Here is a 44,227-nt window from a genome sequence, read left to right as displayed (position 1 = left end):
GTGCTGGCATGCTGTGATCCTCCCGAACAGAGTGAATCACAAATCGAAGTTTTGGGGAATCTCATAGATTCAAACTTTGATCGAAACGCTTTAGCGCACCGCCTTATTCCTTAAGGTGGTGCGTTCTTTATCTCTCCGTTTCGCTAACACCTCAATTTGAACTGCATGTGCAACCAGTTTCGGTTAGAGAAGAGCTATGGCTCAAAAGACGAAAATTGGCCGCCGTGTGGGTGGTTGGCTCTATCTACATCGCTCTGGCGTTGATTTCCTCCCTGCGGAGGACGCTGAACGACTGGCTCAGGTCGTGGCACAGCATCCGGACACTCCATGGAACCTGTGCAAAATCAGCAAGGACAAAGTCTCGTTGCTGCATTACGAGGACTTTGAGATCTCCGGTTTCCCGGCTTTGCTCCACTCCATCACGTTTGATCTTGCAACCCAGACAAGCAAGGCCATCGACTATTCCAAGCGTGAGAACCCGCCAATCCTGCATCGCAAAGAACTGCTCCTGCCGGAAGACGCCCCCAACATCCCAATGTATGCCGCTTTAACAAAGGCCGCCGAAGAGGCAGGTCTGTTCGAAAAACCCTCAGGCATTGGAACGCGCAAGGCGTGGGAAAAACGCATTGCTGATGCCGGGTTGAAGTTGGAAGGTCATCAGCTGCTGACAAGCAGGTAAGAAGGGAGGCCGCGCCTCCCTCTGTTTCACATGGATTTAAACCAGCCGGATTGAAACGCCGCCATCGGCAGTCATTGCGCTTCCCGTCACAAAACTGGACCGGTCCGAAAGCAGAAACAGCGCGGCTTGGGCAATCTCTTTCGGGCTTGCCATGCGTTTGAGCGGATGCAAGCCTGAAATGAAGGCATGTCCCTCCGGATCATCCCCTGCCATTGCTGTTTTGGTACCGCCGGGGAGCAGCGCGTTGATGCGGATGCCATCTGGTCCATGGTCTGCGGCCAGCGATTTCACCAGCCCAACCAATCCGGCCTTGCTTGCGGCGTAAGCCCCCATGCCCGGCATGCCGCTGTTGCAGTGCCCCACAAAGGAGGATGTGAACACAATCGCCCCCTTTGTGCGTTTCTTCAAAGCCGGAATCTGTGTTTTGGCCGCATAAAATGCGCTGGTGAGGTTGGTTTGCAGTACATTTTCCCAGTTCGCGCTGTCCATCTCTGGGATCGACTCCATGTTCCCCACAGTGCCAGCATTGTTGAAGGCCCCATGCAGCACACCATAGGTGTTGAGCGCATGTTCCACCAATGCGGAGGCATAGGCCTCATCAGTCACATCCCCTGCAAGGTAGGTGGCTGATCCGCCTTTTTTCGTGATTTTATCTGCCAATGCTGCCAGCTCTGCTTCACGTCTGGCCCCAAGCACCACGTTGGCGCCTTCATCAACAAACAGCTCGGCTGCTGCCGCGCCAATTCCGCTGCTTGCACCCGTGATGATGATCGTTTGTCCGTGTAACTCCATGTTTTCCTCCAGTGGTTGACTGGAGGTACTATTGGCATCTGCGCGGACAAAACCCACCCGATTTGCGAGGTTCCAGATCTTTGAGATCTCGCCTTCATCACTTAAGGCATCAGATACTGCATTTGAGAGTTTAAGCTATCGACTGGCACATCCTGTACAGGCACAGGCTCATCAGAGGGAAACTTTGCCAGCTCCACCAGTTCATGCACCCAGAAACTGGTGTACTTCACGAACAGTTTGACGGTTTCTGCAAACTCTTCAACTGACAGATTGTCGACCTGAATGGCCTGGGTCAAAAGTACTTCAGAGCTGCGCTGGTTGATTGAAAGCGCAGCGTGGCCGGTGCCCATACCGTTGTAATTGGCTTCCAGAAGGTGCAGGTAGAGGGACTTGGGGACGTTGTTCAGGCTTGCCAAACGGCTGTTGAGCCGGACCACGTTTGCGTTGAAATCCAAGACCTGAAAAAACACCTCAATCTCACCATCAACCGTCAATGAGCAAATATTCTCTGCGTCTAGTTTCAGGTCCAGCAACCCTATCGTCTCGCCGAATTGCCTGAGTGTGTTTTCAACCATTTCCATTTGTCGCCCCTTAATTTGTAAGTGATCTGCTTTTCCTACCCGCAGACCGCGCGAAACCCGGTATTTCCAGAGCCTTCACGAAAAGACGCCGCAAACACCAAGTGCTTTAAAATGTGAGAGGATGCCCTGGCAATCTGCGTTGCCTTTCCTCTCATGCGTGAACAGATTACAGAGTGAGTTCTGTCTTGACGCTCCTCAGCGCAGATGGAATTTCACTCATGATGTCATCAATAAAGTGGATTTCTGAACTCAGGTCCCCAACGGACATGAGACCGCCTTTCACAAGTCCTTCAAAGACATGAAGCGCACGCTCGGCATGGGCAGAATGGCCGCGCACCAGCCGATCACCATCACCTTTGAAATCATGCAGGCGAATTGCATCACGCTCCTGCGCCGAAAATTGAGAGGCCGCATTTTGCAGCTGTTTTGAAACAAACCCACGTGGGTTATTGGGTTCCAATTTTTCTGCGGCGTGGTGCAACTTCGTAAAGCTCTGATAAGCCTCAGCTAACCTGCCGTCTTTTAAATTGGAGAAAACGGCGGAAACAGCTGAACTTGCAGCTTCTTGCCGGCGGTCTGCCGCCGCATCTGCGTCGGTTTGGCTCCACACAATCTGCTTGGTTGCCATGCCTTCAAAAAATTCTGAAATCTTGCTCGTTGTGCTGTTCGAGCCTTCGCTAATACGCGTTTCGTTGGATTTAGAAACAGTGTGACCACCCAGCTCTGCCGCCTGTAGAGCTGCCGGTGCATTCACTTCCAGCGGAGCATGGTACGAGGTCGCTCCGCCAACTGAAATACCCGTCATAATCTAATGCCTAAAGTTCTTCCCATGGCTTCAACGTACCCAAAGGCTCACACTTCAGGTGTGTTGAACGAGACAGATCTCTAATTAATTTAGGTATTACTCAGCTAACGGATAGCTGCGAATAAAGCGATCTGTGAAAATCAGCAGGATGATACCGGGCACAGACGCGATGAGGGCAATGCCTGCTCCTGTTGCATCCAGTGCACCGCCGGATATTTTTGCAAACAGCAATGTCGGCAGAGTGATGATCTGCCCCTGCCCGATGAAAAACGTAAGCAAAAACAGATTGGTTGAGACCAGAAAAGTGAATAGGCAACCTGCAATCACTCCAGGAAGGATCATCGGCAAGGTCACGCGGAAGAAAATCTGTCGGCGATTGGCACCAAGAACACGTGCGTGGTCCTCTGCTTCCGTTCCATGCCCCTGATAAACCGCCGTCAGCATGCGCACCATGTAAGGGATGGTTGGGATCAGATGCACCACAATGACGCCTGCATAGGTGCCAGCAAAGCCGAGCGCAATAAAGATCATCAATAGAGCAATACCAATGGCAGCTTCAGGTATGAGAAGCGGCAAAGCGATCAGAAACTCAAGCTGGTTTTTGCCGCGAAAATTCCGCTGTGCCAGCACGCGAGCAGCTGGCAGACAAATGAGCAAGCACAACAGAGTCACTGCAACGCCGATACCAAGCGTGTTGATGGTCGCTTCTGCAACGCGAGAACTTGGCGAGAACACATAGTCCCATGCCAGTGGAAACGGAGAGCGCTCCCGTTGCTCATGCCACCAGACAGTTGGCAAAATGTTCGGCCATGCCCAACGGAAGGCCAAAGACTGGATGATCAGCGGTGCGAACGGTGCGATGGTAAAGGTTGCCATGGCCAACACGAGCAGGCGTTGCCATGGACTGATGGACTTTATGTCCCGGAGGTTGGAGCTAGAACCGATCATCAGACGCGCCCCCTTGCCCGCTCATATCTGCGGTAGCCCAACAGGTAAACTGCGAGGAAGATGCCGGAAACCAATGCCAGTGAAACGACCACGGCCATGCCCTGCAACTGGAACGCATAGTTGGCATCCTGAAAATACCGCCAAGCCAACACAGGCAGGGTATCTGGATAACCACCACCCAGAATAAGCGGTGCTTCAAATGCACCGATGTTGAACGCAAAGCAAATCAGCGAGGCAGAGACAATGCCCGGCATGATTTGTGGCAGCGTGACACGCCAGAAAATCTGTCTGGAGTTTGCACCCAGCACCATAGCAGCTTCCACCGTATCCTCGCCTTTTCGAGCCAGAACGGCGGAAAGAGTGAGCGTCATAAACGGCACCTGCTTCCAGACATAAACAGCGATAATCCCGCAGCCTCCATGGGTTTTGAGGATCTGTACAAACTGAGCCGGATCATCAATCAACCCAAGACCTGCAGAGATGCGCGAGAGCAGCCCGCCATTGCCCAGCATCACCAGCGCCAGTGCAATGCCAACGGTGTACGGCACCATAAGTGGCAAACGGATGAGTGCCCCAAAAACCCGCGAGGCTCTGAACTTCTTGGACAGGGCTATGCTGAGAGGGATCGAAATGACGAGGCCAATCAGTGTTGCTGCAAACCCGTAATAGAGCGTCAGACCCAATGACGCCCAAAAGTCAACGGAGAGCCAGAGGCGTTCAAAATATCGGGTTGTTGGAAACTCATTGATACCAAACCACGGCGCATAGCCAAAGCTTTGCAGAATGCCCAGCACGACAGCTCCGCCAAACAGCCCCAGCAAAACCACAAGCAAAGGCATCACCTCAGCAACATCACGCAGATTCTGCATGAGCGCGGGAGATGCGGCCGTTTTGGAGTTTACTGGAAGTGCCTTGGGCATCAGTTTTCGTTTCATAAAAATGGATGGCAGAAAGCCGCCATCCGCAAAAATGTTAGTTGTTCAGTTCGCCGGAGACCTGCGCAACAATATCTGCCAGGGGCTTATCCTCTTTGCGCTCGATAACCGCCAACCAGGTGGCTTCGATCACATCAACAAGACTGGCGTTGGTGTCTGGCGCGATGTTGTCGTCCAGCTGTTGTTGAGTCACGCCGTAATGTGGAGGCGCGGAAGCTGCAACTTCTGCCGTTTCTTCTTCACTCAGGCGCCACAGATCCAGACCAACAGGCATGCCTGCAGTTTTCAGCTTGGAGGCCTGCGCTTCAGCCGAGGAAAAGTAGTTGATGGCCACAAGAGCTGCTGCCGGATGTGGGCTGTTAAGTGGAACGGCAAGGTAGTTCTTGTTCTTGATCATATTGCCAGCCGGGAAGATCATCTCTTCCGCTTGTTCCGGATAGGCACCGGTGATCAGGCCATTGTGATTGCCAAACACACCAAACTTGCAATTGAAGTGCACTTCAGAATTGAGGAAGAGATTATCGAGTTCACCAGAATTCTCAGCATAACGTGGCTTGCCGGAAGCTCCGCCTAGTAACAGTGGTTCGATGCTTTTCAGGTACTCAATACCCGGCTCCATCAGGCGTGCCAGCTCTTCGCCGCCCATCTCTTCAAAACTCTGCTGGTAAGGCGCAGCCCCGGTGCCGTCCGGATTGTGCGCATAAAGGACAGACTGCACAAAGGTGTTGCCCAGATAATGCGGAGGCTTCACATAAGTGAACTTGCCCGGATTGGCTTCCAGATAGGTCTTCAGCTGAGCAAAGGTCGCTGGTGTGTTTTCTGCAGAGACGTGGGCGCGGTTGACGGAGCACACATACTGCTCACCAGACCAGGGCATTTCCTGAAAACCGGTTTCAACGCCAAAATCACGCAGGTTGAGAAGTGAGCGCGGATCGCTCTCATCCCACTCAAAATTCACTGAGTTAGGCAGGCGGTTGGCAAAAGCACCCCACAGCGCATTTTGCTGCTTGAGGGAGTAAAAGTTTTCGCCGTTGACCCAGACCAGATCCACACTGCCCTGTTCTTCACCGCGACCTGCTGCCAGTTCGGCAATCACCACATCTACCGTATCTTTGGTTGCTGTGATGCGCACAGGGTTCAGCTTCACCCCTTCGGCGGCCAATGCCGGTGTTGCTACCTGATCAACCCACAGGTTGATGATGTCGGACCCGCCCCAGTAATAAAAGTTGACGGTGCCTTCATCACGCGCTTTGGCGGTGACATCTTCCCACCCCAGATTGCCCTTCAGAAACTCACTGCGGAACATGCCCGGAGCGTCTTCTGCCTGCACAGCGCTGCTCCAGCTGACAACAGCGAGCGTGCTTGCAAGTAGCATCTGTTTACTGCGTGATTTTGTGTTCTTCATAAATTGCCCCCAACCGGTTCTTCAGCCGCTTTTACTGCAGCAGCCAAATTTGCTCTGGCGGTAAGGTCACGGTGACCGCATCGCCTGTTTTTCTTTTGATTGTAGATGCTTCCTCAACGGTCAGAGATCCCTCTCCCACCTGAAGCGTGTAGCGCATCATCGCGCCAAGAAACTCTGCTCGTGTGATTGTGCCGGAGAACGCATTTTTCTGCGGTGCTTCGCGGCACTCTTCAATCTGTATGCTTTCAAACCGCAGCATAGCCTTTGATGGCTGTTTAGTGCCAAGGCCTGATCCAGCTCCCAGCATGAGCTGGCCATAAGGGCTCTCGATATGCCCATCAGATGTTGGTGTGCATGCAAAGATATTGGAATGCCCCATAAAACGGGCAGTCTGTTCATTGGCTGGACGCTGGTAGATCTCATCAGGAGCTGCAAGATGCGCTATTTTACCGTCAAACATCACCGCAATCCGGTCCGCCAGATCCATCGCCTCAATCTGGTCATGGGTCACCAGCAGCGTCGTCATGCCGTACTCATCATGCAAATCGCGGATAAACTGGCGCATCTCAGTACGCAGCAGCGTATCAAGGCTCGCCATTGGCTCATCCAGCAACAGCACTTCAGGCCTGGTCACCAACGTACGTGCAATCGCAACGCGCTGCATTTGCCCACCAGACAGCTGTGCAGGAAAGCGCTTGGCAAACGCAGAGAGACGGACGATCTCCAGCATCTCGCCCACCTGCCGCATCTGCTCATCTGCTGAAAGGCCGCGCACAGACAGACCAAAGGCTACGTTCTGTTCAACCGTCATATGTGGGAACAGTCCAAAACGCTGAGAAACAAGACCGACTTTTCGCTTCTGGACAGGCAGAGTGGTCACATCCCGCCCATTGAACCAGATGGAACCGGAGGTCGGCTGTTCCAAACCACAGACCATACGCAGGCTCGTGGTTTTACCGCAACCAGACGGGCCCAACAGCACCAGAAACTCGCCGCACGCCACATCAAGATCAATGGCATCAACCGCAGGCGTTCCTGAGAACACTTTTGAGAGGTTTTTCAGTTGAACCTGCGTCACACGGCGCCTCTTCACTCATCTTGATCGGGACGTTTGCGTCCATCTGTTATTATTGTTGCTTTCAAGCTGCAGCGAAACCTGCGCAATAGCACAAGCCTACCCCATAAATCGGAGGAGGTCAGGTTTCTTCTGTCAGTTGAGTGATTTGCATACTATGCCAGTGCGTTACTGACGGTACAGTAAAACCGGCGTGAGTTTAACGTTATGACGGCTATCATACAGGATATCAGCGACTTGCCCTCACCCAAGGCCGCTCAGTTCGCACAGATATGCCGTCAGCAAGCACACTGATCTCCACCAATGCTCCTATTCAACCCCTTATAGAGACATCGGAATTTGAAAGACTGACGGCTTGCAGGCAACACAGAGAACTTGCTCAGGCATCAGCCTTTGCGAAGGCAAACCAGAACTGTTCTGCCACCGGTTTCGTCTGTGAATAGATTTTTCGGAAAGGCGCAGGAAAGTTTGCTTTGGCAAAAGCAATGTCTCCTTCCAGAAAATGCTTGCGATAAATCCCCTCAACATCTTTGGAAAGGACCGCTGCTCGTTTGCCCTGTTTGCAATAATCAAGCGCGCTTTTGAGCAGTACATTGCGCAGCCCAGTGTCCTCAATAACGGAAAGCTGCGGAATAACAGATAGTCCAAGTTCATTCAGACCTGAGTTGGCCCGGTGACTGAGATCATCCGGCTCCAGCAGTTTCTTCTCGTAAAACTTGTTTATGAGATCAACATACTCAACCGGATGCTTCTCCATCGCCTCCTGAGGCAGATACGTGACAGAAATCCGCTCTAGTTGCTGTGCAACGCTTTGCCATGCAAACGAGGGAGTGACTGCCTTATTTGCAAATTCATGAAAGGTTTTGGGAGTGCCATGCCACGACAGGCAATGGCGAAAGAACGAGACCAGGAAATCGGTACGGTTTCGCACGGTAACCAGCGTTTTAACTTGCACACCTCGTCGTTGCAGTTCTTTCACGAGCTGAGAATAACGTTTGACGTTAGGATAGAACTGTTTATGGGCGAACGCCTTTCCCATGAGCCTTTCGTGAGAAATTCGATAGGTGTCTGTCTCTGGCTTAGTAATTGCTTCCTGAAAAAGGTCTGCCAGTTCCTCTGCTTTGGGCTTGATCATACGGTTTTCATAGAGTCGCATAAATGAGCTTGTTTTAAAGCTTGCACAATCATCAAACAAATCAGGGTGCTTGGAGTAGAGCTGCTTTTGCAGGGCAGTTGTACCGGTTTTATGCGCACCGATATGGATCAGAACCTTCTTCATCAGCAAAGACCTTAAGGCGTATCCCTGAAACGCGGGGTCGGATTTCAAAATGGATTACGCGACAGATTTTGAAACGAGCATCCGTTCAGCCTAACCACATTGGCCTGTACTGCTATTCCCGAAAATTAGCCCCTTTAAAGAGAGAGGCCATGTTCATCAGTGAGCCCTCTCAATCCTGATTAGTGCGGGCCGGCTTCGACGAGAAATTGCTGGAGCTGCAGGCTACGCACCGCAGTCTGGTCTCCCATGCAAACAGACATGGCGAGCGATGCATTGCTGCCTCCCTCATAAATCAATGCATTCGCGGAACACGTGTCATCGCGAAACTTGATCCAGTTGCGTTGCGCATTCTTCAGGCTGGCTTTCATATTGGTGCTGGCCACCTTCATAATCTCAGCATACGCAGTGTTGAGGCGCTGGTCCCAAACCATATACTCCTGCACTGCGCAGAAAATCATGTGGCGGTTTTGGTACTGACTGCCGATACACTGCTCCATCACCTCTCCAAAGCAAGCCATAGCCGGATAGCCACCGCCCTTCTCTTCTACACACTTTGCGATAGTCGCGGCCTGTTCCTGCGTTGGCTCATCAGCAGCCTGCGCGAGAGAACAGAGTGAAAGAACCAACGAGAGCGAGAACAGAGACGTGCGCATAAAACTCATAGAAACCTCAAAGTAATTTTCTCTATAAAAAGTGATAGGTGATCTACTATGAGAAATTACTAAACCAACTCTCTGAGAATAGCCTAGTCATTCTCCGCAATACCTCGCAGATTTCCCATCATAGTTACATGACAAACGCGTTTGGTTTGAAACGCCACACAAGATCGAAGCGGGTCATTCAACTTGATGCGCTTTTGCAGTCAGGCCTCAAATCTGGGCGAAACCGAGTCAATTACAAGAAGTGCTGATCAAAAAGCACCATATTACGCTTTTGTGAGGGGTTGGGGAAAACGCACGTCGTGCGCATTTTGTGCATACTGTTTCCCAATGGTTTGCCAACTAATAAATATTCAATTATTTCAGAGCCTTGAGAGAGTTCATAAAATTCCACCTCATAAGTTTGCTGTGATCACGCAACATCTCAAAAAACGCAATTATTGCGCAAATTTCTCGTCATAATTGAGCTAAGCATATTGAGTTATTGGCATAAGTGTCTTAAGTTATTTATTAAATCATTGAGGTGGCTAATTTGGTTGCCGGATCGATTTCAAGAATCCGCTAAAGCTCCCAAGGCACGCGAGCGATCCCTTGCTTCCCTTCTCGTCCAAACGGGGAAGCGAGAGATCTCGCATATTCTGATAGTCCGACAACTCCTGCTTAAAGACCTTTGCCGTGCATCACGACAACTGCGTTTAAGTGAGCCTCCTATTAATAACCGCGAGAGCTGAATCCGGAGGCTGTGATGGGCAGTTTTGAAATACTTCTACACCTTGCTGCCGGCATTTCCCTATTATTTTGGGCCACCAGAATGATCCGGACAGGCGTTGAGCGAGCAGTTGGTCAAAAATTCCAAGGTTGGATGCAGCAGGCTTCTAAAAACCGCTACACCAGTTTCACAACCGGCTTTCTAGTCTCCATCATCTTGCAGAGTGCAACGGCCACAGCCATTCTTGCGCGCGGGTTCATCAGCAAAGGCTCCATTACGCTGGCAGCTGGTCTTGCCATCATGCTTGGCGCAGACCTTGGCTCCACCATGGTCGTTCAGGTGCTCTCATTGGACCTCAGCTGGTTGCTACCGGTTTGTCTTGTTGTTGGTGGCGCCCTGTTCTCGCGCGGCAGCACACGCACCATGCGCCAGACGGGCCGCATCATCATTGGCGTGGGGCAAATGCTGATCGCACTGTCTTTCATCGGCATGGCCTCCGAGCCCCTGCGTGAAAATGGGGCTCTGCCAGTTATCCTGAACCTGCTGATCGGTGATCCATTTGTTGCGATCATCACTGCAGCTGCTTTGACCTGGCTGCTGCATTCATCCGTTGCAGTGGTGCTCATGATCATGACACTGGCAAGCACCGGCGTGCTGCCGATGGAAGGTGCTCTGCTCTTCATTTTAGGCGCAAACATCGGTTCCAGCATTATCCCTCTGGTCCTTACCATGAGCGATAGTGCAGATGTGCGCCGTGTACCGCTTGGCAATATGATCTTCCGCGTGGCCGGTGTATTGATCACTTTGCTGCTGATGCGCTTTGATGTGTTCACCATCGACATGCTGGGCGATGATCCGGCACGCGCGATCGCAAACTTCCATAGTGGGTTCAACCTTGCTGTTGTTCTGCTGGGCATTCCAACCATTGGCCTTGTCGCTCGGCTGACCAAACTCATTATCTCTGATAGCGCAGGCCAGTCTGACGAAGATGCTGTTATGGAGCGCCTCAGCCTGCTTGACCGCAAGTTGCTGGAAACCCCCGACCTCGCCTTTAACGCCGCTACCCGTGAAATGCTGCATATGAGCGAAAAGGTGGAAGCCATGCTGCGCGGTGTGATGGTGGTGTTTCGCGGTGATGATGCAAACACAGCCAGACGGTTGATGAAGATGGATGACGAGATCGACGATCTGCACCGCTCCATCAAAGAGTATCTGACTGATGTGACCACCAAGTCCATGAGCGACGAGGACTATCAGAAGTATACGGAATTGATGAACTACTGCGTTTGTCTGGAACAGATGGGCGATGTCGTCCAGCGTAACCTGTTGGTACTTGCAGAGAAAAAATCCGGCCTCAACAAAGAGTTCTCGCAGGAAGGCTGGAAGGAGATCAAAGACCTCCACGCCGCAGTGCTGCAAAACCTGCAACTCTCTCTACGAGTGCTCATCACTCGCGATGCTGAGCTTGCGAGGGATCTGGTTGCTCGCAAGGTTCTTGTGCGTGAACTGGAGTACAAGAGCCGCGATGCACATCTGCGCCGCCTGAGCCAGAACCGTCAATCCAGCCGGACAACAAGCTCCATTCATCTGGAAACCATCAGCGATCTGAAGTACCTGAACGCACTTTTGACCACTGTTGCCTACCCGATTGTTGAGGGGGAAGGCGAACTGCTGCGCAGCAGGCTCACCAACGAGCCACAGAAAAACCCGGTTAGCGCCGTACCAGTGGGCACATAAGCGCCTCTCCTAACTTTGAGGGAGGCACGGCCGAAGTCAGATTGATACTCTGATTTGAAACGCAAGCCAGTGTTTCCCCGAGGTCAGGAGCTACAAGCATGTTTGACAAGGACTATGATGTAACCTTTTCACTCAAACGGCTTTGGATATTCCTTGCCGTTGGCATGGTCCTCTCATTTGGTGTTCTGCTCTTTTTTGGCGCTGAAATTTACCGCTTGAAACCGCCGATCCCGGACATGGTGGTCTCGGACAATGGCGATATCATCTACACTAAGGATGACATCGAAGAAGGCCAGAATGTCTGGCAGTCTCTGGGCGGTATGCAGCAGGGCAGCGTCTGGGGGCATGGCAGCTATGTAGCGCCGGATTGGTCCACCGACTGGCTGCACCGTGAAGCACTGGCTCTTCTGGATGTTTACCACCGCGATCGGGTTGGCTCTGGTTACACCCCACCAAGCGATGAGCAACGGGCCTTCCTTCAGGTCCTCATAGAAGACGAAATGCGGCGCAACCGCTACAACCCTGCCAACGAAACCATCACAATTTCAGATGACAGGGCAATTGCCGTCAGTCAGGTGGAAGATCACTTCACAAGGTTATTTTCATCCTATGACAACATCGACGGGCAAAACCTTCGAGACGATTACGCCTTCCCTCCCAACATCCTGATCACACCCGACCAAGCTCAAAAACTCTCCGCCTTCTTCTTCTGGACCTCCTGGAGCTCCGTCACCAACCGGCCAGATGATACAATCTCCTACACCAGCAACTGGCCTCATGAACCACTGGTCGGCAATCAGCCCACCGGAGCAGCTTTCATCTGGACCATTGTCAGCATCCTTCTGCTGCTCGGCTGTGCAGGAGCCCTGTGCTTCTATTACGTGCGCCAGTATGATTTATGGCGCGAGCGCATTGTGCCGGAAGGCGGTGCAGCAACAAAGAACCCGCTGGCGAATGCCAAACTGACACCATCCATGCGCGCGACAGCCAAATACTTCTGGGTGGTTGTAGCCTTGATGGTTGCTCAGGTGGCTCTGGGAATTCTCACCGCTCACTACGCCGTTGAAGGGCAGGATCTCTATGGCATCCCGCTGGCGGAGTTCATCCCTTATTCCATCTCACGCACCTGGCATACTCAGCTGGCTGTGTTCTGGATCGCAACGGCCTGGCTGGGCACAGGCCTTTTCATGGCACCGTTACTTTCCGGCAAAGACCCAGCCTATCAGACGCTTGGCGTCAATTTCCTTTGGCTCTGTCTCATCATTATCGTCGTGGGCTCATTTGCTGGCGAATGGCTCGGGGTCAATCAATTCTTCTCCCGCACGATGAACTTCTGGTTCGGTCATCAGGGCTACGAATATGTTGATCTGGGGCGCTTCTGGCAGATTTTCCTGTTCATCGGCCTGCTGCTGTGGACTGGTCTGGTCCTGCGTGCTCTCTATCCCGCGTTGAAGGGTGGTCATAACCGCAGTCTCATTGCTCTCACACTGTTGTCCGCTGTTGCCATTGGTTTGCTTTACGGCGCAGGCCTGCTTTGGGGCCAGAACACTCATATCAGCGTCATGGAATACTGGCGCTGGTGGGTGGTTCATTTGTGGGTTGAAGGCGTCTTTGAGGTGTTCGCGACAGCCATCATTGCACTCATTTTTGTGAATCTGAAACTGCTTCGCGCCTCAACCGCAGCTGTCGCCGTCATTTTCGCCACCATCATCTTTATGGCCGGCGGTGTGCTGGGCACATTCCACCACCTGTACTGGAGCGGTACTCCAATCGGTGTGCTGGCGCTTGGGGCGGTGTTCTCGGCGCTGGAGGTTGTTCCTCTGCTGGTTATCGGCTTTGAGGCCTATCAGACCCACAAGCTGGAACAGAACACTCAATGGATCAACCACTACAAGTGGCCGCTTAACTTCTTCGCCTCGGTTCTGTTCTGGAATCTGGTTGGCGCTGGCTTGCTCGGCTTCTTCATCAATCCACCGCTGGCGCTCTATTACATGCAAGGTCTCAATTCCACACCAGCCCACGGTCACGCCGCCATGTTTGGCGTGTATGGCCTGCTGGGTATTGGCCTCATGTTGTTCTGTCTGCGCTCCCTCATTCCAGACAATCGCTGGAGTGACAAGTGGCTGCAGCAAGCGTTCTGGGGGCTCAATATCGGCCTTGCCATGATGCTTGGGCTCTCGCTGATCCCGCAAGGGATTTACCAGGCCTACATCAGCTTTACTGAGAGTTACTGGCTCGCCCGTGCACCAGAAACGATCCATGGTCCGGTTATGACTGCATTGGTCTGGGCCCGTGTGCCCGGAGACATTGTCTTTAGCTGGGGTATCTTTTCAATCGTCATGTTCATGTATCGCGCTTACTTTGGCGAACCAGTAAATGAAAAAGAACAGACGGCAAAGGCTTAAGGCCTCAAACGCACTCTCATGCTGAGCAAGTGCTTATAAAGCCATAAAAAACAGGCCTCGCCTCATTAGCCGGCGAGGCCCGAAAACGTAGCGGCCTACGCCGTTTGTGGCGGAGTAGCAACACATACTCTCATTCATGTGTATAGCCATGTGCATTGCGTAAAAGTGTATCTACAACTAGAAAGAGCTATATATACTGGCCACGATTTTTAGTTTTATTTCCGTAAGGTACATTTCTTAGTTGCTTAGATTTCCGCTGTTCCATCATGAACTGACGCGGGTTCTGCGCATTTCAGGTCCTTTGATGCTGGCCATGTCCGGCAGAACTCTGATGATGATCGTAGACCGACTGTGTCTCGCCGCCTATTCCGAACAGACCCTCACGGCCTCTGGCCCGGCGGTCTTCATGGGCATGTCCGCAATCTCCTTCTTCTCCGGCGTCACCCAGATTGGCCGATCAGTCATTGCAGAAGCTTATGCCCGCAGCGGAATAGAAGCGGCACACAAGATGGGTGGCAGACTGTTTGCCGTCGCAATCCTGTGCGTATTGGGTCTCATCCTCACACTGCCTTTACTGATGAACCTGTCACAGTTCAGCTCAAGACCGGGCGAAATCATTGCACTGGAGAATGTTTATCTCAGTTGGGCCATGCTGTTCGGGTCCATCATGATCCTTGATGGCGCAGCGAGTTGCTATTTTGGCGCTGTTGGAAACACACGCCTCATTTTTAAGGCCAGTATTGCAGGCCAGTTGGTGTCCATGCCCATGACCTATGTTCTGGTGTTCGGGCTCTATGGATTTCCCGAGCTTGGCATGGCGGGTTCCGCCATCGGCACAGTGCTTGGGTCCCTCGCTGTGTTGGTTGTCTATCTCACTCAAACACCTCGCGCCCTGCGGGTTGCAGCGCTGAATGAGGCGAAGGCGTTGATCAGTAAATCACGCCGGGCTTTTGAGGTGATTGCGCTCTTCAAACGCGGTGTTCCTCTGGGCGCACATGATAGTACGGATGAGATTGGCAACACCGCCATTATCTGGGCTGTGTCCATGGTGGGGGCCACCGCACTGGCGGCCAACAACTTCAACGTCATTCTCAATTATGTCGGCATCATTCCGGTGATCGGCATTGCCAATGGCGCGACGATCCTGTCCTCACAAGCCATTGGCCGCAATCAGTTTGAGCGTATTCCCAAAATTGCCAGCGCCTCCCTGTTCGTGGCGTTTTCCTACGTAGCAGTCGTGACGGTGCTGTTGCAGAGCTTTGATCGGGAAATCACCTCTCTGTTCTCGCTTGGCAATTATGGGCAGGACATCTTCGAGCTGTCAGTCTCCGTCACCTCACACATCTGGTATTATGCGGTAGCTTTTGCTGTTTCCTTCATCGCCAGCGGCATGTTGCAGAGCTTTCACCAAAACACATATGTTTTCAAAACCCGCATCCTCACCATGTGGTTTGGCAGCGTCCCGGCCTCCTATCTGATTGCTTACAACTGGAGCATTGACGAGGGTGCGCTTCAACTCATCTGGATCTCTCTGAGCACATTCGAGCTGGGGCTCGGTCTGCTGTTCACAGTCAAGATCTTTTCTTGCCTGAAAGAGCACAACCTGCCCGAGCCTGCGTGGGAGACAGAAATTGAGAGAACCGAAGTGACTTGAGCAGCAGATCTACGCGATCAGGGTCTCCACATAATCTGCGACGTCTCTGGCATCCACAGAGGCCTCGCGGACAAGCCAGTCGAAATGATCAGTGAGCGAGCTGACCCTTTCCGCTTCACGAAATGCCAGATAGCACTGCCCCACATAAACCACCGCCAGATTTGGTCCGAAGATGGTGATCGGCGCGCTGAAGACTTTGTGCGCATCAAAGAGAAACAGGCGCAAGCGAGGGAACATTTGGCGGCAGGTATCTGCCACAAATTTCAGCTGCTCAACCCGCGTTTCCTTATTCAGATGAGCATAATAGCCAATGCCTTGCGCGCAGGCTTGTATCTCATGAAGCGGGATGGCGATTTCATAATCAGACTGGCGCGAGCGCAGCCAGTCCAGCTGTCCGCTGATAGACCCAACCACCTCTTCAGGGTCCAACCCGCGAAATGAGGCATACTCCCACGCCAGCATACGGTCTGTTTTTAAAATGTCAGGCAGTGTGGCTGGCACATGGCGCACTTTCAGTCCGGTTGCTTCCTTGTGCCAGTTGAGGATTTGCTCATCAACGGAGGATCGCTCCGCCGGGCTCAAGGCCATTGCAGCTGCAATGATATCACCCGGACGCTCTGGCCTGTTGGTGAGCCCTAACAACCAATCCGCACTCACGCTGAGCGAGGCTGCCAGATCGGCCAGCAACTGGCTGTTGGGCAACCGCGGGTTTTCATTGTTCAGCAACTGACCAACGGTAGAGCGATCAACACCTGCATTGCGAGCCAGTTGGCTGCGCGTCACATCGGCCTCAGCCATCGCTTCAAACAACCTGTTTCGAAACAAAGTCGCTCTGTCGCGCTTGTCCATCAAAATCACCATTGCAGATTATAATCAACAAAATGAATTTATTGCAGCTAATTTACCCAATGTCCAATCTGCATTTTCTCCGGTAGCAACGAGAGTAGGAATTACATTCTTACCTGGACATCTTATATGGACACTGCTTCACGCATTTTTACAAAATCAGTTACCTGGCAAGTCATGGGGCTTTTCTCTATGACGTTGATCGGATTTGTTTTTACGGGCTCCATCACGCTCGGCGGCGGCATTGCTATCGTCAGCTCCATCCTCGGCTTCATCTTCTACTTCCTGCATGAGATGGTTTGGTCCAACATCCAGTGGGGCCGCAAAATCACCGAGACAAACGCACAGCAGGATACCCAGAACTGACTTCACTGGGCTGTCCTCACAGCTCTCCTCTTTCTCTCAGCACGTCAAAGACTTCCCGATACTCAGGAAATGCAAGGTCAGGCAGGCTGACAGCTTCCTCAAAACCCACCCACCGCAGTTCGGTATGCTCATCACCAAGGTTCTCTGTCTCACCCTGCCATTGGGTCACAGTGAACAGGTGAAAGACAATTGCGTCCTGCGGATCGTCAGCTTGTGTTCTGAATTCGGTGATTTTTGCAAAGGCTTCTGCCTGAATGCCAGTTTCCTCTTTCAGTTCACGTAAAAGAGCCGCCTCCAGTTTCTCCCCGGCTTCAACATGACCGCCGGGGAAACTCCAGACATTCGCGAAATTCTGCCGTGCTGGCGACCGTAAGCCCATGAGAACATGGTTGTTCTGCAGCAGCAGCCCATTCACAATATCAGTCATTATCGGATCTCCCCCAAGGCGATTCTGAGCCACGAAGTGCCAGTTTAAAGAGGCACTCCGTGGTTGTTCAAATCAGATTTCCTTAAAGCGTACCCCTTTAAAGCAACGCACAGGATTTCCGCGTTCCAGTTCGTGATGGAGTTGTCGTTGTGATCTCCGCAGGCGGTCCTCCTCTGTCACAGAAAGACCCGCAAGTTTTTCCTGCAAGCGCTGCACAGCGAGTTGCTTGTTGCGGTGTTGCGAGCGTTCATCCCGAGCCACGACAGTGAGGCCTGTAGGCACGTGGGTCGCACGCACCGCGCTTTCGGTCTTGTTTTGATGTTGGCCACCCGGCCCACCAACGCGCAACGTCTCAAACCGAAGCTCATCTGGTTTCAGCTCACCGCGTTCCTCTGAGAGGGGCGGCAACTCAAACACACCGATGAACCAGTTCTGCCGTTTGTGGTTGGGGCGAAACGGGCTCTGGAATGTCCACTTGATTGTGCCATGCCATGATCTGGCGAAGGCCTCGTTGCCGCTGCCTGAGAGCGTGACTTCAACAGATGCCGCGTCTGAAGACATACCGGAGATCTCAGGATCACACACCATGGAAAGCCCAAGCTTTTTCGCCGCTTTTTCCATGGCACCAAGTGTATGCCGAATGGCAAGCCTGCATTCAGCAGGTCCGTCACCGGATGTTACCAGCAAGCGCAAAGATGCATTCTTTGTCATCGTTTGCCCCTCCGCTCATCCGCACCACGTGCCGTCTTGAACGTGACGACAGGTGTCATCACTCCAACACACGTGGCAAGCTGTGCCTCAACCAACTGATTGAGCACATCCTCAGAGTTTTTGTAGGCCTGCGGAGCTTCTTCCACGAGGAGCTGCTTATCCTCACAAACAACGCGCCCACCATAAGACGTGCGCGCCAAAGCATTGCGAACAGACTTCTGCTTTGCGATACGCCCATGCATGGACGCACGATCATATTTACGCCCTGCTCCATGTGCCAGTGAGGACAGTGCCTCTGGAATGTTGCCGGATGGTTTCAGCAAAAAGCTCTTTGCATCGCGAGAGCCTGCCAGCGGGACAAGATCCACATCGGCTTTGGCTGCTCCTTTGCGGTGAAGAAACGCATCACCATAACGCTCTACGAGGTTATGGCTGCTGTCCACCACCAGCTCCACATCGCAGCGCAGAGCCGCCGCTGCCCGCTCCGCAATCACTTTGCGGTTCAGGCTTGCCCATCGCACAGCAAGGTCATGCCACTTGAGATAAGCGTGAGTGCGCTCCTCCCCAGCTGGCATCCCTTCCGGGCCGAATGCTGCATATTCTTCAAAGATGCTGGCTCCCAAGGAGCGGGAGCCGGAATGCACGAAGAGCAGAACGTCGCCTTTTGAAATACCAGCTCTCGAGGCAAGGTCTGGATCCGGCGTCTCTGCCAGAACCTGCACCTCGCAGAAATGATTGCCCCCGCCGATTGTGCCGATGGCATTGGGAGCCAGATCCTCTGGTAAACCAGCAGAACGTAAATGCGCCTGTCCCTCTTCCAGATCAGAATAATCCTGAAGCATACGCAAACGGTCCGCCAGTTTTTGCGGTTTTAGTTTGTGAGCACTGAGGGAGGTGCGAAACACGGTCATGCCGCAGCCAATGTCATTGCCGATCATGTGCGGATGCACGCGATCAGACAGGATAGCGACACCGACCGGACCGGGGTGAAGATCAGGAAACGCGGCGATCTGTTTAACGGCTTCAAGCTCAGCGAGTTTGTTAAGTTGGACTTCTGCATCCCCAAGGATCCAGGCGGAAGTCCCATAGAATTTATGGATTGGCGCAGGCGCACAGGCAGCGCGGGTCGCGCAATCCAAGCGTAAATTGCCCATAAGAATGGCCTATAGTTCTTGAAAGTATTTCCGAGCAATGGCTCGAAAGAAGATCCTAAAGGCCGCTAGCGCTGGCTCTAAGAAGGATCAGTGCCCTTTTAAGGGCGAAACGCGGAAAGACATGGTTCGCTCCAAACTGTGCTGCGCACCAATTGCTGCAGCTGAGGGCTGGGGAAATAGCAGAGGGAAGCCGCTACGTCAATGTGACTATCCTCGTCAATCCGAGCACCGTGGCTGGACAACCACATCAGGACGTCTAGGGTACTTTGCAAACAGGGGGAGGCAGTCATGCGGGTTTTGGTCGTTGGAGGCACCGGTTTTTTGGGCGGCGCAATTACGGATGCGCTTGTCAGTGCAGGCCATCAGGTTGCCGTGCTGGTGCGCGGTAGCACCAAACGATCAATACCAGAGGGCGTTGAAGCAATCACAGCTGATCGGTACGGTGATCTTAGCGCTTTGAAACAACATACGTTTGACTGGGTCTTTGACACCTGCGCCTTCTCACCTGATGCTGTGCGCAGCTTGCTTGGTGCGCTCGGAGATCAACTGCAGCGCTATGTGTTCATCTCCTCAATTTCAGCCTATGGCACATTTGCAAAACCGCACCTGAATGAACAAGACCCTGTACCCACTGCGACTGAGGATGATCTGACCGTTGCTCAAGGCCTTTCATCTGCAGAGCGTAGTTCAGCGGCTTCTTACGGCGCGTCTTATGGTGCCCTCAAACGGGCATGTGAGCTTGCTGCAGAAGAAGTACTTGGTGAGCGGGCAACCTCCTTGCGCGTGGGCCTGCTGGTTGGCGCTGGAGATTACACGGATCGCCTGACCTGGTGGGTTCGCCGCATCGACCGGGCCACACGGCAAGACCCTGCGGTCCCAGCCCCTGCTCCGGCCTCAAGACAAGTGCAGATGATTGACGTGCGGGATGTGGCTGATTTCGCGCTGGCCTGTGCGCAGACCAAACGCGGAGGCATCTGGAATGTCACCAGCCCTCCGCTTCAACTCGGTGATCTTCTAAAGGCAATTATATCAGAAGCGAACTCCCCTGCTCGCCTGCACTGGGTGGAGGAAGAGCATATCATTGATGCAGGCATTCAGCCGTGGACCGATCTGCCCGTCATGATGCCCTCCCTTCCAGACTACGCCCACTTCATGAACGTGGACACCACCCGTGCGCAGGCAGCCGGTTTAACCTGTCGCCCACTGAACGAAACACTCGGCCCGCTGCTGGCGTGGGACCGTACCCGGCGCGATACAGCTCTCAAATGCGGTTTGACAGCTGATCAGGAAGCAGCTCTGCTCAAGCAACACACCACAAGCTGAGCGTCTACGCCTTGGCAGCAGCACCGAGCGCTTTGCGGTACATGGGCACCAACATGGTTTTTGCCTTTGCCATGCGTGTGAACCAGCTGGCTTTTACTGTACCGATTGGTGGCACATCAGAAACACCGGTTTGACTGCCAAGGGTGACGACCATCATGTTATCGTTGGTTTTCGGCTTGTAGTTCTTCAGCTTGGCCTGCGGGTTCTTCAAAATTTGCAACACGTTATGGGTCACAGTTTTCACATGACCGCGCACATACAGTGCCTTCTTCACTTCATCAATCCCAGCGATGTCACCCAGCACAAAGACGCTGCTTTTGCCCTTCATCTGGAACGTGTCTTCAACCGCAATATAGCCGCGTGTATCAAGCAGATGAGCAAGATCCTGCTGCATGTAATCCGTATTCGGCTTGCCACCTACACACCAGATGATCAGGGCGTAATCTACCACCTCGCCGCTAGAGAGCTTGGCTTGCTCGGCCTCAGCCTTCAGTGAGCTGGATGGCGCAGGTGAAAGCACGCGTTCGCCCAGCATAAACGTCACCCCGCGCTGCTGCAGCACTTTCACGGCATGGTTTGCCGTCTTGCGGGAGGTGCCTTTGAGGACTTCACCGCTGGATTCCACCAAGACAACAGATTTTTGCGGGAACCGCTCGGTAATCTCACCTGCCATCTCAACCCCAACAGGGCCACCGCCAACGAGCAAGATTTTCTGCGCAGACTCAATCGCACTATGGGTCGACTTGAACGCGGCGTGTCGCTCCTTCGTTGAGCCAGAGGTCGGGCGGATCAGCTCTGAGGGAAACCGGCTACCTGTTGCCAGAATGGAGATATCAGCCTCCAACATATGCTCAGCACCATCAACACCGATGACATGCCCGACTTCACCAGTAAACCGCTCCAGCTTGCCGTGAATGAAGTCCACGCCCTTCAAAAACGAATGAAATGGCATAACCGCCTGGTGCACATAGTCTGGCTGCACCGCCACACGGGGCATGGCCATTGGCACCTCAAAATAATCAAGCGAGCTGACAAGCTTCACATTGGCATGCTTTGAAAGCTGGGTTGCAAGGGTCGCTCCGGCGATTCCACCGCCATAAATCACAACTGACTTGGACATGTCTTTACTCCGTTCTGTTGCGCTTTATATACTACAATGATTTAATAGTTCAATATTATAAATATTACTTTTTTAAAGCAAACCTGATATGACGCCACCTGCAGATTTGAGGACGTGAATGAAATGAAAGACTTACCGGCAAGCATGCTTGTGCTTTTCCAGTTTCAGGAAATTTTGGGACGTATCCATAAATCCTACTCGGAATACGCTGATAAGCTCACACCGACAGAAACCAATATGCTGCTGCATCTGGGCGAACCGGTGCGCATGGGCAAACTCGCAGACCTGCTGTTCTGCCTGCCCTCCAACGTGACTGTGCTGGTTGATAAGTTCGAGAAACTCGGTTTGCTGCAGCGTCAACGTTCCGCAGAAGACCGCCGCGCCATTGAGGTCGCACTGACGAGCAAAGGCCAGGCGCTACGCACGCAGACCATCAAACACATTTCAAAGGTCATTGAAGAGCAATCCGGTCTTGAGCAGGAAGATTTTGAGAAGATCTTCAGCGTACTGAAGCAGAAGTCTATGATTGACGGTTCTTGTGGAGCCTGCCCTTCAGGGGAGAGTTAAGGTTTACCCCGCCATCTCGTCCGCTTCACAAAACCATTCTAACTGCGTCTCCTGAATGCCCAAGGTTGGGCCAATAAGAACAGGAGAACCAAATGAAGCTTTCACGAATGATTCTGGGCGCGTTTCTCGCCTCAACAATCGTAGTTTCTGGCGCGCAAGCGGCGGTCTACATTGGAGACAAACTAGCGACGGCGGAGCAACTGGCTTCTAAATCCTCCGACAGCGATAAAACCACGATCGCAGAAACGCTTTCCAATTCCGTTCAAGAGTCTATCACGAACGGCTACAACTCCATCGGCAACACAGACCTGGAGATCACCAAGGGCTGGCACAAAGGCGGCAACTTGCCATTCGACAGTACGTTTGAGCACGTCACGGTCCAAGTCTACAAAAATAATGAGTATGTTAAAACCTGCCATGCCTACTCTTTTCAAACTAAACTGGATGGTCCGTATCAGGCCAGTTGCGTAAAACCAAAGTAAGTTATCCATCTGACAGCGTGTCTCTATTCCTGCTGAGGTTTAGGGGCACGTCCCACAAGAGTTACATCAATCAATACTTTTACCAATTGATCAAAAAACTTAGTTTTGAAGTTTTATTCGCACCTGATAAATATTTTCACTCTAATACTTTTGCGAAAATCTAGTAAAATTTGCTCTGACCTACTTGCGCAATACATATTTTCAGGTTAGTTAGCCGACTTTAGCAGAACAATCTCATCAGGCTGTATTCAGCCTCGCAGTGCATGTAGTGCAACTACCGGCAAACGGTAATGTCATTTCTACTTCTTGCTGTGAGCGCTGCTTTTGCACGCGCATACTTGCGCCCTGCTAAGGTTTACTGTCTCAAAAAAGTTAATATACATCAGGATCTAGAACATGGCACAAACCCAAGTTATGGATGAGACTTCACGCGGCCAATCCCGCCTCATGGAGCCAGCCATCCTTCCCGTCTGGCTTAATCAACGTGCCATCTCCAACCGTGGTTACATTGGACTTTGGATCTCGATGGCAGTGATCATCGCAACCTTCCAGCTGGGTGCTGGCGGCGTGGCGGGTCTCCCTCTCCCAATCGTTATTGCAACAATCTTCTTCGCCAACCTGTTGCTTGGCATCGTCATGGCGATGACCGCCGACATCGGCACCGAGCACGGCATTTCCTTTGCAGTTTACCTCCGCGCCCCGTTTGGCACTGTGGGCACGCACATTCCCTCCATCACACGTGGTGTAGTCGCGGCCATCTGGTTCGGCATTCAAACCTACCTTGGCGCGCTGGCGCTAAACGGTATCTTCTCTTACCTCACCGGGTTCGATAACTGGGTGGTTTGGTACATCGGGTTTGCCGTGCTGCAGGTGGCCAACACCGCCATGGGCATTCGCGCTGTTGAGCGTCTTGCGAAAATCGCCGCTCCAGCCATCATGGCAATCTCTGTGTGGATGTACTTCACACTCGACAACCTTGCCACAGCAAGCGGAAAAGACATCTGGTCCTTTGCTGGCGATGCGGAAATCTCCATCGTTGCCCTCTTCGTTGCCAACATGGCCTTCTGGTCCTCACTGGCGGTGGACATTCCAAACATCACGCGCTTCCTGCATGTTGAAGCTGGCACCAAGAGTTTCTTCAAGCGCAACAAGAATGTGTTTCTGGCGCAGTTCGTCGCCCTGCCAGTCGTACAGAGCTGGATCGCGCTGATCGGTGCGGTGTCCTTCATCGCAGCTGGTGACTGGAACCCGATCACCGTTATTCAGGGCCAGGGCACTGGCATCACGCTGGTGGTTCTGCTGGTTATGGTGGTGCTGGCGCAGTGGTCCACCAACACAAGCGCCAACCTCATCCCGGCAGCACTGACCTTTGTGAATGCAGGCGCTCCATGGATCACTTACGCCATGGGTCTGGTTCTGGCGGCCATTGTGGGTACGCTGGCAATGCCTTGGCTGATCCTTGATCACCTCTTCACATACCTTGGCCTTTACGGCGCCATGCTGGCAGCGCTGGGTGGCATCATGATCTGCGATTACTTTGTGATCCGCAAACGCCGCCTCAATGTCCCAGAGCTTTATGAGGAAGACGGCCAGTTCAAGTACATCGCGGGCTGCAACCCGGCTGGTCTGATTGCATGGGCTGTCGGTGGTGCTCTGGCGATCTACGTGATCGACCTCTCCTACTTCGTCGGCTTCTTCTCCGCCTTTGCGCTCTACTGGGTGCTGATGAAACTCTGGATCCTGCCAAAGTTCAAGCAGGATGAACTGGTGCATGCAGATGATGAGAAGTATCTGGCAACCAGCGTCAACCGCAACTGGGTGTATCTGGATGGTCAGGGCATGGTGAAAATGGATTGCGCCAGCATTCCGGACCATGCACTTTCTCGCGAAGATCTGTAGACCCTGCTGAAGCTTACAAATGAGAACCCCTTGCGCCTGCCCGCGTGAGGGGTTTTCTCTTTTGAGATTACCCGTTAATGTTCAGGGGTCATTTTCAAAAGTGCATGTTTTATGAATACACCCACACAGCTTGCCACCCCACCAGTTTCCCTTCACGAAATCTGTGAGGCCGATGCGCTCGAAGTCCTGGAGTTTGAGAGCAGCAACAGCACTTTCTTTGAAAAGTGGGTACCCGCCCGCGGGCCCGAGCACTTTGAGAAAATATCGCTCCGACAGGTTATCAAAGACCTGATGGCTGATCCTGACAGGTTTTATCTGGTCCGCTCTGGCAATGGCGAGCTGGTGGGCCGCATCAACCTGCGCAAGTTGGACAAAGAGCCTCTGGACACTGTTGAGCTGGGCTACAGAGTTGGCGAAAAGCATCTGGGCAAAGGCTACGCCAAAGCCGCGGTTCTTGCCGTTGTGGAGCAAATGCGAGCTGATGGCGCGATGAAGCATCTGGAGGCCTTTGCAGCAGACAACAACCCTGCTTCCTCCAACGTACTATTGGCCTGTGGCTTCCGTTGGGACAAAACGGGTACCAAGACTGTGCAGCTTAACGGCAACCCATTGACGTTGCACCGCTTTGCTCTGGCGCTCTGAGATTGAACTTATCCAGCCCGTAGTATCTCTGACCCGCGCAATTACAGACGATCTGAGCGCCAACTACGCCTACACTCCTCTTCCAATAAGAAAGAAAACGGAAGATGGATCCACTCGTCATACAGAGTTTTGGGCTGGCGGCCTATGCCGTCAACATAGTTGGCTTTTCCACCAGACATGATCAACTGTTTCGCAGCCTGCTTTTTGTCAGCTGCTCCCTGTTCTGCATCCATTATGTGCTGATGGGCGCTTATGTTGCAGGGGCAAACCTTGGCATCAATGGTGTGCGATCCTTCGTTTCTCTGCGTTTTAAGGGCTACACATGGTTTAGCCTCTTTGCCGTCATCCAAACCATAATGAGTGTGATGGTGTATGAAGGGCTCATCGACCTGTTACCGTGGTCCGCCTCTCTCATGAGCGGCTTTGCGCTGTTTTGCCTACGCGGAATCCAGATGCGCTTCGCCATGCTCATTTGCGCTCTTACATGGATGGTCAACGCCCTGATCGTGGGCTCCTGGGGCGGATCGCTGAACGATATCACCAACGCCACCCTGCTTGCTTTCACGATTTATCGTATGAAAACCGCAAATGAACGGGAGGCCCAAACCGCTTCCCTCTGACATTCCATAGCACTCAATCTCACCCCACCAAAACAACCCCAAAAAACGCCGGATTTTCAGCGGCTTGGTCAAGGCCTATAAAGTTGATGATGCATTATCTGGCAACAATGAAAGCAGGGTTGGAGAGCCGATGCCCGTTTACCTGACCGGCCTTGCGACAGCGGTGCCGCCCTATGAATTGCCCCAGACGCTGGTGTTGGACTACGCCCGCCGGATCCTCGGGCCAAAGTTCTCACAGTTTGAGCGTATGGCTGGCACCTTCCTGTCTGCTGGCGTGAAGAGACGTTATTCCTTCGCCCCGTTGGAGTGGTTTTTAGAGCCGCAAGACTGGAAAACCCGAAATGAAACTTATCTGCGCGGTGCAACAGATCTGTTTATTGTTGCTGCCCGCAAAGCGCTGATTAAAGCAGGTCTGCGCGCAGATGAAGTCGACTGCGTGGTGACAGTGTCCTCAACTGGCATTGCAACACCAACACTGGAAGCTCAGGCCTGGAAACAGATGGGCTTTCGCACTGACATCCTGCGTGTGCCCGTGTTTGGTCTTGGTTGTGCAGGCGGTGTCTCCGGCCTTTCCATCGCGCAGCAACTGGCGCAGGCGAAACCGGGCAGCAACGTGCTCGTGGTCGCGTTGGAGGGCTGCACGCTTTCCTTCCGCAGTGACCGGCTCACGAAGGCGGATATCATCGCCACGGTTCTGTTTGGCGACGGTGCAGCAGCTGCCTGCCTTTCCACCAGCAAGCCCGAGAGTTCAAAACAGTTGTTTGTACTGGGCACGGGTCATCAGGAGATGTGGCCGGACACACTCAACATCATGGGTTGGAATGTGGAAGAGCATGGCCTTGGCGTTGTGTTCGACCGGTCTATTCCCGATTTCGCAACCGAGCATTTTCGTGATGTCACCGAGCGCAGTTTGAATGCACTCACTATGGACATGGATAGTGTTGATCGTTTCGTTTGCCATCCGGGCGGCGCGAAAGTGGTTCAGGCGCTGGAAGCTGCGCTGGATCTGCCTGCCAACACACTGGATGTGGAGCGTGAAATCCTACAGGAATTCGGCAACATGTCCGCTCCAACCGCCTTGTTTGTGCTGGAGCGGGTTCTGGAGCGCTCCCCACAAGGCAACATGGTCCTGTGCGCGCTTGGTCCCGGCTTCACAGCTTCTTTCCAGCCAGTGTCCGTTGTTGCCAATGAGGCAAGTGGGCGCTGGGAGACCACCGGTTTCCAAAGACCAGAGGGGGTGATCAATGCCTGAGGCGTCCCTGCCTGCCGTAATCTTTCTGGCATTCATCGTCATTCAGCGTCTGTCTGAGCTCGTTATTGCCCGCAGCAACACAAGACGCTTGCTGGCTGATGGAGCCTATGAGGTTGGCGCCTCGCATTATCCACTGATCGTCAGCGTGCATGTAGCATGGATCATCGCACTCGTTGTGCTGGGATACGACAAACCAGTCTCCATGCCGTGGTTACTCGTCTTTGTGGTGCTGCAGGTGTTCCGCCTCTGGATATTGCTGAGCATGGGTCGCCGCTGGACCACCCGCATTATTGTGGCCAAAACCCCGCTGGTGACGAAGGGACCGTTTGCGTTTGTGCGCCATCCCAACTACTTGCTGGTGGCTCTGGAGATCTTCACCGCCCCTATGGTCCTCGGCCTGTTTCCAATCGCCTTCCTGTTCTCAGGCTTTAACGGCGCTCTTCTTGCCCTGCGAATTCGCGTGGAAGATGAGGCCCTTACGGAGTTGCGATAGAAAAGACCTTTGCACAATGTGAAGTTATCAGCTTGAACCTGACAGAAGATAGTGATATATCACTGTCAAATTTAAGCTGAGGGCTGCACAACAAGACTGCAGCGCCTGCCAGATAACTTCATGTGCCGAGGAAACGATGCTAACAGGTTGCCATCTCATTGCCGGAGAATGGGTCGATAACGCCCAGAAATTCCAGTCATCCCCGTTCTCGGGCCCTGCAAAAAACTATGCCTGCGGCACTAGCGAACTGATCGACCGCGCTGTTCAGGCCGCTGAAGACGCCTTCATGGCCTTCGGTTGGACCACCCGCGCAGAACGCGCCAAATTCCTGCGCACGGTCGCGGACGAGATCGATGCACGCGGTGCAGAAATCACGGAAATCGGCTGCGCAGAAACCGGCCTGCCGGAAATGCGCCTCAACGGTGAGCGTGGCCGGACTGTTGGCCAGCTGCGTCTGTTCGCCGATCATATTGAGAAAGGCGAGTATCTGGACCTCACCCACGATGAGGCTCTGCCAGACCGTGCTCCTCTACCGCGTTCTGACCTGCGTTTGAGCCAGCGTCCGGTTGGTCCGATTGCCGTGTTCGGCGCCTCCAACTTCCCGCTGGCGTTCTCCACCGCAGGCGGCGACACCGCCTCTGCGCTGGCAGCTGGGTGCCCGGTGGTTGTGAAGGGGCATGAAGCTCATCCGGGTACTGCTGAGATCGTGGCACAAGCCATTGATGCGGCGATCAAATCCTGCGGCATGCATCCAGGCGTGTTCTCACTGGTGCAAGGCGGCAGTCGTGAAGTTGGTACGGCGCTGGTGCAGCATCCACTCATCAAAGCCGTTGGCTTCACCGGTTCCCTTGGCGGTGGCCGTGCGCTGTTTGATCTGTGTGCTTCCCGCCCTGAGCCGATCCCGTTCTTCGGCGAGCTGGGCTCCATCAATCCAAACTTCATCTTCCCAAATGCGCTGGCCAACCGCGGCGACGCGATTGCGGCGGGCTGGGCTGGCTCCCTGTGCATGGGCGCAGGCCAGTTCTGCACCAATCCGGGCGTGGTTCTGCTGGTGGAAGGCGCTGAGGCGGATGCCTTTATCGCCAAGGCTCAGGAAGCTTTGGGCGCTGCCGGGGAGCAGCCAATGCTGACAGATGGCATTGCAGCGGCTTACCGTTCCGGCGCTGAGAAAATCGCTGGCGAAACGGGTGTTGATGAGCTGGTGGGCACCGCCTGCGCAACCCGCGGTGCCAAACCGTATATGTTTGTGACAGACGCTGAAAACTGGCTTGCAAACAAAGAGTTGCAGGAAGAAGTGTTCGGTCCGCTCGGTATCATCGTTAAGCTGAAAAACATCGAGCAGATGCAGGATGTGGCGCGCACCATTGAAGGCCAACTGACCTGCACCATCCACATTGATGCAGCAGACCATGCAGAAGCCCGCAAGCTGATGCCATTGCTGGAGCGCAAGGCGGGCCGTGTGCTGGCCAATGGGTTCCCAACTGGCGTGGAAGTGTGTGATGCCATGGTTCACGGCGGACCTTACCCAGCCTCCACAAATTTTGGCGCAACTTCAGTTGGCACCATGGCGATCCGCCGCTTCCTGCGCCCGGTTTGCTATCAGGATATGCCGTTTGAGCTGGTTCCGGGTTTTGAAATGGAAGAAATGGCTTAAGCCAGCCTCCAAAAGACTAAAAAAGCAAACGTACTCCTGAAAGCCGGAGCCACTTTTCGGGAATACGCGATAACAGCAAAAGCCCTGAGCACATCCGCTCAGGGCTTTTCTTTGTTTACGTCAATCTGATCGATCAAGCGCGTCTCCCAAGGAGGTATCAAGTCCTCGGGAAACGCCCCAAAAGTTCTTAAGCAGCCAGATTGCGCAGGCTTTCACCATCAAACACATGGCATTTATCAAGCGCCATGTTGAAGCTCAACGTTTCCCCAGCATGCACTGTGCGCGGATTATACATGATGGACTGAACCGGAGAGCCTGCCAGCTCCGTAAACAAAGTTGCCTCCGAGCCCAAATCTTCTGAAAGCAACACAGGCAGCTGCAATTGCGCAATTTCGCCCGCTGTTGGCAACGCATTGCCTTCTGGCGAAATATCCTCTGGCCGCACACCCAGCTTCACCGCTTTGCCCGCTTCCAATGTGTTACGCAGGCGTGCCGGGGCGCTCAGCTCGCTGCCATCGCCCAGTTTCAGCACAGGGTCACCATTGCTGCTGGCGACATGAGCGTCGATCAGGTTCATCGGCGGAGAGCCAATGAATGTCGCCACAAAGGTGTTGTTCGGCTTTTCAAAGACTTCGCGCGGGCTGCCCACCTGTTCGATGATGCCATCACGCATGATCACGATGCGGTCCGCCAATGTCATGGCTTCCACCTGATCGTGGGTCACGTAGATGATGGTGTTGCCCACGCGCTGGTGCAGTTTCTTGATCTCAATGCGCATCTGGGTGCGCAGCTTGGCATCCAGATTGGAGAGCGGCTCATCAAAGAGATACACATCCGGGTGGCGCACGATTGCACGGCCCATGGCAACACGCTGGCGCTGACCGCCAGAAAGTTGACCCGGCTTGCGCTTCAGGTAGGGTTCCAGCCCCAGAATAGCTGCCGCATCTGCCACACGTGTTTCGATCTCACTTGGAGACACGCCTGCAATCTTGAGCGAGAACCCAAGGTTTTTGGCAACAGTCATATGCGGGTAGAGCGCATAGTCCTGAAACACCATGGAGATGTTGCGCTGGCGCGGTGGCATGTCATTCACCACACGATCACCAATCACCAACTCCCCGCCAGAAATCGTTTCAAGGCCCGCGATCATCCGCAGTGTCGTGGATTTTCCGCAGCCGGATGGGCCAACGAAAACAACAAATTCCTTGTCTTTGATCTCCAGATCAATGCCATGAATGACCTTGGTTGGACCATAAGACTTCTCGAGATTCTTCAGAGTAACTTGTGCCATGCTTTCCCCCTCAGGCGTCTTTCAGTTCCAGCCAGACCGGCAGATGGTCAGAGCCCTTCGCCTCTTCATTAACCCGCATGCCCGCAATGCGATGCCGCAAAGAGGCACTCACAAACAGGTGGTCAATGCGGCGGGTATCAAAGTGAGCGGTCTTGCCGCTTGTCTCTTCATTGCCCAGCCATACCCACGGGTCGACAAAACCATCGAGCGTTTGCACACGGCCACCTTCTTCTGATGGCGGACCGGTAAACACCTCGTAGACGGGCGTGCCCGGCCCGTTGTTCATGTCGCCCAGCAAAATGCAGTCTGTTGGCATGGTTGGTTGAGGCTCGTCGTTGAGCCAATGGGCGTCGATGCCTGGCCCACCGCACCACGCACCGCCCTCTGATGGAGCTGTCTGGATGCGGTCTCTCACAAACCGTGCCTGCACCAGCGCAAAGTCCGGCGACCAGTAAAACAGGTGGGTGTTGTAAACACGCAGTGGCCCACCCGGTGCGTCGATGACGGCCTCCAGAAGAGCGGCCTGAATGGCATGGCGGGTGATGGAACCCATCTTGGGCAACGGATAGGTGCGGGTGGAAATGATCGGGTATTTGGAAAGGATCATTTCCCCATGCTGACGGCGGCGGTTGACCAGCTTGCCGTTTTCATCGTGAAACGAGGCATCCATATCAAGGCCCGGGCCATAGACCCAGCGATATCCGCCAAGCAGATCTGCCAGTTCAGCGGCCTGATCTAAATTGCCATTTCGTTTCCAGAAGCGGTCAACTTCCTGCAAGCCGATGATGTCGGCCCCTTCAAGTTCTCCTGCAATTCTTGCCAGATCGACTTTACCGTCGATACCGGTACCGTATTGAATGTTGTAGCTAACTATCTTCATGGGTTTTTCCGGAGGCTTTGTGAGCAACTCCTAAGGAGCCGCGCAGCTTGAGCGCGCAATTGACGCGAATATTGCGGGGGTGATCAGGTGCTGTTCCATCCAGCCGGCTCAGCACGATTTCCGTCAGATGACGGGCAATCTGCTCAATGGGCTGTTCAATGGCAGTGATGCCCGGAGGGATCAGCCGGAACATGTCCGGGTCATCAAAGGTGACAAGATCAATGTCTTTGCCCACCTGTTTGCCGTTGCTGGACAAGCAATCCAGACCACCAATGGTCATCAGATAATTGGAGAAGAACACAGCACTTGGCGGATTTTCCATGCCAAGGAACCTGTCCATGGCGGTGTATCCATCCAGCTGGCCCCAATTGCCAACGTAAACCAACTCCTCATCAACACTCAGGCCAGCTTGCTCATGGGCTTTTCTGTAGCCCTGCAACCGGTTTTGCCCAGTACTTCCATTCAGGTCCCCTGTCACCACACCAATGCGGGTGTGGCCAAAGTCAATCATGCGGCTCACTGCGTCTTGCGCAGCCGCCTCATCATTCACCAGCACCTTATCCGTTTCCACGCCCGGCACATCATTGTTGAAGATGATGACCGGTTGTTCTCCGCTCAACAGCTCCTGCACCTTCTCCGTCACCTCGTGGGTGCCGGACAAGATGATGGCATCGATGCGCCGCGAGGACGCTGATTCTAGCGCCTCGTTGATGGCGTCCGCCTCATCAGAATGGTGAAAGGTTACTATGGAATACCCACGGCCACGCAGAGACCGCACCAGTTGGGTCAAAATCCCCGAGTTGAACTCGTCAAACTTGGGAACCAGATACCCGACTGTGTTGGTGCGCTCTGTTTTCATGGCGCGGGCAAGTGTGTTGGCCCGGTATCCCAGATCGGCAATCGCTTGTTCGATCCGGGTCCGGTTGTCCTTCCTGATGCGTTGATCGTTCAGATAACGCGAGACTGTGCCGACAGCGACGCCTGCGGAATCTGCTACATCGAGGATGGTTGGTTTTTTCACTGCACTGCCCTTTATTCCGCAGCCACTGCGTCATCTGCCTGTGAGATGACGGCGGCCCCATGGATATGAAGGCTAGGAAAGACGATGTGCAGCTTTTTGTCGAGGCTGTCATACTGCCATGGCAGTGTTTTACCCGAATAAGCGCAGGTCACGTCCGTTGGCTCTTCGTCCATCCGCACCCAGGCTTTGGCTTCTTTAAGCTCCGGTGCATCCTCGATGATCTCAACCGCACGGGTCTGACCATCATTGTATGGCACACCGCTGCCGCGCAGCTGGGTTGGTGCGTAAAGCACGTGCAACACCTGACGTTGCTCATCAGCCTGTTTCATCAAGGACATACGCGTCGCCGATGGCAGCTCGGTGCCGATCAGCTGGCTTGGCATCAGGCGGTTGATGAGGCCGCGCACCAGATACTTGTAAAGCGTCTGGCCTGTTGTGCCGTAAAGGCGGAACAGCGGATAAGCCACATACGCCACGTTCCCCTTCTGCAGGATTGCTGGACCAAGCGGCGCTGCATCAGGGTCTTCCGGCGTGTGAAGATGCGAGCAGAACTTGTCCCATGTGCGGTTGAAATAGGATGGACGGACGTCAGCCAGCACATCACCATCTGTTGCGCGCAGAGATGCCCCCTTCTCGTACATAACAACAGAAGCATCGACCAGATCCTCGTCCAGCTTTCCCCGACAGGACAGATAGCTCGGGTCGTACTCCATTGGTGTGTCAGACAGTTCTGCTCCGATGTCGAGGAGGTATCGCTTGCCCTCAACATCAAGACCGGACTCGCCAGTCGCCAGAATGGCGCCACCCGCGTCCGCAAACGCTTTCAGGCGAGCCGCAAGATCATCAGTCAGGCGAATGCTGTCCGGTAAAATTATCAGCTTGTACTCATCAAAGCTGCTGGACGAGGAGACGAGATCAAACGGGATCTGCATTTCCAGCAGCATACGGGCAGAGGCGGAATCGCTCGGCTCGCTGCGGTGCCCAAGGTGGCTGCCAAGCTGGGAGACTTGCGCCTCGACAGAAAGGATCGCCACTTCCCGCTGATAGGTCGCATTGCTGGCATAAGGCTCCAGCGCTTTGACACGGGAATATGCCGGGCGGATCAGGTCATACGTAGCAAAATCCATATGTCCATTCGGGTGCAACTGGTCGCCGATGGAACAGCGCGCACCCAGAGACACCATCAAACAGCACTCATAGGACAATGCATCAGCCCGCTTGAAGCCGCCGAACTCACCCCAATGCGTGTGGAAGCGTCCCGTCATGCCAAGAAACGGCAGGTTCAGTGTATCAGCGTACCGTGCTGAGACGGGAAAATGGTCATAGCCCCAACCGCCGGTCGGCAAGCTCTCCAGCTCTAGATGACCGTAATACTGGTAGCGCTCATCCTGCCCTTTGTAGATGTGGCCAGAGTTGAAGAAAATTCGTGCATCCGGGAACTCGCCGTTGACGGCTTGCGAAAACCTTTCAAAAAAACGCAAAAGAACGCGTTTATCGTTGCTCTTACGATCGTCCGCCTTCAGCGGGTCCAAACCCTCTGATTTCATTGAGGAAAGGCAAGCGTTACAGGTGCATTCCCAGGAGGCGAGGATGTCCATAAACAACGCAGGCGGATTATAACGAGCGCAAACTTCCAGAGCGATGTCGATCTGTCGCTGAATTGCGCCTTCGTGGTTCAGGCAGATGGTGTGCCAGGTGGGCGTAAGTTGGTTCATCGCGGACGGCTCTGTGCCCGGATAATTGGCTGCCGTGTTTTGCGACTGCATCACACGCCATTCCGGATGTTCACGAGCAGTCAGCTCATCCCATTGAACTGTCAGGTAAATCGGGGTTGCAATGTCGGCAGCATAACAGGCTGAAATCATATCCCCCAGCAGGTCCGGGTTCTGCAACTCCGGATGCGGCTTACCCACGTTGGTGGGGTAATAACTCCAGCCGTGATGACAGCGGGCGAACAGTGTGACGGAGTCCACCTGGCCATGCTTCAGTGTTTCAACAAACTGCGCCGGATCAAACTTGGACCCAATCCCCGGAATATGTTCGGAACTATGAAAATCCAGATGAATCTGGCGGTATCGGAAGTCTTTTACTTCTTTTTTATGGCACATGATTTAGCCCTTGGAACCGCTGTTATTTTTGCCGTCAGCGGAGAAATACTTCTGGAAGAACAAGAAGATAACGAGTGGAAGGATGGAGGTAATAATGGTCGCAACAGCGCGCTGATCCCAGTTGGGTTCATAGGCGCCGGAGATCGTGGAGAGCATCACCGGCAGGGTTGCATTTTCCCGCAGGAACAACATTGGCAGCAGAAGGGAATTCCACGTCCACATAAACTGCAGGATGCCAACTGCTGCCATCGCCGTAATCGTGTTTGGTAACACGATAAAAAAGTAGGTCCGCAAATGTCCGCACCCATCCACCTGCGCCGCATCAATCAGCGACCGCGGGAAGTTGGAGAGGAAGTTTTTGACCAGCAAAACAGCCCAGGCAAAAGACAGCCCAACGAACGGAATGACCACAGACCAGTAGGTATCAATGAGCCCAGTCTCACGCCACAGCTTAAAGAGTGGGATGATAACCACTTGATTTGGAACAACAAATGCATTCACAAGTATGAGCAGCAAGATCCGGCGAAACGGAAACTTGAGGTAGTGAAATGCATAGGCCGCAGCTGGTGCAAACAGAACTGGAAGGACGGTTGCGAAGCTGGCAACGGCCAGAGAATTGAGAAACGCACGGCCAATCGGGTAGTTGACCCAAACTTCACGCCAGGCATCCAGCGTGAACGTAAACGGCTCGATCGTCCACCACCCGCTGGTGATTTCCCCTTCGGGGCGAATGGACATGGCGATGATGCCAACCAGCGGAATGATCCAGACAAGCGCCACGGACCCCAGCACATACACAGGCCATTTTGGAGTTTGAGTGATCATTTGCTCTCCGATGCCTTGTCCAGAATGAGTGGGATGGAACAGACGATAACCGCGAGCAGAAGCACCACCGTACTTGCAGCGCCATAGCCCTGCTTAAAGTAGATGACGGACTCCTGATACATAAAGTAACCCACTGTTTCCGTTGCTCTAATCGGACCTCCAGCTGTTAGAATATGGATCATATCAAACGCTTTGAGGCTATTGAGCAGGTTGATGAAAATCGCAATGCGCACACCAGGAAGGCTAAGAGGCGCCATGATGTACCGAAGGATCTGGAAGTGAGAGGCGCCATCTATATGTGCCGCTTCAAGCTGGCTTTTCGGGATCGCCTGAATAGCCGCATAGCAGGTGAGCAATGGCAGACCAGCTTGCGTCCAGACATAGGCAGCAACAACGCCCCAGATTGCGGTAGATGGTTCACCCAACCATGGCGAGGCCCAGCCTTCCAGCCCAACAAGGCGCAGAATGCCGTTGAGGAGGCCAAAGTCCGGTTGCAAAATACCCAGCCACATCAATCCACTAGCAGTCTCTGAAATGCCATAGGCTGCGAAGATTGCCACACGGAACGGCGCAGTCTGCTTGGGAGCCAGACCGGAAATCAACGCGACACTCCAGCCGATAGCAACGGAGATGCCCGTACACGCCAACGTCCAGGTGAGTGTCACACGCAAGGCATTCCAAAAGTTCGCATCACTGAACAGCTTGGTATAGTTAGAAAAACCCGCAGGTTTCGGCTGGCTCAATCCGGTCCAGTCCAGAAAACTCACACGGATCGTCTCGAATAACGGATAGAGCACGCCGATGCTGAAGAAGATCAATGTCGGCGCCAACAGAGCAAATGCAATCCAGTCAGCGCGGCGCAGGTTACCTCCGAAGAGCCGGGTGGCGAGGCCCGCAAAGGGCCCCGCCTGGGTCTGGGAGGTTAAGATAGACCCATGTTGTACACTCATTGATAAAGCTCACTCGCTTTTGCTTCGAGTGCTGCTGTGACACTATCAATGCTCGCATCGCTTGGGTCGCGAAGGAACTTTTGCAAGCTAATACGGAATTCACCGCTCAACTCAGCTGGCAAAAGGTCATCAAGAACAAAGAAAACATCGACGAGCGGCAAAATCTGAGCGTATTTGCGCACAATCGGATCATAGGACGAGGGATCCACATTTGCACTCGGGGTTGCAAGGTTCTGCGCCGCGATAATTGCAGAGCCTTCCTTGCTCAGAACAAAGTCGATAAACAGTTCTGCCCCTTCCGGGTTCTTCGCTTGCTTCATCACAAGGAAGTTCTTGCCATCAACACTCATCGCATTGCCGTATTCCGGCTTGATCACCGGGAACTGCATGTATGAGTAGTCTTTGATCGGCGTCAGCCCATACTCATTCTTGGCCCGCTGGTTTGCCCAGGAGCCAATCAGCATGAAGCCTGCCTTTTTGTTTTTCAACACGGCATCCGCAGCATCCGTCCAGTGAGAACTAAGCATCGCGCCCGGCTCAGCACAGCAGTCAGCTTCCAACATGTCACGCAGATTGCGGAAGGTTTCCTTCACCCGGTCATCGGTCCAGGCCGCCTTGTGTTCAGACAGCTCTTTCGCAAATGCAGGGCCCGCCGTGCGCAAAAGCGCGTTTTCAAACCACTCGGTCTGCGCCCAGCTTCTCGCACCGATGGAAACAGGCAACATGCCGATTTCTTTCAGGGCACTGAAGGAACTGAGGAAGTCTTTCCACTGAGTAGGTTCACCAGCGATGCCCGCTTTTGCCAGCGTATCTGGACGATACCAGACGCCGGAACGGTTGCCCGCGATGAAGTAAGCACCATAGGTTTTACCGTCATGCTTTGCCAGATTACGCCAGCTGTCATTCAGCGCTTGAGACCAGCCATACTGCTCCCATGCAGCATCAATTGGGCTGATCAGGTCGGCGGCAACCAGTTCCTTCTCAAAGGAAGGCCATGTGTTGAGCAGCAGATCAAACTCTTCTCCAGACAACATCGCTGAACGAATGCCAGACCGCGGATCATCCCCACCTGCTGCCGGGTTGATGTCTTTGATCTCATAATCCGGATATTTGGCTGTGAAGCCCTCTTCGAGTGCGATGATCAGATCACGCTCTGAACCACCCAACCAGTTGAAGATCACCAGCTCTTTTTCAGCTGCAAATGCGGTCCCCCCCGCAAATGTCATTGCGGCAATCGCAAGGGCGGATGCCGAATTCAATATTTTCATAACAAGCTCCCAAATATGAAACGTTGTCAACTTAGTTAGATTTCATGAGAGATGTCTAGAAAAATTTACGTATTTTTGATGAAGGATTAATACCTGCTACATCGAATTAGCAAATTTTATAAGGCGTTATTGCCATTTGTGGTGATCAAAATTTCTCATGCATAAATGTTGGATAAATGTACTTTTCGGCTAATCAGCCACAGAATCTGACTCGTATTTTTGATGAAATTAGCAACTTAACCTAGCTTTAATTAGAAAGGTTTCAACTTTTTATTTTACTGGACAAATACCATCCGCACCTAAAATAAGATGCTCCGATTGCAGCCTTTTGGGCTGACGATCAGCTCAGTAATGATGAAAAGGAGATTGAATATAGACAGGCCTGAAACATCGCTATTTTCACATGAGCCACGGCAATTTACCTTGGCAAAGTGTACTGCCACTGCCTGAAAGCTTTGAGAGGTGGAAGGCCCGTCTTCAGGCTGACAACCACGATGGCAAGCCCCCACTCACCAACGTTTTTACGCGCCCAACTCAACCTGAAAACGGACCTAAACGGAAGCATCGCCTCCTTTATCTGAAACAACCGGGAAACCCTGATCTCCAAAAAGCCGAAGCCGATCCAGCTGCAGGATCCACACCCTTTGCATAAAAGCAGGCGATAAAAGGCGCACCTGCTCCTTACGAGGTGAACGACATCCTGCTGTCAGCTCCATCAGACAAGCTGCCCGGTTGCTGGCTATCACCCTACTGCCACTGAGGATTTAGCCAATCCACGGATCATGGGTGCCGCAGTTTGAAGGGTTAGGATTGTTAGCAGGTAAATCACCAAAGGCTCATGGCCCTGCCATTATCGTCACGTAGTTTTCAGGAGATGAATTACCTCCCTCAGATCGCGTTGATTGCGCCGATCCGGTTCTATGGTCTGATGCCTCCACCCAACCCAGGTCCAGAGATACTGCGGCGCAGCCCTCTTTAAAACTCGTTGGTGACGTTTTGGAGTGAAACATGGAAAATCTGACAGATCAAAACACAGCAGCCACCCATGACAGTCGCTACGGAACTCAGCCAGGATATATGGTTGGGTTCGGAAATGATTTTGAGACCGAGGCTTTAAAAGGCGCACTGCCTCAGGGACGCAATTCCCCACAGCGCGTTGAATACGGATTATATGCTGAGCAGCTCTCCGGTTCGCCCTTTACCGCCCCTCATGCAACACTCGAACGATCCTGGCTTTACCGCATTCGCCCATCGGTTAAGCACTTGGGCCGGTTGCAGAAAATAAATCATCCTTACTGGATGACCGCGCCTAGCAAAATTCCAGATGTGGTCTCACTCGGTCAATACCGTTGGGATCCAACGCCCTTCCCTGAGGACCAAAACCTCACCTTCATTGACGGTATCCGCACCATGACAACAGCGGGAGACGTGGGCCTGCAAATGGGCATGGCCGCGCATGTTTACCTCGCCAATACAGACATGGAGGACGAGTACTTCTACAGCGCTGATGGAGAACTGCTGGTTGTGCCTCAGATCGGGCGATTAAAGATCGCAACCGAGTTTGGCGTGATTGATCTTGAACCGCTTGAAATCTGCATTTTGCCACGTGGCATGGTGTTTAAAGTGAGCTTGCCTGACGGCCAAGCCAGAGGTTTCATCTGCGAGAATTATGGTGCCAAATTTACCCTTCCCAACCGTGGGCCAATCGGCGCCAATTGCCTTGCAAACCCAAGAGATTTCAAGACACCAGTCGCACAGTTTGAAGACATAGAACGCCCATGTCATATGACGATAAAATGGTGCGGTGAGTTCCACCGAACGACTATTGATCATTCACCGCTGGACGTGGTCGCATGGCACGGCAACTACGCCCCCTATAAATATGACTTACGCCACTTCGCTCCTGTAGGTGCCATCAGTTTTGACCACCCGGATCCATCAATCTTCACCGTCCTCACAGCCCCCACAGCGGAAGAAGGTACGGCCAACATCGACTTCGTGATTTTCCCACCTCGCTGGCTGCCTCAGGAAGACACCTTTCGCCCGCCCTGGTACCATAAGAACATCATGTCAGAGCTGATGGGCAATATTTACGGGCAGTACGACGCTAAACCACATGGCTTTGTGCCCGGAGGCATCAGCCTCCACAATTGCATGCTGCCCCATGGCCCGGATCACGAAGCTTTTGAGCAAGCTTCTCACAACAGCTGGGACCCTGTGAAGTTAAAAGACACCATGAGCTTTATGTTCGAAACTCGCTTTCCGCAGCAACTCACTGAGTTTGCAGGCAAGGAAGCTCCGCTACAGGATGATTATGTGGACTGCTGGCCAGGTTTAGAGCGCAAGTTTGATGGCACAGCTGGCCTAAAATAACGCTTTTTCATGAGCTCTGTCGGTTTTTCAGGGTTCAGACTAAAAAATGACAGGTATTCACAGAGCTTACTTATTGCGCTATATTTCGTGATAGTTTTTCACGGAGATAGTGCATGAATAAGCCTTTTTCACAGGCTGTAACAGTTTTTCACGAAAGCTGGCTTCCTGCGCCCGCAACTCCGGCGGGCTATTCAGCACTTATTGATGCATACGATTTGAGAGTGCCGATCCCGCACACTCTATGCGCCATTGGCAATCGCCACAAGATCATAGAGCAGGACGGCTGGCGGATCTTCACACCTCGTCACGCACCAGAACCAACATTGCTGGGTCACCTCACTTTTGCCTTGAAAAACGAAGGGCTGGACCTCGCAGTATTGAAGCGCCTGTTCCTTGCGTGCGGGCCTGAGCCTGTTGAGGAGTTGGTAAGATCTCGCCCGACGGGCCGTTATACAAGACGCATCTGGTTTCTCTATGAATGGCTTTTGGGTGAGCTGCTGGACTTGCCAGATGTCGAAACTGGCGCATATATGGATGCGCTTGATACAACAAAGCAATTTGGCGGCAGCACAGTACCTTCTCCACGTCACCGCGTACGCAACAACCTGCCCGGCACACCTCAATTCTGCCCTCTCATCTTTCGTAATAAAGATTTGGAGGGCTTTCAGCAGGCCAAACTGCAAGAAAAAGCTATGGATGCGGCGGCATCCGTCCCTAAAGATCTGCTCGCCCGCACTGCAGCCTTCCTGCTTCTAAAGGACAGCAAATCCAGCTTTGCCATTGAAGGCGAGCGCCCTGCCCATGACCGTATCCAGCGTTGGGGCCGCGCCATTGCTGACGCCGGAAAAACACCCCTGAGTATTGAAGAGTTTCTCCGCCTGCAACACGTTGTGATCGGCGATGACCGCTTCGTCCATATGGGCTTACGAGAAGAAGGTGGCTTCGTCGGTATGCATGACCGCGAGACCCGCATGCCAGTGCCAGACCATATCAGCGCCAAACCGGATGACTTGAGAAGCCTGATGAAAGGCATGATCGACTTTGCACAGGACTACGCCAAGCATCTGGACCCGGTTCTCGCTGCTGCTGTTCTCGCCTTCGGTTTCGTTTATGTGCATCCATTTGAGGATGGCAACGGAAGGTTGCACCGTTACCTGATCCACCACGCGCTGGCACAACGCGGCTTTAACCCACCCGGCGTCATCTTCCCGGTATCTTCGGTTATTCTGGAGCGAATCGACACTTACAAACAGGTGCTGGAGGACTATTCCTCCCGCCTTCTTGGCAAGATTGACTGGCAACCCACGGCTCATGGCAACCTGACCGTGACAAACGAAACAGCCGACTTCTACCGATTCTTTGACGCCACCGCCCACGCAGAATTCCTCTACGCCTGTGTAAAACGTACGGTTGAACACGACTTACCGGAAGAAGCCCGCTTCTTACAAAACCATGACCACTTTCAACGCGAACTAAACCAAGTCGTAGACATGCCGACCCGCCTTGCAGATTTACTCTTCCGATTCCTGAATCAAAATAACGGAAAACTCTCACATCGAGCCAAGGCCAAAGAATTCGCAGCGCTTACAGATGAAGAAACGAAGAGAATTGAAGATATTTATGAAAGATGTTTTGCGTAATAATTTGAACATACTTCCAAAAAATCTAAATAAAGTCAAAAATTTTAGCAACTCAAACTACACAACATACAAGCGCCACAACCTTAAACCTATGACGCTTCATTGAAACGCTCAATGAACAGTAAATATAAAGTACAAATAAGCTACATCTAAGAAACCAAAACACTAAAGATCCAAGCAACGACAATTTACAAAACGACAGCACAGAGGTAACAATTCTCTCTCTTACATTAACTCCTCCAAAAATATCTGTTGAAGCATTTTTTTTTGAAAGTACATTCCTCTCTAAGTTATATATGGAACTTTAAGTTTAGATACAAACATCACACTTCTGGATGTTGTTCCCTAATTTGAGTGAGTTTTGCTGCGTGTTGGAAATTGTTGGCCTATCTGTTCGTGTTCCTGGAGCTTCAAGCAAGGAAGAGTTGTGGAATCTGCTGTGTTCAAAGCGGAATAGCATCTCCGAAATCCCTGCTGATCGCTGGTCACACTTTAGATATCTGCATCCGCGCATTTCAGAACCCGGCAAAGCGTATACTTTTAAAGCAGGTGTCCTAGATAATTTGTGGGACTTTGATCCTACAGCTTTTGGCATTTCGCCCCGAGAAGCAGAACAAATGGATCCTCAGCAGCGTATTTTGCTGCAGCTCACTTGGGAAGCTATTGAGGACGCAGGCATATCGCCAGATACCATAGCTGGTGATCATGTAGGCGTCTATGTTGGGGCATCTGCGCTTGATTATGCTAACGAAAGCCTGTTCGATCCTAATGTTGCAACCGGTCACTTTATGACTGGCAATACGCTTTCTATTATTTCAAACCGCCTCTCTTATATATTCGACCTTAAAGGCCCAAGTTTTACTGTCGATACTGCTTGCTCGTCTTCTCTAGTTGCACTCCACGAAGCCTATCGTGCGTTGAACTCTGGAAGAATTGACTGTGCCATTGTCGCAGGTGTCAACGTGCTTGCCAGCCCTTTTCCTTTCGTAGGTTTCGCGCAGGCAACTATGCTGTCTCCTGATGGGCAATGCAAAGCTTTCGATGCGAGTGGCAATGGCTATGTACGCTCAGAAGGTGGCGTTGCACTTGTCATCAAAAGAAAAGATGCACCGCGCTGGAAAGGCCAACGGTCTCACGCAGATATCGTCGCAGTTGACGTAAACTCTGATGGTCGTACCGTGGGCATGTCGCTTCCATCGGATGTCGAGCAGGCAAATCTTCTCGACCGTGTTTACAAGGCACATGGAATTGACCCTAATCAGCTTGCATTTGTCGAAGCTCATGGCACTGGGACCCGTGTTGGAGATCCTGCAGAAGCGGGATCGATTGGTCGCACTATTGCGCAGAAGCGACGCGCACCGCTTCCGATCGGCTCAGTTAAAACCAATGTAGGCCACCTGGAACCAGCTTCAGGGCTGGTGGGACTGGCAAAGTCTGTACTGGCACTTCAGAACAATCATTTCCCGGCAAGTCTCCACTTTAACGAACCAAACCCAGACATCGACTTCGACGCGCTCAACATACATGTCGCGAGCGAAGGTGTAGAGCTACCACGTAGTGAGAGCCCGAGATATGCCGGAGTGAACTCGTTTGGCTTTGGCGGAACGAACGCGCACGTCATTCTCAAAGATCCGGAAATCAAGACAGATAATGTCGAGCAACTCACTCAGCCCAAAACCGTAAGCTCATTATTCTTATCAGCGCCGACAAAGGAAGCACTGGTTGAGCTTGCAAGTGGTTATGCGCGTGATGGGCTTCTGACAGAGCAAAGCAACCAGAAGGTTTGTGCGGCGGCCTTTCATCGCAAACGGATTTTTCCGGAAAAAGCAGTGTTTTCTGGTACTGATGTTGAGATTCTTAAGGCTACGTTGTCTGACTTTGCATCCGGTCAGAAGAATGCAAACGTCATTTACTCCAATAAAGCTATAAACCCAGGCAAGTGCGCTTTCGCGTTTTCTGGCAACGGAGCACAGTGGGCTGGCATGGGCCGCGATGCCTATGTTGCCAACCAAACCTTCAAGATTGCTTTTGAGAAAGTTGATGAGCTTTTCACAAACCTTTCTGGCTGGTCCCTAAAAATCGAACTGTTCAGTGAGACACTTGACGATGCTCTGAAAAAAACGAGCATTGCACAGCCATTGCTGTTTGCGGTTCAGGTTGCTCTTTGTCAGGCGCTTGAGGACTACGCATTAAAACCAGACATGGTTCTAGGTCACAGTATCGGCGAAGTTGCTGCAGCACATGTCGCGGGCGCCCTCACGCTGGACGCTGCTGTAGCGCTGGTCTATCACCGTTCAGCAGAACAGGAAGTCGTCGCGGGCCACGGAACCATGGCAGCACTTGTTCTCCCTGCTGATGAGGCTCGTCAACTCATCTCCAAAAGTGGATTTGACTCCCTTGAAGTTGCCGCGGAGAACAGTCCGAAATCTGTCAGCTTATCTGGCACGAAAGAAGACATAGACGGGTTTGCGAAGTTTGCACGGGCCAACCATGTCGCCTTTAGAAAAGTCGCGCTGAATTACCCTTTCCACAGCCAGCTCATTGAGCCCGTTGAACATCCATTCCGTAATGCAGTCGGGACTGTGACTGCCAAGTCGGCGCAGGTGCCATTTATCTCGACCGTTTCTGGGGCAGTCTCAGATGGCAAGGACC

Annotated in this window: 38 protein-coding genes; 17 read left to right on the top strand and 21 right to left on the bottom strand. The window is 52.9% G+C overall.

Going from position 1 to position 44,227, the window contains the following annotated elements; translation table 11 throughout:
• Nucleotides 1-196: 196 nt before the first annotated feature.
• Nucleotides 197-679, top strand: coding sequence for a hypothetical protein (locus tag PPL9_RS02165; protein WP_057461102.1), 483 nt, complete (start codon nt 197-199; stop codon nt 677-679).
• Nucleotides 680-715: 36 nt separating this feature from the next.
• On the opposite strand, the gene PPL9_RS02160 is transcribed toward PPL9_RS02165, so the two are convergent.
• From PPL9_RS02160 to PPL9_RS02120, 9 genes are all read right to left on the bottom strand, one after another.
• Nucleotides 716-1,471 (bottom strand): SDR family oxidoreductase, encoded by a 756-nt coding sequence (locus PPL9_RS02160; RefSeq protein WP_057461111.1) that lies wholly within the window; start codon nt 1,469-1,471, stop codon nt 716-718.
• Between the two features lie 101 nt (nt 1,472-1,572).
• Nucleotides 1,573-2,052 carry a type III secretion system chaperone gene (locus PPL9_RS02155; protein WP_057461101.1) on the bottom strand — a complete coding sequence of 160 codons (480 nt, stop codon included), beginning with the start codon at nt 2,050-2,052 and terminating at the stop codon, nt 1,573-1,575.
• A 166-nt stretch (nt 2,053-2,218) separates the two neighbouring features.
• On the bottom strand, nt 2,219-2,857 hold the full coding sequence (locus PPL9_RS02150; protein WP_057461100.1) for a hypothetical protein: 639 nt from the start codon (nt 2,855-2,857) through the stop codon (nt 2,219-2,221).
• A 96-nt stretch (nt 2,858-2,953) separates the two neighbouring features.
• Nucleotides 2,954-3,805 (bottom strand): ABC transporter permease subunit, encoded by an 852-nt coding sequence (locus tag PPL9_RS02145; RefSeq protein WP_208989114.1) that lies wholly within the window; start codon nt 3,803-3,805, stop codon nt 2,954-2,956.
• Nucleotides 3,805-4,725: an ABC transporter permease subunit gene (locus PPL9_RS02140; RefSeq protein ID WP_057461099.1), complete on the bottom strand. Its 921-nt coding sequence runs from the start codon at nt 4,723-4,725 to the stop codon at nt 3,805-3,807. Before PPL9_RS02140 ends, PPL9_RS02145 begins: the two co-directional genes overlap by 1 nt.
• Nucleotides 4,726-4,777: 52 nt before the next feature.
• On the bottom strand, nt 4,778-6,145 hold the full coding sequence (locus tag PPL9_RS02135) for an ABC transporter substrate-binding protein (RefSeq protein ID WP_057461098.1): 1,368 nt from the start codon (nt 6,143-6,145) through the stop codon (nt 4,778-4,780).
• A gap of 31 nt (nt 6,146-6,176) precedes the next feature.
• Complete coding sequence (locus PPL9_RS02130) at nt 6,177-7,223, bottom strand: ABC transporter ATP-binding protein (RefSeq protein WP_057461097.1); 1,047 nt, start codon at nt 7,221-7,223, stop codon at nt 6,177-6,179.
• Between the two features lie 376 nt (nt 7,224-7,599).
• Entirely contained in the window at nt 7,600-8,499 is a 900-nt protein-coding gene (locus tag PPL9_RS02125; protein ID WP_057461096.1) for a sulfotransferase domain-containing protein, read from the bottom strand.
• 179 nt (nt 8,500-8,678) lie between these two features.
• Entirely contained in the window at nt 8,679-9,161 is a 483-nt protein-coding gene (locus tag PPL9_RS02120) for a lysozyme inhibitor LprI family protein (RefSeq protein WP_057461095.1), read from the bottom strand.
• 742 nt (nt 9,162-9,903) lie between these two features.
• On the opposite strand from PPL9_RS02120, the gene PPL9_RS02115 reads away from it, so the two are divergent.
• The 3 genes from PPL9_RS02115 to PPL9_RS02105 all read left to right on the top strand — a co-directional run bounded on the left by PPL9_RS02115 (nt 9,904) and on the right by PPL9_RS02105 (nt 15,663).
• Complete coding sequence (locus PPL9_RS02115) at nt 9,904-11,604, top strand: Na/Pi cotransporter family protein (RefSeq protein WP_057461094.1); 1,701 nt, start codon at nt 9,904-9,906, stop codon at nt 11,602-11,604.
• Between the two features lie 98 nt (nt 11,605-11,702).
• On the top strand, nt 11,703-14,009 hold the full coding sequence (locus PPL9_RS02110; protein WP_057461093.1) for a nitric-oxide reductase large subunit: 2,307 nt from the start codon (nt 11,703-11,705) through the stop codon (nt 14,007-14,009).
• Between the two features lie 304 nt (nt 14,010-14,313).
• Nucleotides 14,314-15,663 (top strand): MATE family efflux transporter, encoded by a 1,350-nt coding sequence (locus PPL9_RS02105; protein ID WP_280139014.1) that lies wholly within the window; start codon nt 14,314-14,316, stop codon nt 15,661-15,663.
• Nucleotides 15,664-15,672: 9 nt separating this feature from the next.
• On the opposite strand, the gene PPL9_RS02100 is transcribed toward PPL9_RS02105, so the two are convergent.
• Nucleotides 15,673-16,512 carry a helix-turn-helix transcriptional regulator gene (locus tag PPL9_RS02100; protein WP_057461109.1) on the bottom strand — a complete coding sequence of 280 codons (840 nt, stop codon included), beginning with the start codon at nt 16,510-16,512 and terminating at the stop codon, nt 15,673-15,675.
• A 126-nt stretch (nt 16,513-16,638) separates the two neighbouring features.
• Between PPL9_RS02100 and PPL9_RS02095 the strand changes: the two genes are divergently transcribed.
• Nucleotides 16,639-16,875, top strand: coding sequence for a DUF2061 domain-containing protein (locus PPL9_RS02095; RefSeq protein ID WP_057461091.1), 237 nt, complete (start codon nt 16,639-16,641; stop codon nt 16,873-16,875).
• 16 nt (nt 16,876-16,891) lie between these two features.
• On the opposite strand, the gene PPL9_RS02090 is transcribed toward PPL9_RS02095, so the two are convergent.
• From PPL9_RS02090 to PPL9_RS02080, 3 genes are all read right to left on the bottom strand, one after another.
• On the bottom strand, nt 16,892-17,302 hold the full coding sequence (locus PPL9_RS02090) for an NUDIX domain-containing protein (RefSeq protein WP_057461090.1): 411 nt from the start codon (nt 17,300-17,302) through the stop codon (nt 16,892-16,894).
• Nucleotides 17,303-17,374: 72 nt separating this feature from the next.
• Nucleotides 17,375-18,013: a peptide chain release factor H gene (gene prfH / locus PPL9_RS02085; RefSeq protein ID WP_057461089.1), complete on the bottom strand. Its 639-nt coding sequence runs from the start codon at nt 18,011-18,013 to the stop codon at nt 17,375-17,377.
• The gene (locus tag PPL9_RS02080; RefSeq protein ID WP_082596463.1) at nt 18,010-19,167 is read right to left on the bottom strand and encodes an RNA ligase RtcB family protein; all 1,158 of its coding nucleotides are present in this window, start codon (nt 19,165-19,167) and stop codon (nt 18,010-18,012) included. Before PPL9_RS02080 ends, prfH begins: the two co-directional genes overlap by 4 nt.
• Nucleotides 19,168-19,455: 288 nt before the next feature.
• Here PPL9_RS02080 and PPL9_RS02075 point away from each other — a divergent pair, with 288 nt between their 5' ends.
• On the top strand, nt 19,456-20,490 hold the full coding sequence (locus tag PPL9_RS02075) for an NAD-dependent epimerase/dehydratase family protein (RefSeq protein WP_057461088.1): 1,035 nt from the start codon (nt 19,456-19,458) through the stop codon (nt 20,488-20,490).
• Nucleotides 20,491-20,494: 4 nt separating this feature from the next.
• Here PPL9_RS02075 and PPL9_RS02070 read toward each other — a convergent pair whose 3' ends face one another.
• Complete coding sequence (locus tag PPL9_RS02070; protein ID WP_057461087.1) at nt 20,495-21,610, bottom strand: FAD-dependent oxidoreductase; 1,116 nt, start codon at nt 21,608-21,610, stop codon at nt 20,495-20,497.
• 123 nt (nt 21,611-21,733) lie between these two features.
• Here PPL9_RS02070 and PPL9_RS02065 point away from each other — a divergent pair, with 123 nt between their 5' ends.
• The 8 genes from PPL9_RS02065 (at nt 21,734) to PPL9_RS02030 (ending at nt 29,219) form a co-directional block, all read left to right on the top strand.
• A complete protein-coding gene (locus PPL9_RS02065) occupies nt 21,734-22,177 on the top strand; it encodes a MarR family winged helix-turn-helix transcriptional regulator (protein ID WP_057461086.1) in 444 nt (147 codons plus the stop codon).
• A 92-nt stretch (nt 22,178-22,269) separates the two neighbouring features.
• The gene (locus PPL9_RS02060) at nt 22,270-22,659 is read left to right on the top strand and encodes a hypothetical protein (protein WP_152986567.1); all 390 of its coding nucleotides are present in this window, start codon (nt 22,270-22,272) and stop codon (nt 22,657-22,659) included.
• 396 nt (nt 22,660-23,055) lie between these two features.
• Nucleotides 23,056-24,558, top strand: coding sequence for an NCS1 family transporter (locus tag PPL9_RS02055; protein WP_082596461.1), 1,503 nt, complete (start codon nt 23,056-23,058; stop codon nt 24,556-24,558).
• 111 nt (nt 24,559-24,669) lie between these two features.
• A complete protein-coding gene (locus tag PPL9_RS02050; RefSeq protein WP_057461084.1) occupies nt 24,670-25,200 on the top strand; it encodes a GNAT family protein in 531 nt (176 codons plus the stop codon).
• A 104-nt stretch (nt 25,201-25,304) separates the two neighbouring features.
• Nucleotides 25,305-25,820, top strand: coding sequence for a YgjV family protein (locus PPL9_RS02045; protein ID WP_057461083.1), 516 nt, complete (start codon nt 25,305-25,307; stop codon nt 25,818-25,820).
• A 130-nt stretch (nt 25,821-25,950) separates the two neighbouring features.
• Nucleotides 25,951-27,072, top strand: a complete 1,122-nt coding sequence (locus PPL9_RS02040) for a 3-oxoacyl-[acyl-carrier-protein] synthase III C-terminal domain-containing protein (RefSeq protein ID WP_082596465.1) — start codon at nt 25,951-25,953, stop codon at nt 27,070-27,072.
• Nucleotides 27,065-27,565, top strand: a complete 501-nt coding sequence (locus PPL9_RS02035; protein WP_057461081.1) for an isoprenylcysteine carboxylmethyltransferase family protein — start codon at nt 27,065-27,067, stop codon at nt 27,563-27,565. Before PPL9_RS02040 ends, PPL9_RS02035 begins: the two co-directional genes overlap by 8 nt.
• 136 nt (nt 27,566-27,701) lie before the next feature.
• Nucleotides 27,702-29,219: an aldehyde dehydrogenase (NADP(+)) gene (locus tag PPL9_RS02030; protein ID WP_057461080.1), complete on the top strand. Its 1,518-nt coding sequence runs from the start codon at nt 27,702-27,704 to the stop codon at nt 29,217-29,219.
• Between the two features lie 187 nt (nt 29,220-29,406).
• Here PPL9_RS02030 and ugpC read toward each other — a convergent pair whose 3' ends face one another.
• The 7 genes from ugpC to PPL9_RS01995 are packed head-to-tail and all read right to left on the bottom strand — an operon-like array spanning nt 29,407 to nt 37,562.
• Entirely contained in the window at nt 29,407-30,510 is a 1,104-nt protein-coding gene (ugpC, locus tag PPL9_RS02025) for a sn-glycerol-3-phosphate ABC transporter ATP-binding protein UgpC (RefSeq protein WP_057461079.1), read from the bottom strand.
• A gap of 10 nt (nt 30,511-30,520) precedes the next feature.
• On the bottom strand, nt 30,521-31,390 hold the full coding sequence (locus PPL9_RS02020; protein WP_057461078.1) for an endonuclease/exonuclease/phosphatase family protein: 870 nt from the start codon (nt 31,388-31,390) through the stop codon (nt 30,521-30,523).
• A complete protein-coding gene (locus PPL9_RS02015; RefSeq protein WP_057461077.1) occupies nt 31,377-32,411 on the bottom strand; it encodes a LacI family DNA-binding transcriptional regulator in 1,035 nt (344 codons plus the stop codon). Before PPL9_RS02015 ends, PPL9_RS02020 begins: the two co-directional genes overlap by 14 nt.
• An 11-nt stretch (nt 32,412-32,422) precedes the next feature.
• A complete protein-coding gene (locus PPL9_RS02010; protein WP_057461076.1) occupies nt 32,423-34,519 on the bottom strand; it encodes an alpha-amylase family protein in 2,097 nt (698 codons plus the stop codon).
• Between the two features lie 3 nt (nt 34,520-34,522).
• Nucleotides 34,523-35,344, bottom strand: a complete 822-nt coding sequence (locus PPL9_RS02005; RefSeq protein WP_057461075.1) for a carbohydrate ABC transporter permease — start codon at nt 35,342-35,344, stop codon at nt 34,523-34,525.
• On the bottom strand, nt 35,341-36,294 hold the full coding sequence (locus tag PPL9_RS02000) for a sugar ABC transporter permease (RefSeq protein WP_057461074.1): 954 nt from the start codon (nt 36,292-36,294) through the stop codon (nt 35,341-35,343). The genes PPL9_RS02005 and PPL9_RS02000 overlap by 4 nt, the downstream gene beginning before the upstream one ends.
• The gene (locus PPL9_RS01995) at nt 36,291-37,562 is read right to left on the bottom strand and encodes an ABC transporter substrate-binding protein (protein ID WP_057461073.1); all 1,272 of its coding nucleotides are present in this window, start codon (nt 37,560-37,562) and stop codon (nt 36,291-36,293) included. Before PPL9_RS01995 ends, PPL9_RS02000 begins: the two co-directional genes overlap by 4 nt.
• A gap of 1,077 nt (nt 37,563-38,639) precedes the next feature.
• Here PPL9_RS01995 and hmgA point away from each other — a divergent pair.
• The 3 genes from hmgA to PPL9_RS01975 form a co-directional block, all read left to right on the top strand.
• Complete coding sequence (gene hmgA / locus PPL9_RS01985) at nt 38,640-39,935, top strand: homogentisate 1,2-dioxygenase (protein ID WP_244273333.1); 1,296 nt, start codon at nt 38,640-38,642, stop codon at nt 39,933-39,935.
• Nucleotides 39,936-40,048: 113 nt separating this feature from the next.
• Nucleotides 40,049-41,575 carry a Fic family protein gene (locus PPL9_RS01980; protein ID WP_057461070.1) on the top strand — a complete coding sequence of 509 codons (1,527 nt, stop codon included), beginning with the start codon at nt 40,049-40,051 and terminating at the stop codon, nt 41,573-41,575.
• A 335-nt stretch (nt 41,576-41,910) separates the two neighbouring features.
• A partial coding sequence (locus PPL9_RS01975) for a type I polyketide synthase (RefSeq protein WP_244273332.1) occupies nt 41,911-44,227 on the top strand: 2,317 nt, incomplete at its 3' end.

The sequence above is a fragment of the Pseudovibrio sp. POLY-S9 genome, from assembly GCF_001431305.1.
GTDB lineage: Bacteria > Pseudomonadota > Alphaproteobacteria > Rhizobiales > Stappiaceae > Pseudovibrio.
The sequence above is the reverse complement of the archived record's forward strand: the minus strand, read 5'-3'. Positions and strand labels throughout refer to the sequence as shown.

Coding starts and splice junctions, on each gene's coding strand:
- PPL9_RS02000 (WP_057461074.1), bottom strand. CDS start 36,294: ATGAGTGTACAACATGGGTCTATCTTAACCTCCCAGACCCAGGCGGGG.
- PPL9_RS02035 (WP_057461081.1), top strand. CDS start 27,065: ATGCCTGAGGCGTCCCTGCCTGCCGTAATCTTTCTGGCATTCATCGTC.
- PPL9_RS01995 (WP_057461073.1), bottom strand. CDS start 37,562: ATGAAAATATTGAATTCGGCATCCGCCCTTGCGATTGCCGCAATGACA.
- PPL9_RS02150 (WP_057461100.1), bottom strand. CDS start 2,857: ATGACGGGTATTTCAGTTGGCGGAGCGACCTCGTACCATGCTCCGCTG.
- PPL9_RS02145 (WP_208989114.1), bottom strand. CDS start 3,805: ATGATCGGTTCTAGCTCCAACCTCCGGGACATAAAGTCCATCAGTCCA.
- PPL9_RS02060 (WP_152986567.1), top strand. CDS start 22,270: ATGAAGCTTTCACGAATGATTCTGGGCGCGTTTCTCGCCTCAACAATC.
- PPL9_RS02030 (WP_057461080.1), top strand. CDS start 27,702: ATGCTAACAGGTTGCCATCTCATTGCCGGAGAATGGGTCGATAACGCC.
- PPL9_RS02105 (WP_280139014.1), top strand. CDS start 14,314: ATGCTGGCCATGTCCGGCAGAACTCTGATGATGATCGTAGACCGACTG.
- PPL9_RS02115 (WP_057461094.1), top strand. CDS start 9,904: ATGGGCAGTTTTGAAATACTTCTACACCTTGCTGCCGGCATTTCCCTA.
- PPL9_RS02120 (WP_057461095.1), bottom strand. CDS start 9,161: ATGAGTTTTATGCGCACGTCTCTGTTCTCGCTCTCGTTGGTTCTTTCA.
- PPL9_RS02020 (WP_057461078.1), bottom strand. CDS start 31,390: ATGAAGATAGTTAGCTACAACATTCAATACGGTACCGGTATCGACGGT.
- PPL9_RS02045 (WP_057461083.1), top strand. CDS start 25,305: ATGGATCCACTCGTCATACAGAGTTTTGGGCTGGCGGCCTATGCCGTC.
- PPL9_RS02100 (WP_057461109.1), bottom strand. CDS start 16,512: ATGGACAAGCGCGACAGAGCGACTTTGTTTCGAAACAGGTTGTTTGAA.
- PPL9_RS02110 (WP_057461093.1), top strand. CDS start 11,703: ATGTTTGACAAGGACTATGATGTAACCTTTTCACTCAAACGGCTTTGG.
- PPL9_RS02050 (WP_057461084.1), top strand. CDS start 24,670: ATGAATACACCCACACAGCTTGCCACCCCACCAGTTTCCCTTCACGAA.
- PPL9_RS02160 (WP_057461111.1), bottom strand. CDS start 1,471: ATGGAGTTACACGGACAAACGATCATCATCACGGGTGCAAGCAGCGGA.
- PPL9_RS02055 (WP_082596461.1), top strand. CDS start 23,056: ATGGCACAAACCCAAGTTATGGATGAGACTTCACGCGGCCAATCCCGC.
- PPL9_RS02065 (WP_057461086.1), top strand. CDS start 21,734: ATGAAAGACTTACCGGCAAGCATGCTTGTGCTTTTCCAGTTTCAGGAA.
- ugpC (WP_057461079.1), bottom strand. CDS start 30,510: ATGGCACAAGTTACTCTGAAGAATCTCGAGAAGTCTTATGGTCCAACC.
- PPL9_RS02070 (WP_057461087.1), bottom strand. CDS start 21,610: ATGTCCAAGTCAGTTGTGATTTATGGCGGTGGAATCGCCGGAGCGACC.
- PPL9_RS01980 (WP_057461070.1), top strand. CDS start 40,049: ATGAATAAGCCTTTTTCACAGGCTGTAACAGTTTTTCACGAAAGCTGG.
- PPL9_RS02155 (WP_057461101.1), bottom strand. CDS start 2,052: ATGGAAATGGTTGAAAACACACTCAGGCAATTCGGCGAGACGATAGGG.
- PPL9_RS02125 (WP_057461096.1), bottom strand. CDS start 8,499: ATGAAGAAGGTTCTGATCCATATCGGTGCGCATAAAACCGGTACAACT.
- PPL9_RS02140 (WP_057461099.1), bottom strand. CDS start 4,725: ATGCCCAAGGCACTTCCAGTAAACTCCAAAACGGCCGCATCTCCCGCG.
- PPL9_RS02090 (WP_057461090.1), bottom strand. CDS start 17,302: ATGACTGATATTGTGAATGGGCTGCTGCTGCAGAACAACCATGTTCTC.
- PPL9_RS02075 (WP_057461088.1), top strand. CDS start 19,456: ATGCGGGTTTTGGTCGTTGGAGGCACCGGTTTTTTGGGCGGCGCAATT.
- PPL9_RS02040 (WP_082596465.1), top strand. CDS start 25,951: ATGCCCGTTTACCTGACCGGCCTTGCGACAGCGGTGCCGCCCTATGAA.
- PPL9_RS02095 (WP_057461091.1), top strand. CDS start 16,639: ATGGACACTGCTTCACGCATTTTTACAAAATCAGTTACCTGGCAAGTC.
- hmgA (WP_244273333.1), top strand. CDS start 38,640: ATGGTTGGGTTCGGAAATGATTTTGAGACCGAGGCTTTAAAAGGCGCA.
- prfH (WP_057461089.1), bottom strand. CDS start 18,013: ATGACAAAGAATGCATCTTTGCGCTTGCTGGTAACATCCGGTGACGGA.
- PPL9_RS02165 (WP_057461102.1), top strand. CDS start 197: ATGGCTCAAAAGACGAAAATTGGCCGCCGTGTGGGTGGTTGGCTCTAT.
- PPL9_RS02005 (WP_057461075.1), bottom strand. CDS start 35,344: ATGATCACTCAAACTCCAAAATGGCCTGTGTATGTGCTGGGGTCCGTG.
- PPL9_RS02135 (WP_057461098.1), bottom strand. CDS start 6,145: ATGAAGAACACAAAATCACGCAGTAAACAGATGCTACTTGCAAGCACG.
- PPL9_RS02080 (WP_082596463.1), bottom strand. CDS start 19,167: ATGGGCAATTTACGCTTGGATTGCGCGACCCGCGCTGCCTGTGCGCCT.
- PPL9_RS02010 (WP_057461076.1), bottom strand. CDS start 34,519: ATGTGCCATAAAAAAGAAGTAAAAGACTTCCGATACCGCCAGATTCAT.